The 55,998-nt window shown below is 60.8% G+C and carries 57 protein-coding genes and 1 tRNA gene (2 of these 58 cut by a window edge); 25 read left to right on the top strand and 33 right to left on the bottom strand.

Annotated features, from left to right (window positions below; genetic code table 11):
* Positions 1-142: the final stretch of an ABC transporter permease gene (locus PH547_RS19240; protein WP_285169093.1), read on the top strand. The gene continues 1,460 nt to the left of window position 1, outside the view; the window shows 142 of its 1,602 coding nt (coding positions 1,461-1,602); the start codon falls outside the window, past its left edge; it ends in the stop codon at positions 140-142.
* Positions 139-1,200 (top strand): ABC transporter ATP-binding protein, encoded by a 1,062-nt coding sequence (locus PH547_RS19235; RefSeq protein ID WP_285169092.1) that lies wholly within the window; start codon positions 139-141, stop codon positions 1,198-1,200. Before PH547_RS19240 ends, PH547_RS19235 begins: the two co-directional genes overlap by 4 nt.
* 101 nt (positions 1,201-1,301) lie before the next feature.
* On the opposite strand, the gene PH547_RS19230 is transcribed toward PH547_RS19235, so the two are convergent.
* Both PH547_RS19230 and PH547_RS19225 read right to left on the bottom strand, forming a co-directional pair.
* A complete protein-coding gene (locus PH547_RS19230) occupies positions 1,302-2,690 on the bottom strand; it encodes a M20/M25/M40 family metallo-hydrolase (protein ID WP_285169091.1) in 1,389 nt (462 codons plus the stop codon).
* 113 nt (positions 2,691-2,803) lie between these two features.
* Positions 2,804-3,220: a MarR family winged helix-turn-helix transcriptional regulator gene (locus PH547_RS19225; RefSeq protein WP_104821581.1), complete on the bottom strand. Its 417-nt coding sequence runs from the start codon at positions 3,218-3,220 to the stop codon at positions 2,804-2,806.
* A gap of 447 nt (positions 3,221-3,667) precedes the next feature.
* Between PH547_RS19225 and polA the strand changes: the two genes are divergently transcribed.
* Positions 3,668-6,670 (top strand): DNA polymerase I, encoded by a 3,003-nt coding sequence (gene polA / locus PH547_RS19220; protein ID WP_104821582.1) that lies wholly within the window; start codon positions 3,668-3,670, stop codon positions 6,668-6,670.
* A 78-nt stretch (positions 6,671-6,748) separates the two neighbouring features.
* On the opposite strand, the gene phnN is transcribed toward polA, so the two are convergent.
* From phnN to phnG, 14 genes are all read right to left on the bottom strand, one after another.
* On the bottom strand, positions 6,749-7,351 hold the full coding sequence (gene phnN, locus PH547_RS19215) for a phosphonate metabolism protein/1,5-bisphosphokinase (PRPP-forming) PhnN (RefSeq protein ID WP_104821583.1): 603 nt from the start codon (positions 7,349-7,351) through the stop codon (positions 6,749-6,751).
* The gene (locus PH547_RS19210) at positions 7,348-8,487 is read right to left on the bottom strand and encodes an alpha-D-ribose 1-methylphosphonate 5-triphosphate diphosphatase (protein ID WP_104821584.1); all 1,140 of its coding nucleotides are present in this window, start codon (positions 8,485-8,487) and stop codon (positions 7,348-7,350) included. The genes phnN and PH547_RS19210 overlap by 4 nt, the downstream gene beginning before the upstream one ends.
* Positions 8,488-8,503: 16 nt before the next feature.
* Entirely contained in the window at positions 8,504-9,190 is a 687-nt protein-coding gene (locus PH547_RS19205; protein ID WP_285169090.1) for a DUF1045 domain-containing protein, read from the bottom strand.
* A 188-nt stretch (positions 9,191-9,378) separates the two neighbouring features.
* Positions 9,379-10,725 carry a phosphonate ABC transporter, permease protein PhnE gene (gene phnE, locus PH547_RS19200; protein WP_104821586.1) on the bottom strand — a complete coding sequence of 449 codons (1,347 nt, stop codon included), beginning with the start codon at positions 10,723-10,725 and terminating at the stop codon, positions 9,379-9,381.
* 8 nt (positions 10,726-10,733) lie between these two features.
* The gene (gene phnE, locus PH547_RS19195; protein WP_104821587.1) at positions 10,734-11,714 is read right to left on the bottom strand and encodes a phosphonate ABC transporter, permease protein PhnE; all 981 of its coding nucleotides are present in this window, start codon (positions 11,712-11,714) and stop codon (positions 10,734-10,736) included.
* Positions 11,715-11,794: 80 nt separating this feature from the next.
* Positions 11,795-12,700, bottom strand: a complete 906-nt coding sequence (gene phnD / locus PH547_RS19190) for a phosphonate ABC transporter substrate-binding protein (protein ID WP_104821588.1) — start codon at positions 12,698-12,700, stop codon at positions 11,795-11,797.
* A 92-nt stretch (positions 12,701-12,792) separates the two neighbouring features.
* On the bottom strand, positions 12,793-13,647 hold the full coding sequence (gene phnC / locus PH547_RS19185; RefSeq protein WP_285169089.1) for a phosphonate ABC transporter ATP-binding protein: 855 nt from the start codon (positions 13,645-13,647) through the stop codon (positions 12,793-12,795).
* A 306-nt stretch (positions 13,648-13,953) separates the two neighbouring features.
* Positions 13,954-14,571: a DapH/DapD/GlmU-related protein gene (locus PH547_RS19180; protein ID WP_285169087.1), complete on the bottom strand. Its 618-nt coding sequence runs from the start codon at positions 14,569-14,571 to the stop codon at positions 13,954-13,956.
* A complete protein-coding gene (gene phnL / locus PH547_RS19175; protein WP_285169086.1) occupies positions 14,568-15,275 on the bottom strand; it encodes a phosphonate C-P lyase system protein PhnL in 708 nt (235 codons plus the stop codon). The genes PH547_RS19180 and phnL overlap by 4 nt, the downstream gene beginning before the upstream one ends.
* Before the next feature lie 9 nt (positions 15,276-15,284).
* On the bottom strand, positions 15,285-16,061 hold the full coding sequence (gene phnK / locus PH547_RS19170) for a phosphonate C-P lyase system protein PhnK (protein ID WP_285169085.1): 777 nt from the start codon (positions 16,059-16,061) through the stop codon (positions 15,285-15,287).
* Positions 16,058-16,954 carry an alpha-D-ribose 1-methylphosphonate 5-phosphate C-P-lyase PhnJ gene (locus PH547_RS19165; protein ID WP_285169084.1) on the bottom strand — a complete coding sequence of 299 codons (897 nt, stop codon included), beginning with the start codon at positions 16,952-16,954 and terminating at the stop codon, positions 16,058-16,060. Before PH547_RS19165 ends, phnK begins: the two co-directional genes overlap by 4 nt.
* Positions 16,951-18,060, bottom strand: coding sequence for a carbon-phosphorus lyase complex subunit (locus PH547_RS19160; RefSeq protein ID WP_285169083.1), 1,110 nt, complete (start codon positions 18,058-18,060; stop codon positions 16,951-16,953). The genes PH547_RS19165 and PH547_RS19160 overlap by 4 nt, the downstream gene beginning before the upstream one ends.
* A 3-nt stretch (positions 18,061-18,063) precedes the next feature.
* The gene (gene phnH, locus PH547_RS19155) at positions 18,064-18,693 is read right to left on the bottom strand and encodes a phosphonate C-P lyase system protein PhnH (protein WP_104821595.1); all 630 of its coding nucleotides are present in this window, start codon (positions 18,691-18,693) and stop codon (positions 18,064-18,066) included.
* Positions 18,690-19,169 carry a phosphonate C-P lyase system protein PhnG gene (gene phnG, locus PH547_RS19150; RefSeq protein ID WP_104824942.1) on the bottom strand — a complete coding sequence of 160 codons (480 nt, stop codon included), beginning with the start codon at positions 19,167-19,169 and terminating at the stop codon, positions 18,690-18,692. Before phnG ends, phnH begins: the two co-directional genes overlap by 4 nt.
* 101 nt (positions 19,170-19,270) lie before the next feature.
* On the opposite strand from phnG, the gene phnF reads away from it, so the two are divergent.
* Complete coding sequence (phnF, locus tag PH547_RS19145) at positions 19,271-20,005, top strand: phosphonate metabolism transcriptional regulator PhnF (RefSeq protein WP_104821596.1); 735 nt, start codon at positions 19,271-19,273, stop codon at positions 20,003-20,005.
* Between the two features lie 98 nt (positions 20,006-20,103).
* On the opposite strand, the gene PH547_RS19140 is transcribed toward phnF, so the two are convergent.
* The 9 genes from PH547_RS19140 to PH547_RS19100 form a co-directional block, all read right to left on the bottom strand.
* Positions 20,104-20,307: a type II toxin-antitoxin system RelE/ParE family toxin gene (locus PH547_RS19140; protein WP_445944971.1), complete on the bottom strand. Its 204-nt coding sequence runs from the start codon at positions 20,305-20,307 to the stop codon at positions 20,104-20,106.
* Positions 20,304-20,594: a CopG family ribbon-helix-helix protein gene (locus tag PH547_RS19135; RefSeq protein ID WP_104821597.1), complete on the bottom strand. Its 291-nt coding sequence runs from the start codon at positions 20,592-20,594 to the stop codon at positions 20,304-20,306. Before PH547_RS19135 ends, PH547_RS19140 begins: the two co-directional genes overlap by 4 nt.
* Positions 20,595-20,699: 105 nt before the next feature.
* Entirely contained in the window at positions 20,700-21,335 is a 636-nt protein-coding gene (locus PH547_RS19130; RefSeq protein ID WP_285169082.1) for a 2,3-bisphosphoglycerate-dependent phosphoglycerate mutase, read from the bottom strand.
* A gap of 124 nt (positions 21,336-21,459) precedes the next feature.
* On the bottom strand, positions 21,460-22,284 hold the full coding sequence (gene dapB / locus PH547_RS19125) for a 4-hydroxy-tetrahydrodipicolinate reductase (RefSeq protein WP_285169081.1): 825 nt from the start codon (positions 22,282-22,284) through the stop codon (positions 21,460-21,462).
* Between the two features lie 15 nt (positions 22,285-22,299).
* Positions 22,300-24,093: an ABC transporter ATP-binding protein gene (locus PH547_RS19120; RefSeq protein ID WP_285169080.1), complete on the bottom strand. Its 1,794-nt coding sequence runs from the start codon at positions 24,091-24,093 to the stop codon at positions 22,300-22,302.
* Between the two features lie 228 nt (positions 24,094-24,321).
* The gene (locus tag PH547_RS19115; protein ID WP_104821601.1) at positions 24,322-25,347 is read right to left on the bottom strand and encodes a glucokinase; all 1,026 of its coding nucleotides are present in this window, start codon (positions 25,345-25,347) and stop codon (positions 24,322-24,324) included.
* A 31-nt stretch (positions 25,348-25,378) separates the two neighbouring features.
* Entirely contained in the window at positions 25,379-25,756 is a 378-nt protein-coding gene (locus PH547_RS19110) for a methylglyoxal synthase (RefSeq protein ID WP_104821602.1), read from the bottom strand.
* Positions 25,757-25,877: 121 nt separating this feature from the next.
* Complete coding sequence (mepA, locus tag PH547_RS19105; protein ID WP_285169079.1) at positions 25,878-26,924, bottom strand: penicillin-insensitive murein endopeptidase; 1,047 nt, start codon at positions 26,922-26,924, stop codon at positions 25,878-25,880.
* Between the two features lie 144 nt (positions 26,925-27,068).
* Positions 27,069-27,638 (bottom strand): hydrolase, encoded by a 570-nt coding sequence (locus tag PH547_RS19100; protein ID WP_285169078.1) that lies wholly within the window; start codon positions 27,636-27,638, stop codon positions 27,069-27,071.
* A 36-nt stretch (positions 27,639-27,674) separates the two neighbouring features.
* Between PH547_RS19100 and PH547_RS19095 the strand changes: the two genes are divergently transcribed.
* The 10 genes from PH547_RS19095 (at position 27,675) to PH547_RS19050 (ending at position 37,785) form a co-directional block, all read left to right on the top strand.
* Positions 27,675-28,310 (top strand): TetR/AcrR family transcriptional regulator, encoded by a 636-nt coding sequence (locus PH547_RS19095; protein WP_285169077.1) that lies wholly within the window; start codon positions 27,675-27,677, stop codon positions 28,308-28,310.
* Positions 28,311-28,418: 108 nt separating this feature from the next.
* Positions 28,419-30,257: an extracellular solute-binding protein gene (locus PH547_RS19090; RefSeq protein ID WP_104821606.1), complete on the top strand. Its 1,839-nt coding sequence runs from the start codon at positions 28,419-28,421 to the stop codon at positions 30,255-30,257.
* 172 nt (positions 30,258-30,429) lie between these two features.
* Entirely contained in the window at positions 30,430-31,521 is a 1,092-nt protein-coding gene (locus tag PH547_RS19085) for a microcin C ABC transporter permease YejB (RefSeq protein ID WP_283048511.1), read from the top strand.
* Positions 31,521-32,675: an ABC transporter permease gene (locus tag PH547_RS19080; protein WP_285169076.1), complete on the top strand. Its 1,155-nt coding sequence runs from the start codon at positions 31,521-31,523 to the stop codon at positions 32,673-32,675. The genes PH547_RS19085 and PH547_RS19080 overlap by 1 nt, the downstream gene beginning before the upstream one ends.
* A complete protein-coding gene (locus PH547_RS19075; RefSeq protein WP_285169075.1) occupies positions 32,672-34,309 on the top strand; it encodes an ABC transporter ATP-binding protein in 1,638 nt (545 codons plus the stop codon). The genes PH547_RS19080 and PH547_RS19075 overlap by 4 nt, the downstream gene beginning before the upstream one ends.
* A 12-nt stretch (positions 34,310-34,321) precedes the next feature.
* Positions 34,322-35,281 carry a 2-hydroxyacid dehydrogenase gene (locus tag PH547_RS19070; protein ID WP_285169074.1) on the top strand — a complete coding sequence of 320 codons (960 nt, stop codon included), beginning with the start codon at positions 34,322-34,324 and terminating at the stop codon, positions 35,279-35,281.
* Between the two features lie 80 nt (positions 35,282-35,361).
* Positions 35,362-35,631, top strand: coding sequence for a hypothetical protein (locus tag PH547_RS19065; RefSeq protein WP_285169073.1), 270 nt, complete (start codon positions 35,362-35,364; stop codon positions 35,629-35,631).
* Positions 35,632-35,827: 196 nt separating this feature from the next.
* Positions 35,828-37,132, top strand: a complete 1,305-nt coding sequence (pncB, locus tag PH547_RS19060; protein ID WP_104821612.1) for a nicotinate phosphoribosyltransferase — start codon at positions 35,828-35,830, stop codon at positions 37,130-37,132.
* Positions 37,133-37,219: 87 nt separating this feature from the next.
* Positions 37,220-37,504, top strand: coding sequence for a CopG family ribbon-helix-helix protein (locus PH547_RS19055; RefSeq protein ID WP_104821613.1), 285 nt, complete (start codon positions 37,220-37,222; stop codon positions 37,502-37,504).
* A complete protein-coding gene (locus PH547_RS19050; RefSeq protein ID WP_104821614.1) occupies positions 37,492-37,785 on the top strand; it encodes a type II toxin-antitoxin system RelE/ParE family toxin in 294 nt (97 codons plus the stop codon). The genes PH547_RS19055 and PH547_RS19050 overlap by 13 nt, the downstream gene beginning before the upstream one ends.
* A gap of 11 nt (positions 37,786-37,796) precedes the next feature.
* On the opposite strand, the gene PH547_RS19045 is transcribed toward PH547_RS19050, so the two are convergent.
* Entirely contained in the window at positions 37,797-38,762 is a 966-nt protein-coding gene (locus tag PH547_RS19045) for a DUF1444 domain-containing protein (RefSeq protein WP_285169107.1), read from the bottom strand.
* A 164-nt stretch (positions 38,763-38,926) separates the two neighbouring features.
* On the opposite strand from PH547_RS19045, the gene PH547_RS19040 reads away from it, so the two are divergent.
* Both PH547_RS19040 and PH547_RS19035 read left to right on the top strand, forming a co-directional pair.
* Positions 38,927-41,089 carry a mechanosensitive ion channel family protein gene (locus PH547_RS19040; protein ID WP_104821615.1) on the top strand — a complete coding sequence of 721 codons (2,163 nt, stop codon included), beginning with the start codon at positions 38,927-38,929 and terminating at the stop codon, positions 41,087-41,089.
* 97 nt (positions 41,090-41,186) lie between these two features.
* A complete protein-coding gene (locus tag PH547_RS19035) occupies positions 41,187-42,215 on the top strand; it encodes an aldo/keto reductase (protein WP_104821616.1) in 1,029 nt (342 codons plus the stop codon).
* A gap of 36 nt (positions 42,216-42,251) precedes the next feature.
* Here PH547_RS19035 and PH547_RS19030 read toward each other — a convergent pair whose 3' ends face one another.
* From PH547_RS19030 to PH547_RS19015, 4 genes are all read right to left on the bottom strand, one after another.
* Positions 42,252-42,980 carry an SDR family NAD(P)-dependent oxidoreductase gene (locus PH547_RS19030; protein ID WP_104821617.1) on the bottom strand — a complete coding sequence of 243 codons (729 nt, stop codon included), beginning with the start codon at positions 42,978-42,980 and terminating at the stop codon, positions 42,252-42,254.
* A complete protein-coding gene (locus PH547_RS19025) occupies positions 42,977-44,098 on the bottom strand; it encodes an alkene reductase (protein ID WP_104821618.1) in 1,122 nt (373 codons plus the stop codon). The genes PH547_RS19030 and PH547_RS19025 overlap by 4 nt, the downstream gene beginning before the upstream one ends.
* Positions 44,099-44,285: 187 nt before the next feature.
* On the bottom strand, positions 44,286-45,092 hold the full coding sequence (locus PH547_RS19020; protein ID WP_104821619.1) for an alpha/beta fold hydrolase: 807 nt from the start codon (positions 45,090-45,092) through the stop codon (positions 44,286-44,288).
* Positions 45,093-45,178: 86 nt separating this feature from the next.
* Complete coding sequence (locus PH547_RS19015) at positions 45,179-45,928, bottom strand: sulfite exporter TauE/SafE family protein (RefSeq protein WP_104824944.1); 750 nt, start codon at positions 45,926-45,928, stop codon at positions 45,179-45,181.
* Between the two features lie 83 nt (positions 45,929-46,011).
* On the opposite strand from PH547_RS19015, the gene PH547_RS19010 reads away from it, so the two are divergent.
* Positions 46,012-46,938 (top strand): LysR substrate-binding domain-containing protein, encoded by a 927-nt coding sequence (locus tag PH547_RS19010; RefSeq protein ID WP_483315552.1) that lies wholly within the window; start codon positions 46,012-46,014, stop codon positions 46,936-46,938.
* Positions 46,939-46,985: 47 nt separating this feature from the next.
* Here PH547_RS19010 and PH547_RS19005 read toward each other — a convergent pair whose 3' ends face one another.
* Both PH547_RS19005 and PH547_RS19000 read right to left on the bottom strand, forming a co-directional pair.
* Positions 46,986-47,531 (bottom strand): cytochrome b, encoded by a 546-nt coding sequence (locus PH547_RS19005; protein WP_285169072.1) that lies wholly within the window; start codon positions 47,529-47,531, stop codon positions 46,986-46,988.
* Complete coding sequence (locus tag PH547_RS19000) at positions 47,512-47,988, bottom strand: MarR family winged helix-turn-helix transcriptional regulator (RefSeq protein WP_104821621.1); 477 nt, start codon at positions 47,986-47,988, stop codon at positions 47,512-47,514. The genes PH547_RS19005 and PH547_RS19000 overlap by 20 nt, the downstream gene beginning before the upstream one ends.
* A gap of 95 nt (positions 47,989-48,083) precedes the next feature.
* Between PH547_RS19000 and PH547_RS18995 the strand changes: the two genes are divergently transcribed.
* Positions 48,084-48,452 (top strand): antibiotic biosynthesis monooxygenase family protein, encoded by a 369-nt coding sequence (locus PH547_RS18995; protein ID WP_104821622.1) that lies wholly within the window; start codon positions 48,084-48,086, stop codon positions 48,450-48,452.
* Between the two features lie 171 nt (positions 48,453-48,623).
* Here the strand turns inward: PH547_RS18995 and PH547_RS18990 are convergent.
* A tRNA-Ser gene (locus PH547_RS18990) sits at positions 48,624-48,713 on the bottom strand.
* Positions 48,714-48,947: 234 nt separating this feature from the next.
* Between PH547_RS18990 and PH547_RS18985 the strand changes: the two genes are divergently transcribed.
* The 7 genes from PH547_RS18985 to PH547_RS18955 all read left to right on the top strand — a co-directional run.
* Entirely contained in the window at positions 48,948-49,265 is a 318-nt protein-coding gene (locus tag PH547_RS18985; protein ID WP_104821623.1) for a hypothetical protein, read from the top strand.
* Between the two features lie 57 nt (positions 49,266-49,322).
* Positions 49,323-50,141 (top strand): AraC family transcriptional regulator, encoded by an 819-nt coding sequence (locus PH547_RS18980; protein ID WP_245463917.1) that lies wholly within the window; start codon positions 49,323-49,325, stop codon positions 50,139-50,141.
* A gap of 127 nt (positions 50,142-50,268) precedes the next feature.
* Entirely contained in the window at positions 50,269-51,144 is an 876-nt protein-coding gene (locus tag PH547_RS18975; protein ID WP_104821625.1) for an NAD(P)H-binding protein, read from the top strand.
* Between the two features lie 395 nt (positions 51,145-51,539).
* Positions 51,540-52,535, top strand: a complete 996-nt coding sequence (locus PH547_RS18970) for a BMP family lipoprotein (RefSeq protein ID WP_104821626.1) — start codon at positions 51,540-51,542, stop codon at positions 52,533-52,535.
* Between the two features lie 79 nt (positions 52,536-52,614).
* The gene (locus PH547_RS18965; protein ID WP_104821627.1) at positions 52,615-54,126 is read left to right on the top strand and encodes an ABC transporter ATP-binding protein; all 1,512 of its coding nucleotides are present in this window, start codon (positions 52,615-52,617) and stop codon (positions 54,124-54,126) included.
* Between the two features lie 7 nt (positions 54,127-54,133).
* Positions 54,134-55,237 carry an ABC transporter permease gene (locus PH547_RS18960; RefSeq protein ID WP_104821628.1) on the top strand — a complete coding sequence of 368 codons (1,104 nt, stop codon included), beginning with the start codon at positions 54,134-54,136 and terminating at the stop codon, positions 55,235-55,237.
* Positions 55,238-55,247: 10 nt separating this feature from the next.
* Positions 55,248-55,998: the 5' portion of an ABC transporter permease gene (locus tag PH547_RS18955; protein ID WP_104821629.1), read on the top strand. Its footprint extends 221 nt past the window's final position; 751 of the gene's 972 nt are visible here — the first part of the coding sequence; the start codon lies at positions 55,248-55,250; its stop codon lies off the right edge, out of view.

Raw genomic sequence — 55,998 nt, 5'->3', positions numbered from 1 at the left:
GACGCTGGCGACGAAGTTCTGGTCGCTCACCAGCGAGATCGATTATGTCTCCGCCGCGCCCTATGCCTTCATGATGGTAGTGCTGTCGCTGCCGCTCACCCTTCTTCTCTATGCGCAATCCAAGCGGACGGCCGGACAATGACCTTTCTGGCGATCAAGAATATCAGCAAGCACTATGGCCCGGTGCACGCGCTTGACAATATCGACCTCACGGTCGCCGCCGGCAGCCGCACCGCCGTCGTCGGCCCTTCCGGTTCCGGCAAGACGACGCTGCTGCGCATCATCGCCGGCTTCGAGACTCCGGATGCCGGCCAGGTAGTGCTGGAAGATCATCTGCTGGCGAATGGGCCAGCCGTCGTGCCTGCCCACCGCCGCGGCATCGGCATCGTTTCGCAAGACGGCGCATTGTTTCCGCATTTAAGCGTGGCGGACAATATCGGCTTCGGGATGGAGCGCGGGCTGGCCGATCGCGCCGAACAGATCAACGCGCTGATCGATATGGTGGAACTCGATCGCGGCATGCTCGATCGCCGCCCGCACCAGCTCTCCGGCGGCCAGCAGCAGCGCGTGGCGCTTGCCCGCGCGCTCGGCCGCAAGCCCAGGCTGATGTTGCTGGACGAGCCCTTTTCCGCGCTCGACACGGGCCTGCGAGAAAACATGCGCAAGGCCGTTGCCCGCGTGTTGCAGAACGCCGGTATCACCACGATCCTGGTAACGCACGACCAGGCTGAAGCGCTCTCCTTCGCCGATCAGGTGGCCGTGCTGCGCGAGGGTAAATTAGTGCAGGCCGGAACGCCGCAAACGCTCTATCTCAATCCCTGCGACCGCGAGACGGCCACTTTCCTTGGAGACGCCATCCTGCTGCCGGCCGAACTGGGCGATGGCTTTGCTGATTGCGCGCTCGGCCGCATCCCGACCGACGCAAACGGCCGCCGGGGCCGGGCGGAAATCATGCTGCGCCCCGAGCAATTGCGGTTCAATGCGATCGATGGCGAAACTTCCGGTGCCCTATGCGCGGGCGAGGTCATCGACGTCGAATTCGGCGGCGCGGTCTGCACGGTGACGCTTGCCCTTGCCAATGCCGCAGGCGCCGCGCCGCTCACCATCAAAAGCTCCAGCGTCGGCCTGCCGGAGATCGGCAGCACTGTCCATGTCAGCGTGCTCGGCAAGGCGCATGCCTTCGACGTGGTCGGCAGATAGCCTCTTTCCGGTTGAACCGACGATGCTGCTGGAGCAGCCGTTGGGGTTGGAACCTTCTCCCCGAGAGGAGAAGGTGAGAGGCACCATCACCGCTTATTAGCTCAAGCCGCAAGCGCATCCAGGATGCGGATCCAGGAGCGGATGCCCTTGTGGTAGGATCTCAGCTCGTATTTCTCGTTCGGCGAATGGATGCGATCGTCGGCGAGGCCGAAGCCGACCAGCAGGGATTCCATGCCGAGCATCTTCTGGAAATCCCCGACGATCGGGATCGATCCGCCCATTCCGATAACGATAGCCGGCTTCGGCCACTCGTTGGAAAGAGCATTCTTCGCCTTGGTCAGCACCGGCGAATCGTAGGAGAGTTGGATTGCCGGCGAGGCGCCATGCTCGTGGAATTCCACCGAGCAATCGGCCGGAACCTTCGAGCGCACGTAAGCGCGGAAACTCTCGCGGATTGCTTCCGGGTTCTGCTGCCCTACGAGGCGGAACGAAACTTTCGCCGACGCCTTGGCGGCGATGACGGTCTTGAAGCCGGCGCCGGTATAGCCGCCGGTGATGCCGTTGACCTCAGCCGTCGGCCGTGCCCAGGTGAGTTCCATCACCGAACGGCCCTTTTCGCCCGAGGGAATAGAGAGGCCGACTTCGCCGAGGAATTTTTCTGTCGTCATGCCGAGCGTTTCCCAAGAAGCCTTGATATTGCCCGGCGTCTCCTCGACGCCGTCATAGAAGCCGTCGAGCGTGATACGGCCGGTCTCGTCATGCAGGCCGGCGAGAATATCGGCGAGGATATGGATCGGATTGGCGGCCGCGCCGCCGAACATGCCGGAATGCAGGTCGCGATCGGCAGCATTGATGATGATTTCTTCACCGACGAGGCCGCGCAAGCCGGCCGAGATTGCCGGCGTATCGCCGTCCCACATGCCGGTGTCGCAGACCAGCGCATAGTCCGCCTTTAACTCGGCGGCATTGGCTTCGAGGAAAGGCTTCAGCGACGGTGAGCCGGATTCCTCTTCACCTTCGAACAGGATGCTGATGCGGACCGGAAGCGCACCCTTGATTTCCTTGTAGGCCCGGACCGCTTCGACAAAGGTCATCAACTGACCCTTGTCGTCGGAGGTGCCGCGGCCGGTCAGGATCTTGCGGCCAGTGCCCACATCCTTGATGGCTGGCGCGAAAGGATCGCTCTCCCAAAGCTCAATCGGATCGACCGGCTGCACGTCGTAATGGCCGTAGAACAGCACATGCGGCGCATCGGCATTTGCTGCGTCGTGATGGGCGACGACCATCGGATGGCCGGGTGTGTCGCGCACGGAGGCGGTAAAGCCGAGCGAGGTCAGGTAGGCGACCAGCCATTCCGCCGCCTTGCGGCATTCCGCCTTGAAGGCCGGATCGGTCGAGATGGATTTGATGCGCAGCAGTTCGAACAGATTGTCGAGGCTGGACGGAAGGTTCTGGTCCGCACGGTCGAGAACGGGCGATACATCGGTCATATCCGACTCCTTACGTGGAAATTGGCCGGACGATAGACCAAAGCCGGCCCGGTTTCGAGGCAGGAAAATCGAAAACTTCCGAATGCCCGATCAATTGAACGAGAGAGACAGAGCTAGAGTTGCTTGGCGTTCTCCAGGATGCGCCGGACATATTCGAGCAGCAGTTCGCGCTCGAAGCTGCGGAAGCCGCGGAACAGTTCCTTGTCCGCCGCCATCGCCGCCTCGACGGCTTCCGTCTGCATGGCAGTGGCCTTGCCGGTCAGGAAGACCAGTTGCGCGCGTTTGTCGGATGGATGCGGCCGGCGTTCCACCAGCCCGTCGCGTTCCATGCGCGACAGGGTGTTGGCCATCGTCGCCTGTTCGATGTCGACGCGCTCCAGCAATTGTTTCTGCGTCAGCCCGTCTTCGGACCATAATTCGAGCAGGATCGGAAATTGGCCGGGCGAAAAGCCAAGCCCCGCCGCCCGTTGTTGCAACGAGCGGGCAAATCCCTTCGCCATCTGATTGGCAAGGTAGGCCGCAGATTCCATCCGATTAAATCCCATGATTGCAAGTATGCCCGTATTTTGGAGCAAAACAATCATCAAATCTTGGGTGAAATACGTCTAAGGCAAGCCAAATTCGGGTTATATTTTGCGGTTTGTTTTGCTGGCTATGTTAATGGATTCTAATAGAAAAGCCGCCATGGCCTGGAGGGAGGACCATGGCGGCTTCAGAAGGGGGACAAAGGCCCGGAGAGGGGGATAGGCCTTTGTCCAAGTCTGACATGGCGGGGGACAGGCCGGTTGCCAGACCCTCGGCGTAATCAATCGCCGGTGAGTATGAAATGAGGCTGCAAATATGGTTTTTCAAGGGAATCCGCAGATTAGATTGATTAAAAATTGGTAACGTTTCGGTGAGAGATTTCGCCCTTTCTGCACATCGCCAGATGGAACTTTATATGGACGTTGGAGGTGCGCCACGCTATCCATGCTTCCATGAAAAAAGGTGATCATCTCTTCCTCGTCGACGGCTCCGGTTTCATTTTCCGGGCCTTTCATGCCCTGCCGCCGCTGACGCGCAAATCCGATGGATTGCCGGTCGGCGCCGTCTCCGGTTTCTGCAACATGCTATGGAAGCTGTTGACCTCGGCGCGCGACACCTCGGTCGGCGTCACGCCGACGCATTTTGCGGTCATCTTCGACTACTCCTCGAAGACATTCCGCAAGGATATCTATGATGCCTATAAGGCAAACCGCTCAGCGCCGCCGGAAGAGCTGATCCCGCAATTCGGGCTCATCCGCGAGGCGACGCGCGCCTTCAACCTGCCTTGCATCGAGACCGACGGCTTCGAGGCCGACGACATCATCGCCACCTATGCCCGCCAGGCCGAGGCGATCGGCGCCGATGTCACCATCATCTCCTCCGACAAGGATCTGATGCAGCTCGTCACTCCCATGGTCCATATGTATGACAGCATGAAGGACAAGCAGATCGGCATCCCCGATGTCGTCGAGAAGTGGGGCGTGCCGCCGGAAAAGATGATCGACCTGCAGGCCCTGACCGGCGACTCCGTCGACAATGTGCCCGGCATTCCCGGCATCGGCCCGAAGACGGCGGCGCAGCTTCTGGAGGAGTTCGGCGATCTCGATACGCTGCTCGCCCGCGCCGGAGAGATCAAGCAGCAGAAGCGCCGCGAAAACATCATCGCCAATGCCGAGCTCGCCCGGATTTCCCGGCAGTTGGTGACGTTGAGGACCGATGTGCCGCTGGAGCTGCCGCTCGATGCGTTGGTGCTCGAGCCGCAGAACGGCCCGAAATTGGTCGGCTTCCTGAAGACGATGGAATTCACCTCGCTGACGCGTCGCGTTGCCGATGCCTGCAATTGCGATGCTGCTGCGATCGAACCATCCGAGGTCAAGGTCGAATGGGGCGATACCGCCCATGGCCCCGACCTGGATGTCAGCGAAAATGTCGATCTCGTTGCCGGCAGCGAGGTCGCGGCCGAGGGTGCCTCCGTGCCTGCGCCGGTCGTCAAGTCGCGCATGGCGTCGGAGAGCGCCGCGGAGCCGGCCGAACTCGCCAAGGCGCGGGCGGCAAGCTTTGCCACCGCGCCGATCGATCACTCGACATATGTCACCATCCGCGACGTGACCGCGCTTGATCGGTGGATCGCGGACGCGCGCGAAACCGGCATCGTCGCCTTCGATACGGAGACGACCTCGCTCGATGCCATGCAGGCCGAAATCGTCGGTTTTTCGCTGGCGATCGCCGATAACCGGAACGATCCCTCCGGCGCGATCATCCGCGCCGCCTACGTGCCGCTCGGGCACAAGAATGGCGTCGGCGATCTGCTCGGCGGCGGGCTGGTGGACAATCAGATCCCGCTGCGCGATGCCCTTCCGCGATTGAAGGACCTGCTTGAAGACACTTCCGTCCTCAAGATCGCGCAGAACCTGAAATACGACTACCTGCTGATGAAGCGCTATGGCATCGAGCTCAAGGCCTTCGACGACACGATGCTTTTGTCCTATGTGCTTGATGGCGGCGCCAATGCCACGCACGGCATGGACAGCCTGTCGGAGCGTTGGCTCGGCCACAAGCCGATCGCCTACAAGGATGTCGCCGGCAGCGGCAAATCCAACGTCACCTTCGATCTCGTCGATATCGACCGCGCCACGGCTTACGCTGCCGAGGATGCCGATGTGACACTGCGGCTCTGGCTGGTGCTGAAGCCGCGGTTGGCAGCGGAAAAGCTGACGAGCGTCTATGAGCGCTTGGAGCGGCCGCTGTTGCCGGTTCTCGCCCACATGGAAGAACGCGGCATCACCATCGACCGGCAGATCCTGTCGCGCCTCTCCGGCGAGCTGGCGCAGGGCGCCGCAGCCCTTGAGGATGAAATTTACACGCTGGCCGGCGAGCGCTTCAACATTGGCTCGCCGAAGCAGCTCGGCGATATTCTCTTCGGCAAGATGGGCCTTGCCGGCGGCAACAAGACCAAGACCGGGCAATGGTCGACCTCGGCGCAAGTGCTGGAAGACCTGGCGGCCGCCGGCTTCGAGCTGCCGCGCAAGATCGTCGACTGGCGCCAGCTCACCAAGCTGAAATCGACCTATACCGATGCGTTGCCGGGCTATGTCCACCCCGAGACCAAACGGGTCCACACCTCCTATTCGCTGGCCTCGACCACGACCGGACGCTTGTCCTCCTCGGAGCCGAACCTACAGAACATCCCGGTTCGCACGGCTGAGGGCCGCAAGATCCGCACGGCTTTCATTTCGACGCCGGGCCATAAGCTGATCTCCGCCGACTACAGCCAGATCGAACTGCGTGTGCTGGCGCATGTCGCTAATATCCCGCAGCTCGAACAGGCCTTCGCCGACGGCGTCGATATTCACGCCATGACGGCATCGGAAATGTTCAGCGTGCCGATCGAGGGCATGCCGAGCGAAGTGCGCCGCCGCGCCAAGGCGATCAATTTCGGCATCATCTACGGCATTTCCGCTTTCGGTCTCGCCAATCAATTGTCGATCGAGCGCTCGGAAGCCGGCGATTACATCAAGCGGTATTTCGAGCGTTTCCCCGGTATCCGCGACTATATGGAAAGCACCAAGCAGGCCGCGCGCGACAAGGGCTATGTCGAGACCATCTTCGGCCGCCGCGTGCATTTTCCGGAAATCCGCTCCTCCAATCCGTCCGTGCGTGCCTTCAATGAGCGTGCCTCGATCAACGCGCCGATCCAGGGCTCCGCCGCCGACGTCATCCGCCGCGCCATGATCAAGATGGAGCCGGCGCTTGCGGCAGCCGGCCTCGCCGATCGCGTGCGCATGCTGCTGCAGGTGCACGACGAACTGATCTTCGAAGTCGAAGACGCCGATGTCGAGCGCTCGACGCCGATCATTGTCTCGGTGATGGAAAATGCCGCCATGCCGGCGGTGGATATGTCCGTGCCGCTGAAGGTGGACGCCCGCGCCGCCAACAATTGGGATGAAGCCCATTGAGCCGCGGGCGCAGCAGGAGGCGGTGAGAGATCCGCGATTTGGTGTGCAAAAAAATGCGTCAGGCGGAACACCGGCCGCTTACTTCCCAATCAGCGCTTCCAGCACGGCAATGATAGCGCGTTCGGCCTCGTCGAGCGTGCCGCTATTGTCGATATCAGCGACGTCGTAGCTGCCGTTGACGGTGAGCGAGCTACGTTCCAGCCGCTTCAGCACATCCTCGCGGCTTTCGCGACCGCGTGCCATCAGCCGCTCTGCCAATACCTCGCGCCGCGCCGTGACATTGATGACTTTCAATTGCGGAAAGGCGGTCTGGAAGCGGTCGAGCACCGAACGCGAGCCGTTGGCGATGACGAGATGGCCGCGGGCAAGCTCCTCCCTGACCGCGGCCGGAATTCCGTATTTCAGCCCATGCGCTTCCCAGGAGACGGCGAAGGCGCCGGCGCGCTCCATGGCGTCGAAATCGGCGTCCGAGACGCTTTTGTGATCCTCGTTGCCGGCATCGCTTTCCCGGGTGATGACGCGGCGGACGAAATGAACATCCGGCCGGCCGGCAAAATGCCGGGCGGCAAGATTCATCAGCGTATCCTTGCCGGCCCCACTCGGTCCGACCACCACGGCCATGATGCCGACGGTATCGGCCGATAGGCCGTTAGCCGGCTTTATGTGGGCCTCGACCGTCATGCGACACGCCGTCCTTCTCGCCAGACCGAGCGCGTCACCGGCACACCATGATCGCGACGGACGCGCACGAGATCGGCGCGCAGGCCCTCGGCGATGCGGCCACGGTCGTTCAGGCTGACGGTCTTTGCGGGGGTTGCGGTCACCATGGCGATCGCCCGCGGCAGCGAAATGCTCTCCACCTCGTCGGCGAGGATGAAGGGAGCATGCAGCAGGCTGAGCGGCACATAATCGGAGGACAGAACGTCGAGGACTCCGAGTTCGGCGAGATCGCGGGCGGCGATATTGCCGGAATGCGACTTGCCACGAACGATGTTAGGCGCGCCCATCAGCACGCTCATGCCCGCGCCGTGCGACGCCTTGGCGGCGTCGATGCTGGTCGGGAATTCCGCAAGGCGAACGCCATAATTGATGGCTTCGTCAACATGGGCGAGCGTCGCATCGTCATGGCTGGCGATGGTGATGCCGCGCTCGGCGCAGACCTTGGAGATGGCGTCGCGATGTGGGGTCGCGTATTTGGCCGATTCTTCCTGGCGCTTGGCGACGAAACGGGCAAAGGCCTCGTCGCTCAAGCCGCGCTTCTTCTGATAGTAGAAGATGTATTGATCCATGGTCTGGAACTGGCGCTGGCCGGGCGCGTGATCCATCAGCGAGACCAGGCGAACATAAGGATCTTTCTCGAAGTCCTGGAAGTGATCGAGGACGTTGTCGGCGGAGACTTCGCAACGCAGGTGGATCAGGTGTTCGGCGCGCAGCCGATCTTCGCGCTCTGCCGCCTGGATCGCGTCGGCCATGTCGCGCATCTCGCCGCGCTCGAAACCGCCGTCTTCATCCGAGCCCATGCGCAAGCAGTCGAATACTGTGGTGATGCCGGAGGTGACGATCTGGGCGTCATGCGCCTGGATGGCGGCCGTCTTGTTCCAGCGCACGCCGGGGCGCGGCGAATAATGGGCTTCCAGATGGTCCGTGTGCAGTTCGACCAGGCCGGGGATCAGGTAATCGCCCTCGAAATCCTCGCCGATAGCGGACTTACCTTCGGAAATGCCGGCAATGCGACCGTCACGGATCAGCACGGAGCCTTCGACGATCTTGTCTTCGAGGACGATGCGGGCGTTGGAAAGGACGGTTTCTTTGGTCATGTCAGGTCTTTCGCTATTAGGCGCCGGAAAGCGGCAGCCAGGAACGGACGGTAAAGGGAGCGCCGCGCTCTTCTTCGATAAAGACGGCGAGGCCGGAAACGTGAAGCGCTTTGCCGATATGGTCGGCGAAGCGCGCGCGCAGGACGTCGTGCATGTCGGCTTGACGTTCGGTGGGGACGCGCCCCGTCAACGTCATATGGAAGCGGAACTCGTCATTGACGTAGGGATAGCCCCAGCGCAACAGATTGGCGCGCTGCGGTTCCGTCAGGCCTTCCGGCTTGCGCCGGGCTATGTCGTGATCCGAAAGCGGCGCACGGAACGGTTCGAAAGCCTTGACCACGCGCGAGGCAAAATCCTGCAGCGGCTGGTAAAGCGAGCCGGGCACGAGCGCGAAGAAATGACCGAGCTGGCCCAAGACCAACTCTGGAATGGTGAAAGCCTTGGTCTGTGAGGCAAATTCTGTGGCGACATCGAGAAGATCGCGCTCGGTCACCGAGCCGGCAAGCTCGAAAGGTGCCTTCAGCGTGGCGTGAAAGCCGTAGCGGCGCGGATCGGCGGTCAGCTCGGCATGGTCTTCCGACACGGGACCCATGGCCTTGTCCGAGAAAATCTCATCGGAAAATGCATCGCGGCCCAGCCAGAGAGCGGCAAGCGCGGTCAACGGATCGTCTTTGGGCGGCGTGAAATAGAGAGCATAGCGCAAGGCTGCATTCCTTGGAAAAATCGGCTGCGCGAGACACTGTTGGGTGATTTGCGACAAACCGCAAGAGCAGCAAGGCAGCAGCGGTTCGAATCCGGCTAAAGCGGGTTCGAGCAATGTTGTCTTGCCGACCTGCGCTACCGGATTCCCGTGACAAAATGATGATGCGCCACGATTTTTCTGAAGGCTTCTTACCGGTTCTGCGTCCCCATCAGGCGTGAGCGCAGCGCGTTGGAACCGGCATCGAACAGGAAGACGACGATCAGGATCAGCAGCACCATATAGGCGACGTTTTCCCAATTGGCGTTGGTGCGCATGGCTTCCCAAAGTTTGAGGCCGATGCCGCCGGCGCCGACTGCGCCGATGATGGTGGCGCCGCGCACATTCGATTCCCATTGATAGAGCGTCTGGCTGACGATGACGGGAACGATCTGCGGCATGATACCGTAGCGATGCACGAGAACCGTCGAGGAGCCCGTCGATTTGACGCCTTCGCGCGGCTTGTTGTCGATGTTCTCCAGCCCTTCGGAGTAGAGCTTGCCCAGCGTGCCGGTCTCCGTCAGGAAGATCGCACCGCTGCCGGCAAGCGGGCCGGGGCCGAAGGCGCGGGTCAGGAACAACGCCCAGATCAGCATGTCGACCGAACGCAGGAAGTCGAAGAAGCGCTTCAATATCTGATTGACCAGGCGGCTCGGCGTGATGTTGCGGGCCGCAAGGAAGGAGAGCGGGAAGGCGGCGAGCGATCCCAGCAGCGTGCCGAGGAAGGCCATGACGATGGTCTGGAACAGCTTGGTCCAGACGTCCCCATGCTGCCAGGCGCCATTGTTCCAAATGTTGTCGAAGGCCAGCGAGAGATTGGATTGCGCCGGGTCGAGGCGCGGCCCGGAGACGATCAGGCCGATCACTTCGCTTGCCGGCTTGTCGAAGAAAGGCGAGTGCGTGTCGAAGACAAAATTCGCCCAGCCGAGGAAACGCTTGCGGATCTTCACGCGGTCGGTGGAAATGCTGACGTCGCCGGCAAAGCCCATATTGGCGAGGATGTTATCGTCATAGACCGTGATCCACGACGGCGGCGGTTCCGAGCCGAGGAGCTTCGGCGCGTCGCCGGTGAAGTCGATCGGAACGGTGACGCCATGCGCGGTCAGGATCGCTTGCGTCTTCGTCACCGTTACGCTGCGGCCGGTGCCGCTGACCGAGATCGTCAGGCTGCCGTCGGGATTGTTCGTCACCCAATCTGGGTGCGGATTATCGCCGAGCGGCGAAAAACGCGGATATTTGACGCTGATCTTGTCGCCTGAAACGTGGAATTCCGGCTGCACGTCGTAGCTGATCCATTCGCTGAGATAGATGCCGACGCGTTCCCAATGCGCCTCAGCGATGATCTTCGGCAGGTCGAAGAACCAGACGGCGTAGATGCCGTAAAGGATCACGCCGAGAAAGATCATCAGCGCGCCGAAGCGCTGGCGGAATGATCGGTGCAGGATCTCCGGATAGCGTGCTTCGATTTCCTGCATGCGACCGGCGTCGATGACGGACATGGGCAACCTCAGTGTTGCAGAAGGAAGGCATGTTCGCCGACGAGACGGCGACGGAGCCATGCGGAAAATTGGTCGACGGCAACGATCGTCACGAAAAGCAGCAGCACGAGCGCTACCGTCTTGGCGCCGAAGCCGCGCGAGATCGAAAGCTTCAGCTCCTCGCCGATGCCGCCGCCGCCGACGGCGCCGATGATGGTGGAGGCTCGGACATTGATCTCCAGGCGCAGCAGCACATAGGACATGAAATTCGGCAGAACCTGCGGCAGCGCGGCGAAGCGAACGCGCTCCGTCCAGCTCGCGCCGACCGCCCTCATGCCCTCGTCGGGCTTCATGTCGATATTCTCGATCACTTCGTAGAACAGCTTGCCGAGTGCCCCGATCGTATGCAGGCCGACGGCGATGATGGCAGCGATCGGGCCGATCGACAGGATCGCCGAAAACAGGCCGGCGATGACGATTTCGGGAAAGGCGCGCAGCAATTCCATGAAGCGTTTGGTCACCAGACGAACCGGATGCGACGGCGACATGTTGCGCGCGGCAAAGAAGCTGAGGGGCAGGGCGACGACGAAGCCGATGATGGTGGAAACCAGCGCCACGTTGATCGTGATGATCATCAGCTCGAAATATTCAGGAATATAGAAGTTGCCCCAGACATAGACGCGGCCGTTCGGAAAATTGAACTCCTCGCCGCCGACGCCGTTTGCGCCATTGGGGCTCGGCAAGTCGAAGAGCGCGCGATAAACGTCGGCCCAATCCTTGGGGATGAGCCAGCTCAGGAAATCGAAAAGATGCGGCAGGCGATCGAAGAAGTGGCCGGCATTGCTCTCGTCGGCAAAGCGCACGGAGCTGACGAAGGCGATGATCAGGATCAGCAGGCCGATGCCGGTATAAAGGCGGCGGCGCGCCACCATCCTGCTCCAGGCGTCGCCGATATCCTTGGCGCCCTGGGGAGCGCCTTGCGTCTGTAGCTGAGTATCGGCAATCGTCATGAATGTCCTGCCCTTGATGTCCTGCCCTTGTGATAGGAAAAGGGCGGCCGTCGCCGGCCGCCCTGCAGTCTGGATAGGGATTAGCCGCCGATGGCAGCCTTGCGAACTTCGACAACGGCCTTGTAGAAGTCCGGGTTCACCTTGACGTAGCCCTTGAAGTCACCGCCTTCGATCGCCGAGAAGCACTTGGCATCGGTGGTCGGGAGCTTCAGGAAGAAGTCGGTCAGCTTGGCCTGCCATTCGGTGCCGAGGGCGTTGCGAACGACGAGCGGGCCGTTCGGGATCAGCGGCGAACGCCAGACTTCGACGAGCTTGTTCGGATCGACGGCGCCCTTGTCGACTTCCTTGTGGAAGGTGCCCGAGGTGTAGCCGTCCTTGAAATCGCCAAGGCCCGAAGAGTCGTCAACGGCAACATCGACCTTGCCGTCATAGGCGGCGAGCAGGTTGTTCTCGTGACCGCCGTTGAACTGGGTCGAAGCGAAGAACTTGTCGTTCGGCATGCCGGTGGTCTTCGGAATCTGCGTCAGCGGAACGAGATAGCCCGAAGTGGAGTCCGGATCGGCGTAGCCGAGCTTCTTGCCCTTGGCGTCGGCGATCGTCTTGATGCCGGAGGACTTCAGAGCGAGACCGATCGAGTAATAGCCGGTCGAGCCGTCCGTCTGCTGCGTGGTCAGGATCGGGGTAACGGCCTTCGGGTCCTTGATGTAGGTGGCTGCATAGCCGGAAGAGCCGAGTTCGGCGAAGTCGAGCGTGCCGCCGAGCAGGCCCTGGATAACGCCGTCATAGTCGGCAGCCGGGAACAGCGATACCTTCTCGAAACCGAACTCCTTCTTCAGGTGGTCGGAGAGGCAGGCGTAGTTGCGCAGGCGGTCGGCTTCGTTTTCGCCACCGAGAATACCAACGCGGAATTCCTTGATGTCCTGAGCGGCAGCGCCGCCAGCGAGCGCGAGAAGCGCCGTGGCTGCGAGAAGGGTCTTCTTCAACATGGGTTCGTCTCCTGATTAACCGGTGTCCCCGGATGTCTTCGGTCTAGAAGAAATGCGCCCTTGACGCGGGCCTTCGATCGCGGCCGTCTCGCTCAGAGACCGGCCAGTGCCAGCGGTTGCGGGCCGGCGGATGCGTTTGCCGCGGCTTGCGCGGGCTGATCGGAAAGATTGATGGCGGTCGACGTCATCGTCTCGTCGATACCGGCGCCATCCTTGTCGGTGCCGTAGATTTCCTTGACCGCCGCGGCCGTCAGCTCTGATGGCTTGCCGTCGAAGACGACGCGGCCGGCCGCCATGCCGACGATGCGTTCGCAATAATTGCGCGCCGTATCCAGCGTGTGCAGGTTGGTGATGACGGTGATGCCCTCACGCTCGTTGATGTCGCGCAGCGCATCCATGACGATCTTGGCGTTCAGCGGATCGAGCGAGGCGATCGGCTCGTCGGCAAGCATCATTTTCGGCTGCTGCATTAGGGCGCGGGCGATGGCGACGCGCTGCTGCTGGCCACCCGACAGCGTGCCGGCCATCTGCAATGCCGTCTGCTCGATGCCGAGGCGCTCGAGAGCCGCAATAGCTTGGATGCGCTCTTCGCGGCTGAAGATGGAAAGCAGGCTCAGCGTGGTCGAGCGCTGGTTCAGCCGCCCGAGCATGACGTTGGTGAGAACGTCGAGGCGGGGAACCAGGTTGAACTGCTGGAAGATCATGGCGCAATCGCGCTGCCAGTTGCGCAACGCCCGGCCGCGCAGCTTGGAGACTTCAGTGCCGGCGAAATGGATGGAGCCGGAGCTCGGATCGGCAAGACGGTTGATCATGCGCAGCAGCGTGGATTTGCCGGCGCCCGAGCGGCCGATGATGCCGACCATCTGTCCTTGCGGAATGTCCAACGTCACGGAATCGACAGCGAGCTTGTTTCCGAACCGGCGCGAGACATTCTTCAGCTCGAACATGAGGCTTTCCTTTCGCGGCTGCCCGGCTCCGCCGCAACAAACGTTGACGTCTGGGCCGCGGAAATCTGTTGGACGAGCGCATAATCCTTCGCTTCGAAGAAGCCTTCGACGCTGCCATGCGCTGAGCATGAGCAACGCATTAGTCCCGGTTCATGAACCTCCAATGTCAGATTTGTGTAACTGCTGTTACAATTCCCCCCTGTTTGCGCCCTTCCGTAACGGCAACGCAAAAGCCCGAAAACCGGGGAGATTTTCGGGCTTCGAAGAGGATTTGCGGGTGGATTGCGCGAGGACCGCGCAGTGGCGTCATGCGCCGTAGCGGATCAGGAAAACTTCGGCCGAAAGGGCGCGGAAATCGGCAAGCGCGGTTCGCAATGTGGCATGATCCCAATCCCACCAGGCAAGCTTGTCCATGCGTTCGCCGACAGCTTCGGTGAAGCGTTGGCGGATGAGCTTGGCCGGCACGCCGCCGACGATCGTATAGGGGGCGACATCCTTGGAGACAACAGCGCCGGCGCCGATGACCGCACCGTTGCCGACAGTGACGCCCGGCAGGATGGTGGCGCCATGGCCGATCCAGACGTCATGGCCGATGACGACGCGATTGTCGCGCCGCCAGGTGAAGAATTCCGTCTCCATATCGGCATCCGGCCAATAGTCGGCGGCGCGATAGGTGAAGTGATGCAGCGTCGCCCGCCAGGTCGGATGGTTGGTGGCATTGATGCGCACCGCCGCGGCAATGTTGACGAATTTGCCGATGGTGGCGCACCAGACCGCGCCATCCTGCATGATGTAGGAGTAATCGCCGATCTCCGTTTCGTCGATGCGGCAGCGGTCCGAGACTTCGGTGTAGCGGCCGAGCGTCGAGTTGCTGACGCTCGCCGAGGGGCTGATGAAAGGCGTTTCGCCCAATTTGCGGCTCATGCGGCGGACTTTCTGGGCGAAAATTGCGACACGTCGAGAATGCGGCTGCCGACGGCCTCGCGCACTTCCTCGTCATGGAAGATGCCGAGGAGTGCGACGCCGGCCTTTTTCTTCTGTTCGATCATGTCGACCACGACGGCACGGTTTCTCGCGTCGAGAGAGGCGGTCGGCTCGTCGAGCAGCAAAATGGCGTGATCGGTGATGAAGCCGCGGGCGATATTGACGCGCTGTTGTTCGCCGCCGGAGAAGGTGGCGGGCGGCAATTGCCAAAGCTCTTCCGGAAGGTTGAGCTGCGAAAGCAGGTTGCCCGCCCTTTCGCGAGCGGTCTCGGCACTTTCGCCTCGCGCCAACAGCGGCTCGGCAACGACGTCGATGGCAGCAACGCGCGGCACGGTGCGCAGGAACTGGCTGACATAGCCCATGGTATGGCGGCGAACTTCCAGCACGGTGCGGGGATCAGCGGCGGCGAGATCGATGATCCTTTCCCGATGCGTCACCAGGATCTGGCCGCTATCGACGGCGTAGTTGCCGTAGATCATCTTCAAAAGCGAGCTCTTGCCGATGCCGGAAGGGCCGCCGAGCACCACGCATTCGCCCGATGCGACGGAGAAGGAGACATCGGCGACGACCGGCAGGCGGATGCCATCGCGCAGGTGCATGGTGAAGCTCTTGAAGACTTCGGAAACGACGAGGGGGGTTGCCATGGTTTTTCCTCAAACCTGCAGGATCGAAGAGACGAGCAGTTGCGTATATGGCTCGCGCGGATCGTCGAGCACGCGGTCGGTGAGACCATGTTCGATCACGACGCCGTCCTTCATGACCATCATGCGGTGCGAGAGCAGCCGGGCGACGGCGAGGTCGTGCGTGACGATGATGGCCGATAGGCCGAGATCGTTGACGAGACCGCGGACGAGATCGAGCAGGCGGGCCTGCACGGACACGTCGAGGCCGCCGGTCGGCTCGTCCATGAAGACCAGGCGAGGACCGGTCACCAGATTGCGGGCGATCTGCAGGCGCTGGCGCATGCCGCCTGAGAAGGCGCGCGGCTGATCGTCGATGCGGTCGGCGTCGATCTCCACACGTTCCAGCCAATCGATCGCCGTGTTGCGGATATTGCCGTAATGCCGGTTGCCGATCGCCATCAGCCGCTCGCCGACATTGGCGCCGGCCGAAACCGTCATGCGCAGGCCGTCGGCGGGGTTCTGATGGACGAAACCCCAGTCGGTGCGCATCAGGAGGCGCCGCTCGGCTTCGTTCATGCGGAAGAGATCGCGATAGGTCTCGTCGCGCATATGATATTCGACGCTGCCGGTGGTCGGCAGCAACCGGGTCGAAATGCAATTGAGCAACGTCGTCTTGCCGGAGCCGGATTCGCCGACGATCGCCAGCACTTCACCGGGCCAGAGGTCGAACGACACATTGCGGCAACCGATGCGGCTGCCGTAGAATTTCGAGATGTCCTTGACCTTGAGGAGTGGCGTGTCGCTCATTCGGCGGCCTCCTGGTTGGAAGCCAGCCCATTGGCCGCCAGCATGGGGCCGGCATGGCCATGGGCGCGGCGGTCTTCGCAGAAATCGGTGTCGGAGCAGACGAACATCCGCCCGCCCTTGTCGTCGAGGATCACTTCGTCGAGATAGACCTGCTCGGCGCCGCAGAGCGCACAAGGCTTGTCGAAACGCTGCACTTCGAAGGGATGATCCTCGAAATCGAGGCTGACGACTTCGGTGTAGGGCGGTACGGCATAGATGCGCTTCTCGCGGCCGGCGCCGAAGAGCTGCAGCGCATCCGACATATGCATTTTCGGATTGTCGAATTTCGGCGTCGGCGATGGGTCCATCACGTAGCGGCCGGCGACCTTGACCGGATAGGCGTAGGTCGTGGCGATGCGACCGTTGCGGGCGATGTCCTCATAGAGCTTCACATGCATGAGACCGTACTCTTCGAGCGCATGCATCTTGCGCGTCTCGGTCTCGCGCGGCTCCAGGTAGCGCAGCGGTTCGGGGATCGGCACCTGGTAGACCAGCACCTGATTGGGCTCGAGCTTGCCTTCCGGGATGCGGTGGCGTGTCTGGATGATGGTCGCCTCGTCCGTGCGGGTGGTGACGGCGACATTGGCGACCTTCTGGAAGAAGGCTCGGATAGAGACGGCGTTGGTCGTGTCGTCGGCGCCCTGGTCGATGACCTTGAGGACATCATCCGGCCCGATGATCGCGGCAGTCAACTGGACGCCGCCAGTGCCCCATCCATAGGGCATCGGCATTTCGCGTGAGGCGAAGGGTACCTGATAGCCGGGAATGGCGATTGCCTTCAGGATGGCGCGGCGGATCATCCGCTTGGTCTGTTCGTCGAGATAGGCGAAATTATAGGTGGCAAGTTCGGTCATTCGGCTGCCTCCGTCAGGGGATCCTTGCCGCCGTCGCGGGCGGCTTCGAAGTCGCGGCGCATGCGGCGCACCAGGTCGAGTTCGGCCTGGAAGTCGACATAGTGCGGCAGCTTCAGATGTTCGACGAAGCCGGTCGCCTGCACGTTGTCGGAATGGGAAATGACGAATTCCTCGTCCTGGGCGGGTGCGACGATATCTTCGCCGAGTTCATCGGCACGCAGCGCCCGGTCGACCAGTGACATCGCCATGGCCTTGCGTTCGCTTTGGCCGAAGACGAGGCCGTAGCCGCGGGTAAATTGCGGTGGCGCCTTGGCCGATCCCTTGAACTGGTTGACCATCTGGCATTCGGTAACCTGGATGCTACCCAGCGAGACGGCGAAACCGAGTTCCGGCACGTCCAGTTCGACCTCCACTTCACCGATGCGGATTTCGCCGGTGAAGGGGTGGGTACGGCCATAGCCGCGCTGGGTCGAATAGCCGAGCGCCAGCAGGAAACCTTCGTCGCCGCGCGCAAGCGCCTGCAGGCGCAGATCGCGGGTCATCGGGAATTCCATCGGCTCGCGCGTCAGGTCGCCGGTCTCGTGGTCGATCGGCATTTCACCGTCGCCCTCGATCAGTCCTTCCTGGCTCAAAATTTCCGAGACGCGCATCACACGGCCTTCTTCCGCCGGCCGTTGCATCGGCTCGTCCACGGGCGCATCGGTGAGCAGGCTCGGGTCGAGCAGGCGATGGGTATAGTCGAAGGTGGGGCCGAGAAGCTGGCCGCCCGGCAGGTCCTTGTAGGTGGCGGAGATGCGGCGCTCGATCTTCATCGCTGACGTATCTAGCGGCTGGGAATAGCCGAAGCGCGGCAGCGTGGTGCGGTAGGCGCGTAGCAGGAAGATCGCTTCGATCATATCGCCGCGCGCCTGGCGAACCGCAAGGGCTGCCAGCGTGCGGTCGTAAAGCGAGGCTTCCGCCATGACGCGGTCGACGGCGAGCGCCAATTGCGCCACGATCTGGTCGATGCCGATGGCCGGCAGCGAACGGTCGCCGCGACGACGATCGGCGAGCAGCCGGTGAGCATTGGCGATGGCGGCTTCGCCGCCTTTAACGGCAACATACATGCGTCACATCTCCGTCGCGATGATCTTGGTGGTGCGCGGCAGGCAAAGGAATTGCCGTCCCGCCGTCAGAACGAGATCGACGCCGCGCGGAAAAAGCGCGCGATTGTCGTTCCAGATGCGCAGGAACGTATCGGGCAGGCCGATCGGAGCGATCATGCGGATACCGGCAATGCCGGGGCCTGAGAGCGCGAGTTCCTTGCCGCCCTCAAGGGCTGCGATTTCGAGCAGCAGTGTCGTCGATCTGTCGGGATATTCCTGAGTGCCGACGGCGAATTGGTTGAGGGAAGCGAGCGCCATGCCGGCCTCGATAAAGGCAAAGCGCGCCTCGATCCTGTCGAATGCCACCGCTGCGCCGGTATGGAAGCTCAGCCATTCCGGCGCGGCCGACTTGGCGAGACTGGACGATAGCCACACCGGCGTATCATGATCGCAAAGCGTGAGGCCGATTGCGCCGGCAGCAAAGCCGAGGGGAGCGGGCGTAGCGATATCGGAGGTGATCGTCTGGATGATGCCAGGCCGCGCCATGGCATCCATCATCATCTTGAAGACGCTCTGCGCGTCGAACACCGGATCGGCGAAACCGCCGGTCAACGCATCGTTGCCGCGCGTCGTAGAGGTGGTGGAAAGGCTCATTTGTCTTCTCCGCGGACCATGGTGAAGAAATCAACGCGGGTGGCTGCCGTTTCCTCGGCGCGTTTGCGGTCATATTCGGCAATCCGATCGGTGACCGGCAGCAGGATGGCTTTCTCGACGAATTCCTTGGTGGCCGTTTGATGCCAGAGCGCGTCAAAGATCGCCGCGAGCCGCACCTTCTCGCGGTCGGTGCCGAGCGCATGCGCGTGGCCGATCGTACCCGAGGCGAGCTTGACGGTGGCGCGCGTCACAGTGACCTCGCCGAGATTGAAGGGCGAACCGCCGCCGCCGATGCGGCCGCGCACCATGACGAGCCCGGTTTCCGGTCCTCGTACGGGCTGAACCACGGGTTTGTTGGATAATGCTTCCCAGGCCGCGTCTAGCTCTTCGCGTTCGGCCCGCGCCAAAAGATCGGCGGCGCGCTTGCGTTCCCGGCGCTCCTGCGCTGCCGCCTCTTGCCTCTGTGCTGAATTCATCGCGTCATCCTCAAAATGTCTATTGATATAGACAACCATACAAGGTAGTTTTATATTTATTGGCGAGACGTGACAAGCGTGTGACATTAGCAGCAGGCGATATGGCGGGGCAGAAGGTACAAAGACAGACGGGCGTGGCGCTCTGGCGGCAGATCGCCGACCGGATTCGCACGTCGATCAACCACGGCGATTTTGACGACACTGGCATGGTGCCGCCGGAAACGGCGCTCGCGCTGCAGTTCGGGGTTAACCGGCACACGATACGAAGCGCACTTGCGGCGCTGGCGCAGGAAGGGATCGTCAGGGCCGTGCAGGGGCGCGGAACTTTGATCGAGCGCAAGGAGCGCCTGAGCTTCCCGATTTCGAAGCGAACGCGGTTTTCGCAAGGCATTGGCGATCAGGTGCGCGAGACCCGTAGTATCCTGCTGGCCGCCAGCGAGGAGGCTGCGAGTACGGAATTGGCTCGGCAGCTCAAGATCAAGACCGGCACACGGCTTGTGCGCCTGGAAACGCTCGGTCAGGCGGATCACCGTCCGGTTTCGCGGGCCACAAGCTGGTTCCCGGCGGATCGGTTCGGCGCTATTGCCGAGATCTATCGAACGACCGGATCGATCACCAAGGCATTTCGTGAGCTTGGCGTGCCGGATTATGTGCGCGTCGTCACCGAAATCACCGCGACGCATGCCGACGAAGGCGATCTGGCCGACCTGCAATTATCCCCGGGGGCCATCGTGCTGGTTGCACAGGCGCTCAATTCGGATCTTGACCATGTTCCGGTGCAATATTCGATTTCCCGCTTCGCCGCCGACAGGGTCCGTTTCACCGTCGAGAATTGAAAGGCTTTAGGAAATCGGTCCAATCCCGCTCGGAGGCCATTGCTGAGCAGCATGGAGAATGCGGAGTATTCGCACCGTTTCGTCCGCGAGATCGTAAATCAGCAATAGTGTCTATGGACGACCAGCTCTCGCGTTCCCGACACGCGACCAGGACGGCCTGTCATTGGGTGCGCAATAAGCTGCGCTGATCTCTTGGCGAAAAGTTCGTCAAGCGCGAGCGCGGCGGCGGCGTTATCCGCCTCGATATAAGTGTAAATTGCGCGTCGATCAGCTCTTGCCTCGAGAGTCCAAACAAGATTCACGAGGGTTTTCCACTTAGCTTGCGGCGTGTTTCTTCCCGCAAAGCAGCGAACTCGGCTTCTACTTCATCGGCTGGAATGAGATTGCCGGCATTGGCGGAATCAAGCCCCGCCTGAACTTGCTGACGAAACCAGATGTCGTATTCAGCTTCATTCTGCTGGCGCTTCACGTAGTCGCGCATGAATGCGCGAAGCAGTTGCGCCGCGGTTTGATCATGCGCCCGCGCCGCCTCGTTGAAGGCAGATTTCAAGTCTTCCTCAACTCGAAACGTGAACGTGGCGTCTGTCATATCTGATCTCATGTGTTACACCGTTAGTACAACGTAACACGTCATGCCAAATTTCCCACCCCTCTGCCGTCAACCGCATGAGGGGTGGTTTAGTATTTCTAGATGTTAATGCGCGCCCGACATGTCGCCGAGCACTTCCTTGGAAGCAACGGTGGAGTCGGCGTTGAGCTTGTAGACCATCGGTACCCCGGTCGCGAGGTTGAGCGCCAGGATCTGCTCCTTGGTCAGCCGGTCGAGGACCATGACGAGCGAGCGCAGCGAATTGCCGTGAGCGGCGACCAGCACCTTCTGGCCGGCGAGAACACGTGGCAGGATTTCCGTGAGGTAGTAGGGCCAGACACGGGCGCCGGTGTCGCGCAAGCTTTCGCCGCCGGGCGGCGGAACATCGTAGGAGCGGCGCCAGATATGCACCTGCTCTTCGCCCCACTTGGCGCGTGCGTCGTCTTTGTTCAGGCCCGAGAGATCGCCGTAATCGCGCTCGTTCAGCGCCTGATCCTTGATGGTCTCGAGGTCCGGTTGACCGACTTCATTGAGGATGATCTTCAGCGTGTGCTGGGCGCGGACCAGCGCGGAGGTGAAGGCGACGTCGTACTTGATGCCGTAATCGGCAAGCGCCTTGCCACCGGTCTTGGCTTCTTCGATGCCGAGTTCGGTGAGGTCGGGGTCCTTCCAGCCGGTAAAGAGATTCTTCAAATTCCAGTCGCTCTGCCCGTGGCGAACGAGGACGAGAGTACCGCTCATGAAATATTCCTCCTTGATAGAGCAATTCCAGGAAAGGTGCGTAGAGGTTTTCCGTCCGGAATTGCATGAGAACAAAAGGCTGAAGCGGTTCAGCAGTTCCGTGCTGAACCGATCCAGGATGGGATCAACGTGTGGAAAGCCCGAGAACGTCGAGCATAGAATAAAAGCCGGGTTTTTTGTCGCGCGCCCAGAGCGCTGCCTGAAGCGCGCCGCGGGCAAACAATGAGCGGTCGCCGGCATTGTGGGAAAGTGTCAGCCGCTCGCTCTCGCTGGCGAAGATGACCGAGTGATCGCCGATGACGCCGCCGCCGCGCAGCGTGGCAAAGCCGATGGTGCCCGTCGGCCGCGGACCGGTATGGCCGTCACGCACGCGCACAGAATTTTCGCCGAGATCGATGCCGCGGCCCTTTGCCGCCGCCTGGCCGAGCAGGAGCGCGGTGCCGGATGGGGCATCGACCTTGTGTCTGTGATGCATTTCCAGGACCTCGATGTCCCAATCGGCCGGCGGAAGCGCGCGCGCCGCCTGCTCGATAAGGACGCTCAAGAGGTTGATGCCGAGGCCCATATTTCCTGATTTGACGATGCGGGCGTGGCGAGAGGCCGCCTTGAACTTGGCTTCGTCTTCCGCCGAGCAGCCGGTCGTACCGATGATGTGGACGATGCGCGCCTGGGCGGCGAGGCCTGCGAAGGTGACGCTGGTGGCGGGCGTCGTGAAGTCGATCACGCCTTCGGCATGCAGGAAGGCGGAAAGCGGGTCATCGGTGACCGGGACGCCGATCGGCCCCAGCCCGGCAATCTCACCGGCATCCTTGCCGATGAAAGCGGAGCCTGGACGTGCGACGGCGGCGTGCAGTGTGACGCCTTCGGTGGTGTGGATGAGGCGGATCAGCGCCTGTCCCATGCGGCCTGCCGCGCCCACCACCACCAGCTTCATCGCATCGTCGCTCATGTCTTCTCTATCGTCTTATTTTCGGGAAGTGCCGGAAACGACCGGCCGCTGAAGGTTGTTGAGGCGAGCGTAGAGGCCATTGTCGGCCGTCGCAAGCGTCTCATGGTTGCCCTCTTCGACGACGCGCCCGTTCTGCATGACAATGATCTTCTCCGCCTGCACGACCGTCGACAGACGATGGGCGATGACGACGACGGTGCGGCCGCTCATGGCTTCGTCCAGCGCCTTCTGCACGGCTGCTTCCGACTCGGTGTCGAGCGCCGATGTCGCCTCGTCCAGCAACAGGATCGGCGCGTTTCGCACCAGCGCACGGGCGATCGACAGGCGCTGGCGCTGGCCGCCGGAAAGCGTCACGCCGTTTTCGCCGACCGGCGTGTCGTAGCCCTGGGGCTGCGCCTGGATGAAATCATGGGCATAGGCGAGCCGGGCGGCCTCCTCGACTTCGGCATTCGTCGCTTCCGGACGACCGTAACGAATGTTGTCGCGGATCGTGCCTTCGAAGAGGTAGGGCTGCTGCGAGACATAGGCGGTCTGTTCGCGCAGCGACTGCTTCGTCACATGCGCTATGTCCTGCCCGTCGATGAAGATGCTGCCGGCCTTGGGATCGTAAAAGCGCGGAATAAGGTTGATGACGGTGGACTTGCCGGCGCCGGAAGGGCCGACCAAGGCCGTCGTCTCTCCGCCCTCAGCAACGAAACTCACGCCGGATAGAACGGCTTCGTCGCCGTAGGCGAAGTGAACGTCGCGAAACTCGATGCGGGCCTCGGTGACGGCGAGCGGCTTCGCGTCAGGCAGATCGCGCTGACGCGGCTCCATATCGAGCAATTCGTAGATCATGCGCGCATTGACGACGGCGCGCTCTAACTGCACCTGCAATTTGGCAAGACGCCGGGCCGGATCATAGGCGAGCAGCAGCGACACGATGAACGAAAACACTGCGCCCGGCGGAACGTTTTCATAGATCGAACGATAGGCAGCGTATGCAAACACACCGGCCACGGCAAAGCCGGCGACCGTTTCGATCAGCGGGCCATTACGCTCGGAAATACGAGCAATTCGGTTTTGTCGGTTTTCAGCCGCCGTAATCAGCTTATCGACTTTGCGTTCGAGCTCGCGCTCCATCGTGAAGGCTTTGACGATGGAAACCCCTTGAATAGTCTCCTGCATCGCGCCGAGCACGCGGCTGTTGAGAATGACAGCCTCGCGCGTAACGGCGCGTAGGCGCCTTGAGATGTGGCGCAAGGCCAGAAACACAGGCGGCGCAATGACGAAGAATAGGAGGCTGAGCAGCGGATCCTGATAGACCATATTGGCCAGCAGAAAGACAAATGACAAAAAGTCACGCGCAGTCGATGTGATGATAAGGTTCATCACATCGCGGATACCGGAAACGTTCTGGCTCACTCGCGCCGCAATCTGAGCCGAACGGGCTTCGCTGAAGAAGCCAACCGACAATGTCATCAGATGTGCATAGAGGCGCCTTTGATAACGGGCAATGATGTCATTGCCAATTTTGGACAGAATGACCGATTGAAAATAACCAGCAAAACCACGGGCCACAAAAGCGGCTAATATCGCAAAGCAAATCAGCCACATAACCTCGGCGCGGCGCTCGTAGAAAGCTCCGTTCACGATCGGTCTCATAACCGCAGCCATCGTCGCCGTCGACGCTGCGACCACAACGAGGCAAAATATTGCGATCGAGTAGCCCCAGATATGGTCACGACCGTTTTCAGCAATGATACGCTTCAGCACAGCGGCGATCGTCTCACTGTCGATATCGGTTTTTTTGGTGTCCGGCGACTTCAAATATCGGCTTCCTGTCTCAAACCAAGCGAGCCGCATATGGCACGTGCTTTCGCGGGTCTATAAAGAGTTAGGACGGTTTTGGCTAGATATGGCCTGTTGCACTGGTTAAGGCAGGTCATGGAGCCAAGCTTATTATAAGGTAAGGCCACTCCTCCAAAAAGGCGTCGCGTGGTCGCCGGTTCGATCCTCTCAACGACCGCGCTTGATCATCTGTTGCTGCCCCTTTGGTCAACGCCGCCAGCGGCGGCCGTCCGTCGCCAGGCCGAAATTGGCCGGCATGCGGGCGTAGGCAGAGAGGCCGGCGAGCGCGGCGAGCGGATGGGTCACCACATGCGTCGGGATCGACTTCATCAGCGCGCTATGCGGCGCCTTGTCTTCGAAAGCGGCGCGGAATTCCGGCTTCTGCAGCGCCGGCAGGATCTTTTGCGAAATGCCGCCGGCAAGGTAGACGCCGCCGCGCGCCATGAAGATCAAGGCGATGTCGCCGGCGACACGACCGAGATAGGTGGCGAACAGCGTCAACGTCTCTTCGGCCTGAGCGTTGGTGCCGGCGAGTGCGTGGGTGGTGATATCGGCCGGTTGCGTCAGCACGGGCTCGATGCCGTCAGCCTTGCAGATCGCGTGATAGAGATACTGCAGGCCGCGGCCGCAGAGGACCTGCTCGGCGGAGATGCGGCCCTCGATGGGCTCCAGGTGCGGCCAGATCTGAAAATCGCGCGCGCTGCGCGGCCCGAGATCGATATGTCCGCCTTCGCCCGGCACCGGGATCCAGGTATGCTGGGCATGGATGAGGCCGGCAACGCCAAGGCCGGTGCCCGGCCCCAATACGGCGCGCGATGCGATCATGCCTTCCGACGTTTCGCCGATGGTCTCGCGATGCTCTTCGGAAACACCGGCGATCGCCAGCGCCTGCGCTTCGAAATCATTGATGATCAGCACATCATCGAGGCCGAGATTTTCGATCATCGTCTTCGGGCGGATCACCCAGTCGCAATTGGTCAGAGGAATTTCGTCGCCCCGAACCGGCGCCGCAACGGCAAGGATCGCCGAGCGCGGCTGCACCGCCGTCTTGTCGAGAACGCCTTGCTGGATCGCCTCGTCGATCGTTTTAAAATCAGCGGTGTGCACGTTCGGGAAATGCTTCGGCTCGGCATAGACATCGACGAGGATGGAAAAGCGTGCGTTGGTTCCCCCGATATCGCCGATAAGGATAGGAAAGGGCAGGGGGGCTTCGCTGTGGCTGAGTTTGGGCATGGCCAGGTCCGTGGTCTGCCGCCGAGGCGGATTAATGGTTCAGTGTTTTGATCAGTCGTTCCGCGGTGGCTTCGTTGAGAGCCATGGGAATGTCGTAGAGAACGGCAAGCCGCGTCAATGCTTTCACGTCGACATCATGCGGCAAGGGGGTCATTGGGTCGATGAAGAAGATGAGCACATCGATCTCGCTGGTGGCGATCATGGCGCCGATCTGCTGATCACCGCCGAGCGGACCGCTCTTCATGCGGGTGACCTTAAGCCCGGGGCAGACATCGAGCACACGGCCGCCGGTCGTGCCCGTGGCAACGATATGCCAATCGGCCAGCGCATCCTGGTTGCGGCGTGCAAACTCCGCCATTGCATCCTTTTTCTGATCATGCGCGATCAGCGCGATGCATTTGCCGGCCATGAAACTCTCACTCCGCCCAAAACTTTTAATCGATTTATCCGCCTTCTATACCAAGAGACAGCCCTTTGAAAGACGGGCTTTTGAATGACGGGTCAAGCCGGCCGAACCGGCCCTGCCGCCCTTACTGTTGCGGAATGCTGTCCGGGGGAGTGCTGCCCGTATCGGCGCTGGAAACCGGCAGCGCGCCGGTCGCAGCGGTAGCATCGGCGGCCTTGGCGCCGAAGGTGGCGGCGCGGGCCGAGGCGACGGAAGGTTCATTCAGCACGGTCTGGCAGGCCTTCGGCAGATCGGAAACCATGACTTCGCGCGGCTTTGCCGGCGGCTTCGTGCTGGGCTTCGGCTTGGCCCAGGGCGCGGGTGTGAACCACCAGGCGAGCGACTTGTCGCAGCCGTCGCCGGCGGCAACGGGTGCCTGCGGCTTGCAGTTGGCCGAGCCTGCGGGGCAGCGGAGGCGGATATGGAAATGCGAGTCATGGCCATATTCCGGGCGCAGCTTGCCGAGATTGGTGCGGTCGCCGGTCCACGTGTCGCACATCTTCTTCTTGATCGCCGGATTGACGAAGATGCGCTCGACTTCGGGGTAGCTGGCGGCGCGCATCAGGAGGCGGGCATGCTCCGGCGTCCAGACCTTGTCGTTGATCGTCAGGAATTTGTCCTTCGCCAGCATCGAAGTGAACGGTAGGGTTTCGCGCTCGGCCGTTGTCAAAGCCCGCGATGGCATCGGCGTCAGCCAGACGTCGGCATCGAGGCCGATCTGATGCGAGGCGTGACCGTTGAACATCGGCCCGCCGCGTGGCTGCGAGATGTCGCCCACCAGGATACCCGGCCATCCGTCATATTTGGCCGCGTCGCGCGACAGGCGCTCGAGGAGTCCGATCATTTCCGGGCGGCCCCAGCGGCGGTTGCGCGACAGGCGCATGGCCTGCCAGGTCGGCCCATCGGCCGGCAGCGCTTCGGCGCCGGAAAGGCAGCCCTTGGCATAAAAACCCAGCGATTGCGGCGGTCCCTGCGTCGGCAGTGTCACAGCCCCGAAAATCGCCTTGGCGCTGCCGGGTGACGGGGTTGCCTGCTGCGCCAGCGCATCGCCGCTGACGAGACCAGCCCCGATCGTGGTGGCGAGGGAAAATTTGCTGAACACATTGAGGGTCCGAACCAGGAAAGAAATCATGTGGTTCCTTGAGAAGCTGCCGGCGATGGCCGAAGTGATTTGCGGGTGAATCTACCTTGAAAAGCGATTTTGGTGAATCCGTGTTTTATCGCGCAAGGCTAATGCACCGTCGCATATCGGCGCTCCGGAGCGCTAAGTGTATGATCAAACAGCCAGAATTTCCGACGTCTTGCGGATACGCGACAGCCGTGGCAACACCTTTGTGCAGGCGAAATCCTGCATTTCCTGCGACAAGGTCGTTACCGCATCCTCGGCGACGATGACGGCATAATTGGCCGCATAGGCGTCGCGAATGGTCGATTCGACGCCGAAATTGGTGGCGACACCGGTAAGGATGAGTGTTTTGATGCCGCGGCGGCGCAGTTGCAGATCGAGTTCGGTGCCGTAAAAGGCGCTCCATTGGCGCTTGACGATGGCGATGTCGGGTATCAGCGCAGCGATTTCGGAGGGTGCCGCCAGAGCTGCCGGCGGCAAACCTCCCTCTGGAAAGCTGAAGCTTTCGTCCACGGGCTGGTTGACAGCGTCGGCATAGTCTGCGGAAAATCCAACCGTCACAAAGACTGTGGTTCCGCCGTCGGCTTTCAATTTCCTGGCGATGGCGGCTGTATTCTCGACGATCTGCTGCGCAGAGTGGGGTGCGAGCGGGCGGCTGAGAACCAGACCCTGCAGATCGATGGAGACAAGTGCGGTGGTTTGGGGATCGTAAAGAGGCATCAGGGGGCTCCGGGGAAATATGAGGGTATCCTCACAATGACAAACATGAGTGAATCCTCGCAAAAATCAAGCGCGGAGCCGCAGACGCGTGTTCCGAAGCGCCGCCGCGGCTATGATCGCGTCGCCGTACTCTTGGAGGCGGCCGCAAAAATCTTCGTTCAGAAGGGCTATGACGCGGCCACGATGACGGAGATCGCCGCCGAAGCGCGCTCGTCGATCGGCTCGCTCTATCAATTTTTTCCGACAAAGCCGCTGCTTGCCGAAGCGCTGCATATCGAGCGGCTGGAGCGGCTGAAAGCGGTGCTTCAGGACATCGCGGAAAAGAGCGGCGGCCTTTCGGCGGCCGACAGCGGCGAGGCAATCTTCGACAGGCTCGGCGCTTTCATCGAGGAGTTTCCGGAATTTCCGGTGCTTGCCACCCGCCGGGATGTGCCGAAGGACCGCAAGATGCGTTCGCGGGCCGAGCTGAAGGAGCTGATTTCCGCCATTCTGCGGCGAGCTGAGCCGCCAGTCACGGACGATGTCGCCCTGATGTCGGCGATCGTTCTCGAACTGCTGCGCATCGCCGTCGTTGCCGCCAACGAGCCGGAAGCGGCCGGCGACCGGCGCCTTGTCCGCGAATTGCGCCTAATGCTGCGCAAACGCCTTGAAGAGGCTGCCGCAAAAGCCTGATTTCATGAAGTGGCAATGGGCCGGTTTGCGAAGAGATGAGCAATCCGTCCTGTTTTTTGCCCGTATTTGGCCTATGCTTGATTCCAGTCAAATCACAGGGGATCATGAATGGCGTTGTCGCGGTTGAAAGCAGGCTTGGTTGCTTCTCTTTTCTGCCTGCTGGCCTTGCCGGCGCCATCCAACGCCGACGAGCCGCAATTCCGCATCGGCACGGCCATCCTCGGCGATCTGAAATACCAGCCCGGCTTCCAGCATTTCGACTACGTCAATCCGGACGCGCCGAAGGGCGGCGAGTTGAAGCTTTCCTCCAACGGCACCTTCGACACACTCAATCCGGTGCTGCTAAAAGGCAATCCGGCGTCGGGGCTCAGCCTTGTATTTGATACCCTGCTGAAGTCGGCCGACGACGAAATTTTCTCTTCCTACGGCCAGCTTGCCGAGGGCGTGTCCTATCCGGACGATGTCTCAAGCGCCACGTTCCGTTTGCGGACAGAGGCGAAATGGGCCGATGGAACGCCGGTCACCCCCGAGGACGTCATATTCAGCTTCGAAAAGTCGAAAGAACTCAATCCTTTCCTGACAAGCTATTATTCGCATGTAACGCGAGCCGAAAAATCCGGTGATCGCGACATCACCTTCTATTTCGACGAAAAGAACAACCGCGAACTACCGTCCATTCTCGGTCAGCTTTTGGTCGTTCCGAAACATTGGTGGGAAGGCACGGGTCCTGACGACAAGCCGCGCGACATCACGCGTACGACTCTGGAGCCGGTTATGGGCTCCGGGCCCTACAAGATCGTTTCGGTATCGCCCGGGTCTACCATCCGCTACGAGCTTCGCGACGACTATTGGGGCAAGAACATGCCCGTGAACGTCGGCGAGAACAATTTCGGAGCGATCTCATACGCTTATTACGGCGATGACGATGTAGAATTCGAAGGCTTTCGCGGCGGCAATGTCGATTTCTGGCAGGACAACAGCGCCAGCCGCTGGGTCACAGGCTATGATTTCCCTGCCGCCAAGGATGGACGCATCAAGCGCGAAGACTTGCCCAATCCGTTGCGCGCAACGGGCGTGATGCAGGCGCTGGTGCCGAACATGCGCCGTGATCAGTTCAAGGACCAGCGCGTACGCGAAGCGCTCAACTACGCCTTTGATTTCGAAGAGATCAATCGCACCGTCGCCTATGGTGTGTATCGCCGTGACGACAGCTATTTCTTCGGCACTAAGCTTGCGTCCTCCGGTTTGCCCCAAGGCGAAGAGCTGAATATTCTGAACGAGATCAAGGACAAGGTGCCGCCTGAGGTCTTTACGACCCCCTACAGCAATCCCGTGGGGGGCGATCCGCAGAAATCGCGCGACAATCTTCGCAAAGCGATCGCGCTTCTCAAGGATGCCGGCTATGTCATCAAGGGCAACCAGATGGTCAATGCCAAGACCGGGCAGCCCTTTTCCATCGAGATTCTTCTCGGCAGCCCTTTTGTTGAAAAATGGGTGCTGCCCTATGCGCAGAACCTCAAGAAGATTGGCATTGACGCGCGCGTGCGCACGGTCGATTCCTCACAATATATCAATCGGGTGCGTAGCTTCGATTATGACATGATCTGGAATGTCTGGGCCCAGACCCTCAATCCCGGAAATGAGCAGATCGATTTCTGGGGTTCGGCCTCCGCTAATCGCCAGGGTTCTCGAAATTATGCCGGCATAGCCGATCCCGGCATCGATGCGCTAATCACCAAGGTCATCTATGCCAAGAATGTCGCCGAGAAGGAGGCATCGGCGAGGGCGCTCGACCGCGCGCTGCTCGCCCACCACTATGTCGTTCCGTTGTTCTATGCCACGAGCTTTCACATCGCCTATTGGGACAAGTTCGAACATCCCGCCAACCTGCCGGAATATTCGATGGGCTTTCCCGAGACATGGTGGTCGAAAAACGCCGGCAAATGAGCGGCTCTTGCAATGACGGGCATGCTGGGCTCCAAATGCCTCATGCCGATTCGGCAGTTTCAGCCTGAAATGACTGCGCCGGCTCAATTCGGCGGAAGGGAATAAGCGACTTGAACGACGGATGGATTGAGGCGAGAGCAGGCATATTCCTCGGTGGGGGAGTGACGGGCTGATGGGCGCCTATATCCTCAGACGTCTGCTGCTGATGATCCCGACCATCATCGGCATCATGGCGATCTCTTTTACCATCGTGCAGTTCGCGCCCGGCGGTCCCGTCGAGCAGGTCATCGCGCAGTTGACCGGCCAGGCGGACAATGCCAATGGCCGTCTTTCCGGCGGCACCGATGTGCTCGGCCAGCAGAACGTCGATGACAGCAGTTCGAAATATCGCGGCGCCCAGGGGCTCGATCCGGAGCTGATCGCCAAGCTCGACAAGCAATTCGGCTTCGACAAGCCGCCGCTTACGCGCTTCGGGCAGATGATGTGGAATTATATTCGCTTCGATTTCGGCGAAAGCTTCTTCCGCAATACGACGGTGATCGACCTCATCGGGCAGAAACTGCCGGTGTCGATCTCGCTCGGCATCTGGATCCTGATCTTTTCCTATGCCATCTCCATCCCGCTCGGCATCCGCAAGGCGATACAGGATGGCTCGACCTTCGATGTCTGGACATCCGGCGTCATTATCATCGGCTATGCCGTTCCGAGCTTCCTCTTCGGCATCATGCTGATCGTGCTTTTCGCCGGCGGTTCCTTCCTCGATTGGTTTCCGCTGCGCGGCCTCGTCTCCGACAATTTTGCCGATCTTACATGGTGGCAGAAGATCATCGATTATCTCTGGCATCTCGTCCTGCCATTGATCTCGCTGTCGCTCGCCGCCTTCGCCACCACGACGCTGCTCACCAAGAATTCCTTCATCGAAGAGATCAAGAAGCAATATGTCATCACGGCCCGCGCCAAGGGGCTGAGCGAGCGGCGGGTGCTCTACGGCCATGTCTTCCGCAATGCCATGCTTATCGTCATCGCCGGTTTTCCCGGGGCCTTCATCTCGGCCTTCTTCACCGGTTCGCTGCTGATCGAGAATATCTTCTCGCTCGACGGCCTCGGCCGCCTCAGCTATCTCTCCGTCGTCCAGCGTGACTATCCGATCGTGTTCGCAACGCTCTATATCTTCTCGCTGCTTGGCTTGTTCGTCGGCCTGATCTCGGACCTGATCTATACCTGGATCGACCCGCGCATCGATTTCGAGCGGAGGGACGTCTGATGGACGTGGCGACCAATTCGACGACCCCGACAGCGGTAAAGCCGCCGCGCAAAGGCCTCTTTTCCCCGACGAACGTTCGCCGGTGGCAGAATTTCAAGGCGAATCGCCGCGGCTACTGGTCTCTCTGGCTGTTCCTGATCCTGTTCGTTCTCAGTCTCGGGGCGGAATTCATCGCCAACGACCGGCCGATCCTCATTTCCTACAAGGGCGAGATCCTGACGCCAGTCTTCGTCGATTACCCCGAGGAAAAGTTCGGCGGCTTCCTCGCGCAGACCGATTATCGCGCACAGGATATTCGGGACGAAATCAACGCCAACGGCTGGATGATCTGGCCGCCGATCCACTATTCCTACCAGACCGCCAATTCGAACCTTCCGAAAGGAACCTCGGCCCCGACCGCCCCCTTCTGGCTGATGAGCAAGGAACAGCGCTGCTCCGGCTATGAAAAAGGTGTCGCCGATCCGAATTGCACCTTGAGCAATCTCAATTGGCTCGGCACGGACGATCAGGCGCGCGATGTGTTGGCGCGCATGATCTACGGCTTCCGCATCTCGGTGCTGTTCGGCCTGGCGCTGACCATCTGCTCGGCAGTCGTCGGCGTTGCCGCCGGCGCTATCCAAGGTTATTTCGGCGGCTGGACGGACCTTCTCCTGCAGCGTTTCATCGAGATATGGTCGTCGATGCCGGTGCTCTACATTCTGCTGATCATCGCCTCGGTCCTGCCGCCCGGCTTCTTCATCCTGCTCGGCATTCTGCTTCTGTTTTCCTGGGTGGGTTTGGTCGGCGTCGTGCGTGCCGAATTCCTGCGAGCGCGCAATTTCGAATATGTGCGCGCCGCCCGCGCGCTTGGTGTCAATAACATCACGATCATGTACCGACACCTGCTGCCGAACGCCATGGTCGCAACCCTGACCTTCGTGCCCTTCATTCTCTCCGGCTCGATCACGACGCTGACCTCGCTGGATTTCTTAGGCTTCGGCATGCCCCCCGGCTCGCCTTCGCTCGGCGAAATGATCGCGCAGGGCAAATCCAACCTGCAGGCCCCCTGGCTGGGCCTCTCCGCCTTCTTCACCATGTCGATCATGCTGTCGCTTCTGATCTTCGTCGGTGAGGCCGTCCGCGACGCATTCGATCCGAGGAAGACGTTCCGATGAGCGGAGACCACACCCCATTGCTTTCCGTCCGCAATCTATCCGTCGCCTTTCATCAGGGCGGCCAAACTTCGACCGCGGTCAACGGCGTCTCCTTCGATATCGCCAAGGGCGAAGTACTGGCGTTGGTCGGCGAATCCGGGTCCGGCAAATCGGTGTCGGCCAATTCGATCCTGAAACTGCTCCCCTATCCGTCCGCGAGCCATCCCTCGGGCGAAATCCTGTTTAAGGGCAAGGATCTGCTGAAGGCGTCCGATAATGAGTTGCGTGCCGTGCGCGGCAACGACATCACCATGATCTTCCAGGAGCCGATGACCTCGCTCAATCCGCTCCATACGATCGAAAAGCAGATCGGCGAAATCCTGGCGCTGCATCAGGGCGTGGTCGGCCCGGCGGCCCGTAGCCGCATCCTGGATCTCCTGAACCAGGTCGGCATCCGCGAGCCGGAAAAGCGCCTCAAGGCCTATCCGCACGAGCTCTCCGGTGGCCAGCGTCAGCGCGTGATGATCGCCATGGCGCTCGCCAATCGGCCGGAGCTTCTGATTGCCGACGAACCGACGACGGCCCTCGATGTGACGGTGCAGGCGCAGATCCTCCAACTGCTGCGCGACCTCAAGGGTGCGCATGGCATGTCGATGCTGTTCATCACCCACGATCTCGGCATCGTCCGCAAATTCGCCGATCGCGTCTGCGTCATGACCAAGGGCCATATCGTCGAGACTGGCACGGTCGAGCAGGTTTTCACCAATCCGCAGCATGAGTATACCCGGCATCTGCTTGCCGCCGAGCCGCGCGGCGAGCCGCCGGTGGGAGACATCAGCAAGCCCCTGGTCATGGAAGGCACCGACATCAAGGTCTGGTTCCCGATCAAGGCTGGGCTGATGCGCAAGGTGGTCGACCATGTGAAGGCGGTCGACGGCATCGATCTCAGGCTCAGGGCCGGGCAGACGCTCGGCGTCGTCGGTGAATCCGGGTCCGGCAAGACGACGCTCGGCCTGGCGCTGGCCCGGCTCATCTCCTCCAGAGGCCGCATCAGTTTTGTCGGCAAGGACATTGCGGATTATTCCTTCAAGGAGATGCGGCCGCTGCGCAACCAGCTTCAGGTCGTCTTCCAGGATCCCTATGGATCGTTGAGCCCGCGCATGTCGGTCGGCGAAATCATTGCCGAAGGGCTTAAGGTGCACGAGCAATCCTTGTCGGCGGAAGAGCGCGATCAGCGCGTCTGCTGGGCGCTGGAAGAGGTCGGCCTCGATCCCTCGACCCGCTGGCGCTTCCCGCATGAATTCTCCGGCGGCCAGCGTCAGCGCATCGCCATTGCCCGCGCCATGGTGCTGAAGCCGCGTTTCGTCATGCTCGACGAGCCGACCTCGGCGCTCGACATGAGCGTGCAGGCCCAGGTGGTCGATCTGCTGCGCGACCTGCAGCGGCGCCATGACCTTGCCTACCTCTTCATCAGCCATGATCTGAAAGTGGTGAAGGCGCTTGCCAACGAGCTGATCGTCATGCGCTTCGGCAAGGTCGTCGAGCAGGGTTCGTCAGCGGAGATTTTCCGTGCGCCCAAAGAGGATTACACTAAGGCGCTTCTCGCCGCAGCCTTCAACATCGAGGCGGTCCCCACCGCCGCCGTCCAGCAATAAAAGACAATCGCCATGCCGGTCAAAAGCCCTGTTCTCGTCGATCTGAAATTCACGCCTGAGGCCATCGTAGCAGCCCTTAAAACCGCGTTTGCGGATCGCGGCAGCATCAATCTCGCCGATCCCGCCAACAAGGGCGCGGATCTGAGCCAGGTCGACTATGCCCTTCTATGGAAGCCGGATGCCGATCTTTTTCAGCGCGCACCCAACCTCAAGGTGATCTTTTCCGGCGGTGCCGGCGTCGATTCCATGATGAATATCGCCGACCTTCCCGACATTCCCATCGTCCGTTTCGTCGACCGCAGCTTGACGGTGCGCATGACGGAATGGGTCGTGCTGCAATGCCTCATGCATTTGCGCGACGTCTTCGGTCACTTCAGGCACCAGCGCAAGCGCGTCTGGGGCCATCTTTCGGCGCCTGAGGCGCGCGAAGTCACGGTTGGGGTCATGGGTCTCGGCATTCTCGGCCTCGATGCCGCCGCCAAACTCAAGGTCATGGGCTTCGACGTCATCGGCTGGTCGCGGCAGAAAAAGCAGATTGACGGCATGGAAACCTTCGATGCCGGCGAACTCGATGCTTTTCTCGCGAGGACCGATATTCTCGTCGGCCTGCTGCCGCTGACGCCGGAGACGACGGGGCTCTACAATAGCGCGCTCTTTTCCAAGCTTCGTCGTAACGGCGCTCTGGGCAAACCGGTGTTCATCAATGCCGGACGCGGCAAGAGCCAGGTTCAGGCCGATATCGCCTCGGCGATCGAAACCGGCGTGCTCGGCGGCGCGTCGCTCGATGTCTTCGATGTCGAGCCGCTGCCGATGGACGACCCGCTCTGGGGCATGGAGAATGTCGTCATCACCCCGCATGATGCCGCGGTTTCCGAGGAATACTCACTGATGCGTCATGTCGAGGAGCAGATCGCCCGCTTCGAACGCGGCGAACCGCTGCAATATCTGGTGGATCGCAGCCGGGGCTATTGAGCGCCTTCGGAACCTTCCAGAGCCGCCTCCGTTTTCCAAAGAACGTTGCTGCCTCAAGATGAATTTGGAAGGAGGCTGTCATGCCACGGAAGCTGGAAATCCATACGCATTGGGAGGATTCTGATCGCCGTCTGCATGAGGAAAAGGAGTTGCCGGCGACCGAGGCCAAACAAGGCCATATGGGCGGCCGGGTGTTGGCGGTGCTCCTTGTCGCGCTTGCCCTGACGGCGGTCGTGTGGGCGCTGGTGGAATTATGGGACAGCAGACCCACGCAGACCGCGCCAGAGACTACGACCCTGGATCAGACCACGGCTCCAAAACCGCCGGTTCAAGGCAATTCCCAGCCGTAACGAATTTGGTCATCAGTCTCGATCCAAGACCGCCGCCACTATCCGGAGCAGCGTGTTTTAATTTAGTATCAATTTTCTTTCAGTGACTGGACTTTCGCTCAACATTTTTTGATAAGAAGAGCATTATACCCGCCGCCAGTGAGCTGGAAGGCGGAAAGCATGACGTCCGGGGCGCAGGGAGACGGGCAGGAACGAGATGACGAAGACGGATATCGCCACCCGTGTCTATAACCATACCTGGAAGCTCGATCCGATCATCCGCAGCCTGATCGATACGGATTTCTATAAGCTTCTGATGCTGCAGATGATCTGGAAGCTTTATCCAGATGTCGACGCCACCTTCTCCCTGATCAACCGCACCAAGAGCGTCCGGCTCGCCGAAGTGATCGACGAGAAGGAATTGCGCGAGCAGCTCGATCACGCGCGTACGCTCAGGCTTGCCAAAAAGGAGATGATCTGGCTGGCGGGTAACAGCTTCTACGGCCGCGCCCAGATCTTCGAGCCGGAATTCCTGGCCTGGCTGTCGAACTTTCAGCTTCCGGAGTACGAGCTATCCAAGCGTGACGGCCAGTATATTCTCGACTTCCACGGGTCGTGGAAGGAAACAACGATGTGGGAGATTCCGGCCCTCGCCATCATCAACGAACTCCGATCGCGCGCGGCGCTGAAGGCGCTTGGCCCCTTCACGCTCGATGTCCTCTATGCGCGGGCCAAGGCGAAGATGTGGGAAAAGGTCGAGCGGCTGAGAGAGCTGCCGAACCTGCGTATTTCCGATTTCGGCACCCGCCGGCGCCATAGTTTCCTCTGGCAGCGTTGGTGCGTGGAAGCGCTGAAGGAAGGTGTCAGCCATGCTTTCACCGGCACCAGCAACGTCCTTCTCGCCATGGATTCCGATCTCGAGGCCGTCGGTACCAACGCGCACGAGCTGCCGATGGTCGCGGCGGCGCTCGCCAAGACTGACGATGAGCTTGGCAAGGCGCCTTACAAGGTGCTGCGCGACTGGAACCGCCTCTACGGCGGCAACCTGCTGGTGGTTCTGCCCGATGCCTTTGGCACGGCTTCGTTCCTGCGCAACGCACCGGAATGGGTGGCCGACTGGACCGGTTTTCGTCCGGATAGCGCCCCTCCGATCGAGGGCGGCGAAAAGATCATCGACTGGTGGAAGAAGATGGGCCGCGACCCGCGCCAGAAACTTCTGATCTTCTCCGACGGCCTGGATGTCGATGCGATCATCGCCACCTACAAGCATTTCGAGGGCCGCGTGCGCATGGGCTTTGGCTGGGGCACCAACCTCACCAATGATTTCGCCGGCTGCGCCCCCACCGAAATCGAGGGTCTCAACCCCATCTCGATCGTCTGCAAGGTGATCCAAGCCAATGGCCGCCCGGCCGTAAAGCTCTCGGACAATCCGCAGAAGGCAACGGGCGAGCCTGCAGAGGTCGAACGTTATCTGAAGTTCTTTGGAGCCGAGGATCGCGTCGATCAAGAGGTGCTGGTGTAGGCATTCCTTTGGCAGGAACCAGCCGATGGTTCTTTACGCAAGGGGCTGATACTATATCGTCGGTATCGGTTACCTCCGGAGAATTCGATGTCACCCGCTTTGAAGGCCAGTGTAGAAATTGATCCTGACGTGAACGAGCGCCTGGAGAAGCTGGCTGCCAGTCGCCACCGTCACCCGAATCGGCTGCTGAACGAAGCCGTCAGGCAGTATGTGGAACGTGAGGAAAAGCGCGACTCTCTGTTGCAGGATGTGCGTCGTTCATTGGACGACTATCAGGCGACGGGCCTGCATGTGACGGGCGATGAAGTCATTGCTTGGTTAGAGACTTGGGGCGACGACGATGAGAAGGCCCCACCTGAATGCCATCGGTAAGGCTGACGCAGCGCGCTCTTCGTGACCTCGAGCGGATGAGGGCATTTCTGCGGTCCAAAAATGCTGCCGCGGCGAGGAAGGCATCAGCAAGGATTATTCAAACAATTCAGATATTGTCGAGCCAGCCCGATATGGGGCGGCCCGTGGAAGGCTCAGAACAAGGATTACGCGAGCTCATCGTTACGTTTGGGCGGGATGGCTATATTGTTCTCTACCAATATATTGGTGAGGACGTTCTTATAGCAGCCATCCGCCATGGCCGCGAAGATGGCTACAAGTAACAACGCGTCACTTACTGCACGCTCCGCGCCACCCGTTTGAACAGCGACCATTTGCCGTTTTCCCAGCGATATTGATCGGGTGAGATCACATAGGGCACGTCGCTGAGGTCGGTGCTGATCAATTCGAGCAGGTGCAGTCCCTGGGCGTCGTTTTCGTGGGTGAAGAATACCTTGTCGCGTGACAGGAAGGCAGCGATCGGCGCAGCGCCACCGGACTGGTCCTGCACCTGCGCCCAGAATTTCGGCAGGAAGGCGACGCTGGATTCGAACTGGCCGTCGATCTCGACATATTGGAACTGGCTGCGTTTGGCGATCTGCACGCCGGTCTTCGCCAGGAACTTATAGAGGTTATCCTGCGCCGTATCCGCCAGTTCGCCGACGTCAATGCCCCAGCCGTCCAATGCGGTGGTCATGACATAGCTGACCGCGGTCTCGCCATTGACGACGAAAAGCCTGACCAGATTCTCGGCCTCATCGAGATAGACGAATTGCGGCGGCTCGGGTTCGTCCTTGACTGCCTGTATCATCTGCTGCCGCGCCACGTCGACGAAGCTGCGCGATTTCAGCACCGGCAGCACCTTGCCGAGCTCGTCGCCGCCTTCCAACGCTTCGGTCATGTTGAGATAGTTGAGCAGAGCCCGAGCACGCGCCTGTCCTTTCTTTTCGCGCAGCGCCAGCAGCGCGTTGCTTAGGAATTTCGTCATCGTGTCGCCGTTGCGGCTGTGCAGCGTCAGGCTGCCGGCGCCCGGATCATAGTCGACTTTGATAACCTCCCCGAAAAAGGGCAGGCGCTCTTGCAGGTAGGCGGCAAAGCGCGCCTCGTTTTCCAGCGCTTCGTCAGGAATGTTGAGATCGAGGCTCTTGATCGCCGGCGTGCCGGCAGGCTGTGGCGCGGGCGGGGCTGGCGGCTCGATTTGCGTGTTCGGCCGTTTGCCTCTGCCGAAGAGCTTTTTCAGGAAGTTGAACACGCGATACATCCCCAAGCGGTATTCCTGCAAAACCTAACGTGCCACCAGCTCGTGTGCAATGCCGATACCTAATTGATTGCGTGACTTGCGTAAGTGCCTGCTTGTCCGCACTAAAAAGGCGTATAGTCTGCAAAAACAGGCTGATCGGGCCGATTGCGAGAAGGGCGGCGCATATGAGTATTGTCGGGGGTGGCAGGCGGTCGATTGGAGCTCTGCTTCTATGTCTTATTGCATTTGCCGTACCGGCTGCGGTCCATGCGCAAACTGCGGCCGCACCATCGGCCGCCGCTCCGCCACCGGAGAAGGTCCGCGAACTCATTCAGTTGATGAACGAGCCCGACGTCAAACAGTGGCTTGCGTCACAGGTGAATGCCAAGCCTGCGTCGACGGACAATCCTAGCTCGGGCGGCGGCCAGATGTCGGAATTGTCCGATACGCTCGGCCATACCCGACGGCACCTGGAGATAGTGTCTCAAGCCGCGATGACATTGCCTTCCGAGGTGATGACGGCCACCAAGCGGCTTGAAAACGAAGGTGAGGCGGCGGGCCGGGTGCGCATCGGCATTCAGGCGGTGGTGCTGTTTTTCTTTGGTCTCGTGGCCGAACTGGTGGTTGCCCGCCTGATCAATGCCAAGCATATGCAGCGTACCGAGCGGGCGGCCGGGGTTGAGACCGAATTGCAGGCCGCGCGCTTCCAGTTCATGGGCGGCGTGGTGCCGGCCATCGTTCATGGCGTGGCGATGCTGGTTCCGCTTCTCATCTTCGATTGGCCGCCGATCATCGAAAGTTTTGCAATCGCCTGCGTCATCGCGATCGTCTCCATAAGGCTGGCGGTCTCGCTCGGCAGACTGCTGATGGAGCTGATAGCGATGCGAAGGGCGAGCGATGTTCTCGATGAGGATGGTGGCGCTGCGCGGATCGCCGAGCGGCGGCGCGTCGCGAAATACTGGTACAGGCGAGGCACCCTTTTCGTCATCTATTTCGCCTGCGGCTGGGCGGTGGTCCAGGCCATGGAGCCGCTCGGCTTCTCCGATGGCGCCCGCGCTCTGGTCGGCTATACGCTTGGCATCGGCCTGTTCCTGATTGCCGTCGAAGCTGTCTGGGCGCGTCCCGCGCATGCTGGAACGAATGGCAGGAAGGTCATCTCGTGGCTGTTGACCATCTATTTCGCCGCGCTTTGGTGCCTGTGGGTGAGCGGCTTCAATGGTCTGCTCTGGCTTGGCATCTATGTCATTCTGCTGCCGCGCGCGCTTTCGGTGTCGTCGCGGGCGGTGGAAGCGCTGCATGATGCGGCTGGCGGTGTTCTCGGTGCTGGCACGCTTGCGACAGTGCTGCTCGACCGCGGCGTACGCGCCGTCATCATCGCGCTTGCTGCCCTCTGGCTCGGCCATATGCTCGGTGTTGAAGCAACCATGATGATGAGGCCGCCTGAATCCATGATCGACCGCATCGCACGCGGCATCATCGGTGGCATCGTCATTCTGCTCGCCGCCGATTTGCTCTGGCATCTGTCGAGGACCTACATCAATGCCAAGCTGTCCGCGTCTGCGCCGCTCGTCAGCGACAGCGAGGAGATGAGGGCCCGGCGCGCTCGGCTGCACACGCTGCTGCCGATCTTCCGCAATATCCTTGCCGTGGCCATCGGCATCATCGCCATCATGATGGTGCTGTCGGGTCTCGGTATCGAGATCGGGCCGCTGATCGCCGGCGCCGGCGTGGTCGGTGTTGCCGTCGGTTTTGGCGCGCAGACCATCGTCAAGGATGTCATCAGCGGCATCTTCTATCTCTGGGATGATGCCTTCCGCATCGGCGAATATATCGAAAGCGGCAACCACAAGGGCGTGGTGGAATCCTTCAGCCTTCGCTCGGTGAAACTTCGTCATCAGCGCGGCCCGCTGGCGACGGTTCCCTTCGGCTCGCTCGGAGCGGTCAACAACATGAACCGCGATTGGGCGATCGACAAGATCATCATCAAGGTCACCTACGACACCGATTTGACGAAGACCAAGCGGATCATCAAGGAGATCGGCCAGCGACTGCTCGATGATCCGGAACTGGCACCCAACATCATCCAGACGCTGAAGATGAAGGGTGTCGAGCAGTTCGGTGATTTCGCGATCGAGATTAGGCTGGCGATCACCACCAAGCCCGGCGAAGTCTCCGTCATCCGTCGTAACGCCCTGGCGATGATCAAGCAGGCCTTCGATGAAAACGACATCCATTTTGCCTTCCCGACGGTCCAAGTCGCAAGCGAGAAGGATGCCGCCGCAGCGGCCGCCCGCCAAGTGATCGAGATGCGGACGGCGGGCATCGAAGGTGTTGAACAAACCGGGTAACCGCCACACATCACTCAAGCACGAGTGCGGTCCGACCTCCGTACGGTTCGCTCTCGCGCGCCATCTTTGATGCATCCATCCTTTTGGAGGTTATGTTATGGACTATCGCTATCTCGGCGGATCGGGTTTTCGCGTGCCGGTCCTGAGCTTCGGTACCGGCACCTTCGGCGGCAAAGGCGAGTTTTTCGGTGCCTGGGGCGCCACCGACGTCAATGAGGCAAGCCGTCTGATCGATATATGCCTCGATGCCGGTCTCAATTTCTTCGACAGCGCCGATGTTTATTCCGGCGGCGTTGCCGAGCAGGTGCTGGGCGAGGCGATCAAGGGTCGCCGCGACAAGGTGCTGATTTCCACCAAGGCAACCTTTCGCTCGGGCGATGGGCCGAATGATGTCGGCTCTTCGCGCTTCCACCTGATCAAGGCCGTGGAAGCTTCACTGAAGCGCCTGCAGACCGATCATATCGACCTCTTCCAGTTGCATGGCTTCGATGCCATGACACCGGTCGAGGAAACGCTGTCGGCGCTCGACGATCTCGTGCGTGCCGGCAAGATTCGCTATGTCGGCTGCTCGAATTTCTCCGGATGGCACCTGATGAAGTCATTGGCGGCGGCCGATCGCCACAACCTGCCGCGCTATGTCGCGCACCAGGCCTATTATTCGCTTGTCGGCCGCGATTACGAGTGGGAACTCATGCCGCTTGCTGTCGATCAGAAGGTCGGCACCGTCGTCTGGAGCCCGCTCGGCTGGGGCCGCCTGACCGGCAAGATTCGTCGAGGCCAACCATTGCCGGAGGTCAGCCGCTTGCACAAGACGGCGGACAATGGCCCACAGGTGGACAACGAGTATCTCTACACTGTGGTCGATGCGCTTGACGAGATTTCGAAGGAAACCGGCAAGACTATCCCGCAGGTGGCCCTGAACTGGCTGCTGCAGCGGCCGACAGTGTCGAGCATTATCGTTGGCGCCCGCGACGAAGGCCAGTTGCGCGACAATCTCGGTGCCGTCGGTTGGAACCTGACCACGGAGCAGGTCGCCCGCCTTGACGCCGCCAGCGCCCAGACGCCCACCTATCCCTATTGGCATCAGCGCGGCTTTAGTGAACGCAATCCCTTTCCTGCCGGCTGAGGATTTTTATGGGGTCGGCGCTGGTAAGCGCCGGCCTCAGAACGTTTCCTTATAGGGGCGCAGGTCGATCTCCTGCGTCCAGGCGGAGGGATGCTGGCGGTGGATATGCCAGTAGGTCTCGGCGATGGCATCGATGTTGAGCAGCGCGTCGGCCTCCACGTCCGGCCGCCTTGACCGCAATCTTTCGCCGTCGATGCCGCCATCGATGATGGTGTGGGCGACATGCAGGCCAAGCGGCCCGAACTCCCGCGCCATGCTCTGGCTGATCATCCTTAAGCCCGCCTTGGCGGCGGCGAACTGCGCATATCCTGCCTTGCCGCGCAGGCTTGCCGAAGCGCCGGTAAAGATCACTGTGCCGCGTCCGAGGGGGACGAGATGCCGGGCCGCCTCCCGCCCGACGAGGAAGCCGCCGAAACAGCAGATGCGCCAGAACTCCTCGAACTCGGCGGCGGTGACGCCGCGAAAGCCGACATGACGATTGATGCCGGCGTTAAAGACGATGAAGTCCGGCGGATCGATCTCATCCTGCGGCGCAAAGGCATGCTCGAACAGCCGCTTCACCGCGGCTTCGTTGGTCGCATCGGTTTCTATCGCTTCGGCACTGCCGCCAGAGGCATTGATGGCGTCAGCGACCTTGGTGATCTTTTCCAACGTCCGGCTGGCGATGATGACATGGTAGCCTTTGTCGGCCAGCAGCCGGCAGAGGGCTGCGCCGAGACCTTGTTCCGCTCCCACTCCAACGATGATGGCGCTTGGCATACTCATTCCGCAGCCTCCCTGGCGTCCAATGTCGGATAATCCGTATAGCCCTCTGCGCCGCCGCCGTAAAAGGTCGGGCGATGATAGGGGTTGAGGCTCGCGCCGCGGCGAATGCGCTCCGGCAGATCGGGATTGGCGATGAACAGTCGGCCGAAAGCGATGGCGTCAGCATGGCCGGCGGCGAGGGTAGTCTCGGCGGTTTCAGGCTTGAAATTGCCGGCGGCGATCAAGGTTCCGGACCAAGCAGGACGGAAGAGCTCCGCTGCCGACGGTACGTTCTTGTGGTCGACTTCGGCTTGGCCGGCGCCGCTGGCGCGCGGTTCGATCAGGTGCAGATAGGCAAGGTGCAGCCGGTCGAGCTCGCGGATGACATGGCCGTAGAGCCGCAACGGATCGTCCTCGCCGCTGTCATTGGCAATGCCGAAGGGGGAGAGGCGGACGCCGACGCGATCCGAACCCCAGACCTTGGACACCTCCTCGATCACTTCGAGCAGCAGGCGTGTCCGGTTCTCGATCGAACCGCCATATTGGTCAGTGCGTTGGTTCGAACGGGCCTGCAGGAATTGTTCGATCAGATAGCCGTTGGCGCCGTGGATTTCGACACCATCGAAACCGGCCGCCTTCGCATTGGCAGCCGCCCGGCCGTAGACGTCGATCAGCAGGGGCATCAGATCAGTATCGATTGCCTGCGGCGTCTCGAAGGGCACGCGCTCGAATGACGCCGTGAAAGCATTTCCGGCAGCCGCGATCGCCGACGGCGCGAATGGCAGGTCGCCATCAGGCTGATGCGAGGAATGGGAAATGCGGCCAACATGCCAGAGCTGCAGAAAGATCCGGCCGCGCTTGGCGTGAACCGCTTGGGTGATCGCTTTCCAGCCGGCGATCTGCTCCGACGTATGGATGCCCGGTGTTGCCGGCATTCCCTGTCCGGCGGGCGAAATCTGCGAACCCTCGGAAATGATCAACCCGCCCCTCGACGCGCGCTGCGCATAATATTCGACGTTCATCGCTGAAGGCACGTTGCCCGGCTGGCCTGCCCGCATGCGCGTCAACGGCGCCATGACGACACGATGCGCCAGTTCGTATGGACCGACGGCGAGCGGCGAAAACAAAGTAGTTGTCATGAAATTCTCCTGCCTGGAGCGGATTTTGCTCCCTGGGCGGAAGGGCCGGTCAGCGGCGGTTCGGTCTGGGGAGATTCGAAATATGATGATCATCATTTATCCGAACAATCGGACGTGCGCAACCAAATCCCGCGCGAGCAAGATCCGGAGAATGATGATTCCGCCGGGTTCCTGCCGGAGCCTTGGGCTACCCAGTAATCTTGCGAAGGAAAGTCAGCATCGCATCGTTGAACTGCCCCGGCCGCTGCAGCGGCGCGAAATGGCTGACGCCGGGAAGCAGGATAAGCCCCGCGCCCGAGATGCTGCGGGCGAGATGGTCGGCGTGGTCGCGCTTGATGAATTCGTCGTGCTCGCTATGCACGATGGCAACAGGCACGTCGATCTCGGCGAGATCGGAGGCAGAATAGTTCGGCTCCGTCCGCTGCATCAGGCTGACTGCCTGAACGAAGGCGTCGAACTGATCCGGCGTGGCCGAAAGCGCGGCATAGTCCTTCACATGTCGGGAAAAGCAACGGTCGATGATCGGCGTGGGCACGAATTCCTTTGTGCCGCTGGGGTCCATGTTGCACGCGAAATAGAAAACGCCTGCAATGCGCGCCGGATTGGTCCTAGCGAGGATCAAGCCGGTGCATGCCCCGTCGCTCCATCCGACGACGGCTGCTTTTTCAATGTGCAGCCTGTCCATCACGGCCAGCACGTCCGATGCCATCAGCTCATAGCTATAGGGTCGCAAATCGCGGGTGCTGCGCCCGTGGCCACGGCTATCGATGACGACGGCGCGATAGCCGGCATCGATCAAGGCCGGAACCTGATATCCCCAATTGCCGCTGTTTCCGAGGCCGCCATGCAGCAGGATCACCGGCATGCCGGACCCATAGGCCGCATACCAGATGCGGGCGCCGTCGTTTTCGACATGACCATGGACATCCGTGGCCGGCAGTGTCGCCGCGCCCTCTGCGGCAAATTTTTCGAGATCGTCGTCCTGGAATCCCATGCTGATCCGCCTCCCTGATGCCGTCCTTATATCGCATGACGCCGTGAACCCGAAACCTGGAAGAGGCTTCGCCGGCCGTTGGTGCGCTAGAAGAACGGACGCAGGGCGAGTTCGGTACCAAGCACGATGAGAGCGATCAGGAACCATCGGCGAAACGTTGCGGGACTGACCTTGCGTCGGATTGCCTGTCCCAGCCACATTCCGAGCAGCGCCGGCGCTACGGCGAGCGAGGACATCGCCAGATTATCGAGCTGAAAGGCTCCGCGCGCCGCCAATCCGATTGCAAGGGCGATGGTCGAAACCGTGAAGGAAAGCCCGAGCGCCTGGATCAGATCGTCCTTGCCCAATGCGAGGGCCTGAAGATAGGGAACGGCGGGAATGACAAGGACTCCGGTACCGCCAGTGACCGCGCCGGTCATCAGACCGATCAGCGCCGACAGCCAGGGTTCGGCCCTTTTCGGCACGGACAGTTGCCGGGCAAACAGGGTGTAGCCGGCATAGATGATCAGGGCGGCACCCAGCGCCATCGTGATCCACTGCGTATTGTCGCTCGCCAGCATCGAGGTGGCGGCGACCGTGCTGACAAGAATGCCGAGCAGCATGGGCCATAGCCTTCCGGCGAGGGCTGCGAAACTCGGTCCGGCGAACAACTGCCAGACATTGGAGACGAAGGACGGCACGATCAGCAAGGCGGCCGCCGCCACCGGCGGCATGATAGCGCCCAGCAGCCCCATGGCGACCGTCGGCAAGCCCATGCCGGTGACACCCTTGACGATGCCGGCGAGGAGGAAAGTTGAAGCGGTGGCAAGGATCAGCCAGGAAGAATGGTCGAACATGCCGCCATTTGTGGCAATTCCGCTGGCCGTCCGCAATGCGGATGATCCTAACTCAGCCTTTGGCTGTTCCGAAGGCTGGGGGCATGATAGCCTTCCGGCCCATGCGTTTCGATCTCACCGACCTTCGCCTGTTCCTGCTCGTCGTCGAGGCGGGCAGCATCACCCATGGAGCGGCGCGCGCCAATCTTGCGCTTCCTTCGGCCAGCGAACGGCTACGCGGAATGGAAGAGGTGAGCGGCGTGCGGCTGCTCGAACGCCGCCGCAGGGGGATCGCGCCGACGGCCGCCGGCGAGGCTCTGGCACACCACGCTCGTATCATCCTTCGGCAGATCGACCATATGCGGGGCGAGTTGGGCGTCTATGCCAAGGGGCTGAAGGGCAATATCCGGCTGCTGGCGAACACGGCCGCCATTACGGAATTTCTTCCCGAGGCGCTTGCGCCCTATCTCGCAACGCGTCCGCATATCGACATCGATCTGAATGAGCGGCTGAGCACCGAGATCGTGAAGGCGGTGGCGGGCGGCCTAGCGGAGATCGGCATTATCTCGGACGCCGTCGATGCCGGCAATTTGCAGCTCCTGCCCTTCGCCATCGATCGCCTCCTTCTCGTCCTGCCTGCCGATCATCCCTCGGCTTCAGCAAAGGCGCTTGCGTTTGTGGAAGTCGTCGGACAGGAATTCGTCGGATTGACGATCGGCAGCCCCTTGCAGGAGCATATCGACGAGCATGCGGCCCGTGCGGGCCATCCGCTGAAGTTTCGGGTCCGGATGCGAACATTCGAGGGCATCTGCCGAATGGTGGCCCAAGGCGTCGGCATCGGGATCGTGCCGGAAACCGCCGCGAAAAGATGCCGTCGATCGATGCCCATTCGCTCTGTCCGGCTGACCGACGACTGGGCAACACGCCGTCTCCTGCTCTGCATGCGTGCTATTGAGGACCTGTCTCCCTTCGCGCGCGATTTGGTCGAGCATCTGAGGACGATGGCGAAAGGCAAGGCGGGATCGCAATGAAATAATAAGAGGCCGAAGGTGAGGTCCCGCGGCTTTCCAGCACAACTCTAATCGCCGGACGACCCGGCATACCACATGCGCTGGAGCAGATCATCGCGGCGAACGAATTGGTGATAAAGGGCCGCACCGGCATGAAACACCAGCAGCCCGACAAGCAAGAAGGCACCCAAACCATGCGGTATTCGCGGCGGATAATCGGTGAAGTCGGGCAACATCGCCCCAGGCGCCCCAAATATAGCGGGTGCCGCGCCGCTTAGGATCATCATGCCGATGCCGCTGGCAGCCATACCAAGAATGACGAGGTAGAAGGCGATGTGAACCCCGCCCGCGATGCGCTCCTGCCAGAGAGGCAATCCCTCCGCCGGCAGTGGCTTCCGATCAAAACGCCACCACCAGACAATGCGAAGCAGCGTCAAGAACAGAATTGCGATCGCTACTGGAATATGGAAACGCAGGAAAGCAGCCTTGCTGGCCGCGTCCATAGCATTTGCGGCCCGGAAACCGGAGCCGAGCAGGGCCAGGATCAGGATGGCGCTCAGCCAGTGAATTGAGACTGCGACAGCGCCATAGCGATCAGACCTGCTCTTCAGCATCTTCATTTCTTTCCAGTTTGCCGCGCAGCACCGACATGACCCCGCGCATCGTTTCGATGTCCTCGACCAAGAGCCCGTCCGAGAGATCGTTGACCCAGGGGGCTTGCAGACGCATGGCGGCGTCGAATGTCTGCCTGCCCTTGTCCGTCATCAGGATGAGCTGCGCCCGCCGGTGGTGCGGATTGGGCTCGAAGGCAACGAGTCCGTCCTTCTCCAGATCGTTGACGATGCGCTGCACATTTTGGCGGTTGGCTCCCATGTCGCGCGCCAGCCACGCAACCGGCTGCGGCCGGTCCGCCGAATTGATAGCGCCGAGGATTTGCCAGCGGGCACTCGTCAGGCCGAGCGGAGCAACCAGCCTGTCGCCGGAGGCGAGCACGCGGCTGTGAAGCCTGAATAGATCGAGAATCAGACCGGTCAGGGCGATTCCGACCGGCGTTCGTTTGGTCTCTTGCATTTGTCATCCTGTATTCTATTTGACATCATAATGTCAATTATCTACGTGTATGGCGTCAGATTGACATCATGCAACCATATCGAACGGAGCACACCATGTCACCAATGCGCCCAATGGACCCCTCATTTCCGATTGACCGCCAAATCACCGTCGAAGCCGCCCCCGTTGTCCTCGTGAATCTCTTCACGCTCGATAAGGCGGATGAGGAGACGTTCCTCAATGCATGGCAAGACGATGCCGCGTTCATGAAGCGGCAGCCGGGTTTCATTTCGACCCAGCTTCATCGCGCGGTCGGCGAGAGCCCCGCCTATCTGAACTATGCCGTCTGGGAGACTATGGCTGATTTCCGAGCCGCCTTCACGCATCCGGAGTTCAGGAAAAAAATCTCGGCCTATCCATCCTCGTCCGTTGCCTCGCCCCATCTGTTCCAGAAGGTCGGGGTCCCTGGCATCTGCGTGGCATAGACGCGGCTGCGGCAAGAAACTGAAAAGAAGAAAAAAGCGAGAGTCGACGCGGCTCACACTCAAAGTTCTCGCCACGCAATGCTTGCTGGCGTCATGCTGTCGATCGGCATGACGCTTCGCGGCTACCGGAAGAGAATAAAAAGCTGAAATGATTATCGAAAATTTCGAGAATGGCGGACAGGGAGGGATTCGAACCCTCGGTACGCTTTCACGTACACACGCGTTCCAGGCGTGCGCCTTAAACCACTCGGCCACCTGTCCTTTGGCGTTTCGCAACCGGTCAGGAGGCAAATCGTCGGAACGGCCGCGATATATACCGATGAATTTCTTAGGATCAACCCGAATCTGACAGATTTTTGACTTCCCGACAGAAAACTCCAGACCTTTGGTCCATTGCGCTTATCCGGCTCCGATCATATCTAAGAAGAAGGACGGAGCGGAATGCAGTAACCCAGTCGACTATGGCCGACGGGAAGTGAGTATGCGGAGGGTTCGATGCGTTTCTTGTTGCGTTTTGCCAGTCTCGTCGCGCTGGTCGTTGCGGTGGTCGCCGGCACCATCGATTCCATCCAATCGGTTGCGGCCTCCGCCGTGGTGCTGACCCCGATGGAGGATGCCTGGAACGATGTCAGCCCGTCGTCCCTTGCGACCGTCCAGTCGCTGATTTCCTATTATATCCATCCGCGCCTTTATGATCTGGCCGTGCAGTGGTTGCTGTTCCAGCCGGCTTTCGCGGTGTTCTTGGCGATCTCGCTGCTTTTGTGGATGGCCGCCTACAAGAAGCCGCCGGTTGCCGGTCGCTTCAGCGTTTAGACCGCCCGGGCGCAGTAAGAATCCGGTCCACTGGGCGCTGGAGACGGGAGATGGAACTTGCTTGACCACGACCTCGGCCCCTTCGGCATCAGAGCGACCCGGTGGCATATCGCTGCTGGCCTGACATACATTCCCGCAACACCCTTTCACCGTCTTGGAATTCATATGGGAGCGCCGGTTAACGCCTCCTGCCGGTGCGACGGCTGGCAGCATCGCCGCGTTCAGTCGCATGGCGATATCGATATCGTTCCGGCCGGATTGGATGGCGAATGGGAAGACGACGCCGACTGCACAATTCTGCGCTTGTGGATAAGCCCCGCGATCATGCGCGGTGCGGCGGAGGATATGGAGATCGATCCAGACAGCATTGCCATCCGTCCCAAGTTTCAGCATCGCGATCCAGGTATCGAGCACATCGCCCTGGCGCTGGAAACGCAAACGAAGGTGGATGAACCCGCCGATCGCCTGTTCGTTGAAAGCCTTGGCAGGGCGCTGGCGGTGCGGCTCATCGCTGGTACATTCGATGCGACAACCGTTTCGGCTAGGCAAAAGCTTTCATCGAACCAGAGACGCAGGCTGGTCGAGTTCATTGAATCCCATCTTGATGGGGATTTATCGCTGGCACAGTTGGCGGAGGTGGCGGCGATCAGCGTTTCGCATCTGAAGGTGCTGTTTCGCCGCTCGTTCGGCATGCCGGTGCATCAATATGTGATCCGCCGCCGGGTGGAGCGCGCCAGACACCTGCTTGCCATGGGAGAGCTGTCGATCAGCCAGATCGCGCTCGCCGCAGGCTTCGCCCATCAGAGCCATATGGCACAGGCGATGAAGCGCATTCTCGGCATAACACCGACCGGCATCGCCCGGATGAGGCGATAGTCCAGGGAAGGTCGCGTCGGCACGGTATTTTGCTGTCCATTTCTGCTCTCCATTGTCCGATCCTGTGCGACAGGACGCATAAAAACAGCATGCTCCACATCCACGATGAACGTTTGAGGATGAAGAGATGTTCGTAATTTTGGGCGCGACCGGAAAGATTGGGCGGGCGACGATTGCCGAGCTTCGCCGCCAGGGCGCACCGGTAAGAGCCGTCGTGCGACGTCAAAATAGCGCCGATGATCTAAGCGCCATGGGTTGCGATGTCGCCATCGCCGATATTCAGGACAGTGCGGCTCTTTCTGAAAGCATGAGAGGCGCGACGGCCGTGCAGATCATCTGCCCCACAAGCGTTCAGGCGGATGATGCAGCCGCGGAGATGAAAAACAGCATAAGAACGATCGTCGATGCACTCGACCGGAACAGGCCGAGCTCCGTTCTAGCGATCTCCGACTACGGCGCGCATCTTGCATCCGACACAGGCATCACGCTGATTTTCCATCATCTGGAATCCGAACTGAAAAAGCTGCCCGCCGCTCTGACCTTCCTGCGCTCGGCCGAACACATGCAGAATTGGAGCCGCCAGATCGGACGCGCGATCGAGACCGGGGTGCTCCCAAGCCGGCATCATCCGGTCACTAAACTATTTCCCACCGTGTCGGCTCCCGATGTCGGCGTTATTGCGGGCGAATTGCTGCTATCCGGCACCCAGGCACCTCTCAGCATCATTCATGCGGAGGGGCCAGATCGCTACAGCGTCGAGGATGTTGCGCGGATTGCTGGAGAGCTTGCCGGCCGGAAAATTATCGCCAGCGAGATGCCTCGCCTGGACTGGATCCCTGCACTCGTTCGGGGAGGAATAAGCGCAAGCTATGCCGAACTGGTTGCGGAATTGTATGACGCCCACAATGCCGGACGGATCGATGCGGAGCCGGGTGTCGGCGATATAAGACGCGGCCGAACCGGACTGCGCGAGGTTCTGACTTCGATGATGAAAAGCTTATGACTGAGGGATCTCGACACGACGAGCTGCCTCGCGAAATCGGGCGATCAAATGCGTTTTGGACAATCGCTTTGATATAGATTACTCGAGTATCGAGGCAACCGATCGTGAATGCCGCAAGCGTTTAAGACCGTTCTTGCCACATCGGCCATCCGACCTTGTTTGGCTAATAAAATCGCAGTTTGAGGGCGAAAATGTTCAAAAATCAGCTCTCTTGGGCGGGTTTTTGGCAATTCCCACAAATCTTTACCAACTGAAAAATTTCTCGTGAATTTTTCCTGCAGCCATGCAAGGATGCGCCAGCTTGGCCTCGGGGGAGGCCGGCGGTTCCGCAGACATGTCCGGTCAACGGACTTGCGGGAGGACCCAACAAGATAGCAACAATAGGGCTGCAACTCATGAAAAAATCCCTTTTGACCCTTTTCGCCTTGGCTGCCATGTCGGCAACGGCGCTTGCGGCCGACATTAAGCCGGCGATCGTTTATGGCACCGGCGGCAAGTTCGACAAGTCCTTCAACGAAGCGGCCTATAACGGCGCCGAAAGGTTCAAGAAGGAAACCGGCGTCGCCTATCGCGACTTCGAGCCGACGGGCGACACCCAGGGCGAACAGGCGCTGCGCAACTTCGCCAGCAAGGGCTTCAATCCGGTTATCGCCGTCTCCTTCGCCTGGACGTCCGCTCTGCAGAAGGTTGCTGCCGAATATCCGAAGACCCAGTTCGTTCTGATCGACGACAGCCTCGACCTGCCGAACGTTCGTTCCGTCAAGTTCAAGGAAAATGAAGGTTCCTACCTCGCCGGCGTCATGGCTGCCATGGCTTCGAAGACCGGCAAGATCGGCTTCGTCGGCGGCATGGACATTCCGCTGATCCGCAAGTTCGAATGTGGTTATGAGCAGGGCGCCCGCGCCGCCAATCCGAAGATCGAAGTCTTCCAGAACATGACCGGCACGACCGGCGCTGCCTGGAACGACCCGGTTCGCGGCGGCGAGCTCACCAAGAACCAGATCGACCAGGGTGCTGACGTTGTTTACGCGGCTGCCGGCGCGACTGGCCTCGGCGTGCTGCAGACGGCTGCCGACAACAAGAAGCTTTCGGTCGGCGTCGACTCCAACCAGAACTACCTGCATCCGGGTTCGGTCCTGACTTCTGTCGTCAAGCGCGTCGACCTCGCCGTCTATAACGCCTTTACCGATGCCAAGAACGGCAAGTTCACGGCCGGCACGCAGGAACTCGGCCTCAAGGAAGAGGGCGTGGGCGCTGCCATGGACGACAACAACAAGCCGCTCGTCACGCCGGAAATGAAGGCCGCCGTCGACAAGGCAACCGCCGACATCATCTCCGGCACGATCAAGGTGCACGACTACACGACCGACAACGCCTGCCCGAAGAGCTGATATGAAATAAGGGCGTATGACGTATTCAAACGTCATACGCCCTTTTCTTATCCGGAAGCCTGATTTCTGGAGCTGCGTAGTGAGCCAAACGCCTGCCATCGAACTCGTGGGCATCGACAAGAAGTTCGGTGCCGTCCATGCCAACAAAGACATCAACCTGACCGTTTCCAAGGGCTCGATCCACGGAATCATCGGTGAGAACGGTGCCGGGAAGTCGACTCTGATGTCGATCATCTACGGCTTCTATCATGCCGACAGCGGCGAGATCCGCATCAACGGCAATCCCATCGCCATCCGCGACAGCCAGACGGCCATTGCCGCCGGCATCGGCATGGTGCACCAGCATTTCATGCTGGTCGATAATTTCACCGTGCTCGAGAACGTCATGCTCGGCGCCGAAGGCGGCGCTTTGTTGGCGAAGGGTGTCACGGCTGCCCGCGCCGAACTGAGGCGCCTGGAAACGGATTACGGCCTGGATGTCGATCCGGACGCCTTGATCGAGGAGCTTCCAGTCGGTCAGCAGCAGCGCGTCGAAATTTTGAAGGCCATGTATCGCGGCGCCGAGATCCTCATCTTGGACGAGCCGACCGGCGTTTTGACACCGGCCGAAGCCGACAATCTGTTCCGGATTCTCCGCGTGTTGCGCGATCAGGGCAAGACCATCATCCTCATCACCCATAAGCTGCGCGAAATCATGGCCATCACCGATACGGTGTCGGTCATGCGCCGCGGCGAAATGGTTGCCACGCGCAAGACGGCGGAAACCACCGTCGAAGAGCTCGCCGAGCTGATGGTCGGCCGTCGCGTGTTGCTGCGCGTCGAAAAAGGCTCTGCCCATCCCGGCGAGGTCGTGCTCTCCGTCCGCAATCTGACCGTCAAGGACGGCCGTGGCGTTACCATGGTCGACAATGTTTCCTTCGACGTCCGCGCCGGCGAGATCGTCGGCATCGCTGGCGTCGCCGGTAATGGTCAGTCGGAGCTATTGGAGGCGATCGCCGGCATCCGCAAGCCCGCCTCGGGCGAAATCCACCTGCACGGCGAGCCGATCGGCACCGCCGATCCCGCGGCCTTGCGTGAACTCGGCCTCGCCCATATTCCGGAAGACCGCCATCACATGGGCCTCGTCCTCAAGTTTGAGGAATATGAAAATTCCATGCTCGGCTACCACCGTGATGTGAAATACGGCAGGGCCGGCATGCTCGATCTCGACGCCATGCGCAAGGATGCAATTGAAAAGATCGAGAAATACGACATTCGCCCGCCAAACGCCCGGCTGAAGACCGCCAATTTCTCTGGCGGCAACCAGCAGAAGATCGTTGTCGCCCGCGAGATCGAGCGCGATCCGAAGGCTCTGCTGATCGGCCAGCCGACGCGCGGCGTCGACATCGGCGCCATCGAGTTCATCCATCGCCGCATCATCGAGATGCGCGATGCCGGCAAGGCGATCCTGCTGGTGTCGGTGGAGCTGGATGAAATCCGCGCCCTTTCGGACCGCATCCTCGTCATGTTCGCCGGCCACGTCGTCGGCGAAAAAACGGCTGACGCCGGTGAACAGACACTCGGCCTGATGATGGCCGGCATTGCCGCATGAGGCCTTGATGAGCACTGCATCCGTTCCGCTTCCCAATTGGATCAATTATGGCCTGATCCCGGTCCTCAACCTCGTTATCGCTTTCCTGATTTCCGGTCTCGTGGTCTGGTTCATCGGCGAAAGCCCGCTGGATGCGCTGAACCTGCTCTTGCAGGGCGCGCTCGGCAGCGGCGAGGGCATCGGCTTCACGCTGTTCTATGCCACGAGCTTCATTTTCACCGGCCTATCGGTGGCCGTCGCCATTCATGCGGGCCTGTTCAACATCGGCTCGGAAGGCCAGGCCTATGTCGGCGGCCTCGGCTGCGCGCTTGTGGCGCTGACGCTCGACAATTATGTGCCCTGGTATGTGACGATGCCTTTCGCGGTCATCGGCTCAGCCATTTTCGGCGCGCTTTGGGCTCTCATTCCCGCCTGGCTGCAGGCTAAGCGCGGCAGCCACGTGGTCATCACCACCATCATGTTCAACTTCATTGCCTCGGCGATGATGAATTTCATCCTGGTGCATGTGCTGATCGTACCCGGCAAGATGGCGCCGGAAACCCGTACCTTCCTCGCGGGCGGTCAGCTTCCGAAGTTGGACTGGCTGATGGGCATCTTCGGTTCGACGATCGGTGCGGCACCCCTCAACGTGTCCTTCCTGATCGCGCTGGTCATGTGCTTCCTCGTCTGGATGCTCGTCTGGCGCACCAAGCTCGGCTATGAAATGCGCACGCTCGGCCTCAGCCCAACGGCTGCCGTCTATGCCGGCATTCCGTATGCCCGCACGGTCATCATCGCGATGCTGCTCTCGGGCGGCTTGGCCGGCATGATGGCGCTCAATCCGGTGATGGGCGCTTCGGCCCGCCTGCAGGTCGAGTTCGTGCTTGGCGCCGGTTTCGTCGGCATCGCCGTATCCCTGATGGGCCGCAACCATCCGGTCGGCATCATCCTTGCGGCGATCCTGTTTGGGATTCTCTACCAGGGCGGCGATGCGCTTTCCTTCGACATGCCCAACATCACGCGCGACATGATCGTGGTTATCCAGGGCCTCGTCATCCTGTTCGCCGGCGCGCTCGAATATATGTTCCGGCCCGCGATGGTGCGCACCTATCAAAAATTAGCCAGGGCCTGAGGATCGGACGATGGAATATTATGATCTCCTCATCAGCATATTTGGCTCGACCATCCGCCTGTCGATTCCGCTGATCTTTACGGCCCTTGCCGGCCTGTTTTCCGAGCGCGCCGGCATTTTCGACATCGGTCTCGAAGGCAAGATGCTGGCGTCCGCGTTCGCCGCCGCCTGTGTCGCCTCCGTCTCCGGCTCGGCCTGGGCTGGTCTCGGCGCCGGCATCGTCATATCGGTCGCCCTCGGCCTCCTGCATGGCTTTGCCTCGATCACCAACCGCGGCAACCAGATCGTCTCGGGCGTTGCGATCAACTTCCTGACCGCCGGCCTGACCATCGTGCTCGGCCAAGCCTGGTTCGGCCAGGGTGGGCGCACGCCGACGCTGCCGGCCGAGGCGCGTTTCGCTTCGATCACCTTGCCGGGTGCCAACGCCATCCATGACGTGCCCTTCATCGGGCCGCTCTATGCCAACGTCATCTCAGGCAATAATATTCTCACCTATCTCGCCTTCCTTGCTGTGCCGATTTCCTGGTGGATCCTCTATCGCACCCGCTTTGGCCTGCGTCTGCGCGCCGTCGGCGAAAATCCGGGCGCCGTCGATACGGCCGGCATCTCCGTCGAGTGGCTACGGTATCGCTCGCTGATCGTCGCCGGCATTCTCTGCGGCTTCTCCGGCACCTATCTTGCCATCGCCCAATCGGCCGCCTTCATCAACAACATGTCTGCGGGCAAGGGCTATATCGCGCTCGCGGCGCTGATCTTCGCCA

It is taken from the genome of Rhizobium cerradonense, assembly GCF_030182455.1.
In the GTDB taxonomy this organism is placed as follows: domain Bacteria; phylum Pseudomonadota; class Alphaproteobacteria; order Rhizobiales; family Rhizobiaceae; genus Rhizobium.
This window is presented reverse-complemented; position numbering and strand designations above follow the sequence as displayed.

Bases quoted from the DNA above. Each gene is read 5' to 3' on its own strand.
- PH547_RS19095 (WP_285169077.1), top strand. From the start codon at position 27,675: ATGACAAACATGAGTGAATCCTCGCAAAAATCAAGCGCGGAGCCGCAG.
- polA (WP_104821582.1), top strand. From the start codon at position 3,668: ATGAAAAAAGGTGATCATCTCTTCCTCGTCGACGGCTCCGGTTTCATT.
- PH547_RS19070 (WP_285169074.1), top strand. From the start codon at position 34,322: ATGCCGGTCAAAAGCCCTGTTCTCGTCGATCTGAAATTCACGCCTGAG.
- phnN (WP_104821583.1), bottom strand. From the start codon at position 7,351: ATGACGGTCGAGGCCCACATAAAGCCGGCTAACGGCCTATCGGCCGAT.
- PH547_RS19005 (WP_285169072.1), bottom strand. From the start codon at position 47,531: ATGCTGAAGAGCAGGTCTGATCGCTATGGCGCTGTCGCAGTCTCAATT.
- PH547_RS18995 (WP_104821622.1), top strand. From the start codon at position 48,084: ATGTCACCAATGCGCCCAATGGACCCCTCATTTCCGATTGACCGCCAA.
- PH547_RS19110 (WP_104821602.1), bottom strand. From the start codon at position 25,756: ATGGCCGGCAAATGCATCGCGCTGATCGCGCATGATCAGAAAAAGGAT.
- phnF (WP_104821596.1), top strand. From the start codon at position 19,271: ATGGCGGGGCAGAAGGTACAAAGACAGACGGGCGTGGCGCTCTGGCGG.
- PH547_RS19080 (WP_285169076.1), top strand. From the start codon at position 31,521: ATGGACGTGGCGACCAATTCGACGACCCCGACAGCGGTAAAGCCGCCG.
- PH547_RS19180 (WP_285169087.1), bottom strand. From the start codon at position 14,571: ATGAGCCGCAAATTGGGCGAAACGCCTTTCATCAGCCCCTCGGCGAGC.
- PH547_RS19100 (WP_285169078.1), bottom strand. From the start codon at position 27,638: ATGCCTCTTTACGATCCCCAAACCACCGCACTTGTCTCCATCGATCTG.
- PH547_RS19015 (WP_104824944.1), bottom strand. From the start codon at position 45,928: ATGTTCGACCATTCTTCCTGGCTGATCCTTGCCACCGCTTCAACTTTC.
- phnL (WP_285169086.1), bottom strand. From the start codon at position 15,275: ATGGCAACCCCCCTCGTCGTTTCCGAAGTCTTCAAGAGCTTCACCATG.
- PH547_RS19135 (WP_104821597.1), bottom strand. From the start codon at position 20,594: ATGACAGACGCCACGTTCACGTTTCGAGTTGAGGAAGACTTGAAATCT.
- phnG (WP_104824942.1), bottom strand. From the start codon at position 19,169: ATGAATTCAGCACAGAGGCAAGAGGCGGCAGCGCAGGAGCGCCGGGAA.
- PH547_RS19030 (WP_104821617.1), bottom strand. From the start codon at position 42,980: ATGAGTATGCCAAGCGCCATCATCGTTGGAGTGGGAGCGGAACAAGGT.
- PH547_RS19090 (WP_104821606.1), top strand. From the start codon at position 28,419: ATGGCGTTGTCGCGGTTGAAAGCAGGCTTGGTTGCTTCTCTTTTCTGC.
- PH547_RS19020 (WP_104821619.1), bottom strand. From the start codon at position 45,092: ATGGGATTCCAGGACGACGATCTCGAAAAATTTGCCGCAGAGGGCGCG.
- PH547_RS18960 (WP_104821628.1), top strand. From the start codon at position 54,134: ATGAGCACTGCATCCGTTCCGCTTCCCAATTGGATCAATTATGGCCTG.
- pncB (WP_104821612.1), top strand. From the start codon at position 35,828: ATGACGAAGACGGATATCGCCACCCGTGTCTATAACCATACCTGGAAG.
- PH547_RS19235 (WP_285169092.1), top strand. From the start codon at position 139: ATGACCTTTCTGGCGATCAAGAATATCAGCAAGCACTATGGCCCGGTG.
- PH547_RS19225 (WP_104821581.1), bottom strand. From the start codon at position 3,220: ATGGAATCTGCGGCCTACCTTGCCAATCAGATGGCGAAGGGATTTGCC.
- PH547_RS19025 (WP_104821618.1), bottom strand. From the start codon at position 44,098: ATGACAACTACTTTGTTTTCGCCGCTCGCCGTCGGTCCATACGAACTG.
- PH547_RS19010 (WP_483315552.1), top strand. From the start codon at position 46,012: ATGATAGCCTTCCGGCCCATGCGTTTCGATCTCACCGACCTTCGCCTG.
- dapB (WP_285169081.1), bottom strand. From the start codon at position 22,284: ATGAGCGACGATGCGATGAAGCTGGTGGTGGTGGGCGCGGCAGGCCGC.
- phnD (WP_104821588.1), bottom strand. From the start codon at position 12,700: ATGTTGAAGAAGACCCTTCTCGCAGCCACGGCGCTTCTCGCGCTCGCT.
- PH547_RS19210 (WP_104821584.1), bottom strand. From the start codon at position 8,487: ATGACCAAAGAAACCGTCCTTTCCAACGCCCGCATCGTCCTCGAAGAC.
- PH547_RS19065 (WP_285169073.1), top strand. From the start codon at position 35,362: ATGCCACGGAAGCTGGAAATCCATACGCATTGGGAGGATTCTGATCGC.
- phnK (WP_285169085.1), bottom strand. From the start codon at position 16,061: ATGAGCGACACGCCACTCCTCAAGGTCAAGGACATCTCGAAATTCTAC.
- phnE (WP_104821587.1), bottom strand. From the start codon at position 11,714: ATGACGATTGCCGATACTCAGCTACAGACGCAAGGCGCTCCCCAGGGC.
- phnC (WP_285169089.1), bottom strand. From the start codon at position 13,647: ATGTTCGAGCTGAAGAATGTCTCGCGCCGGTTCGGAAACAAGCTCGCT.
- PH547_RS18985 (WP_104821623.1), top strand. From the start codon at position 48,948: ATGCGTTTCTTGTTGCGTTTTGCCAGTCTCGTCGCGCTGGTCGTTGCG.
- PH547_RS18970 (WP_104821626.1), top strand. From the start codon at position 51,540: ATGAAAAAATCCCTTTTGACCCTTTTCGCCTTGGCTGCCATGTCGGCA.
- phnE (WP_104821586.1), bottom strand. From the start codon at position 10,725: ATGTCCGTCATCGACGCCGGTCGCATGCAGGAAATCGAAGCACGCTAT.
- PH547_RS19055 (WP_104821613.1), top strand. From the start codon at position 37,220: ATGTCACCCGCTTTGAAGGCCAGTGTAGAAATTGATCCTGACGTGAAC.
- PH547_RS19165 (WP_285169084.1), bottom strand. From the start codon at position 16,954: ATGACCGAACTTGCCACCTATAATTTCGCCTATCTCGACGAACAGACC.
- PH547_RS19050 (WP_104821614.1), top strand. From the start codon at position 37,492: ATGCCATCGGTAAGGCTGACGCAGCGCGCTCTTCGTGACCTCGAGCGG.
- phnH (WP_104821595.1), bottom strand. From the start codon at position 18,693: ATGAGCCTTTCCACCACCTCTACGACGCGCGGCAACGATGCGTTGACC.
- PH547_RS19000 (WP_104821621.1), bottom strand. From the start codon at position 47,988: ATGCAAGAGACCAAACGAACGCCGGTCGGAATCGCCCTGACCGGTCTG.
- PH547_RS19035 (WP_104821616.1), top strand. From the start codon at position 41,187: ATGGACTATCGCTATCTCGGCGGATCGGGTTTTCGCGTGCCGGTCCTG.
- PH547_RS19130 (WP_285169082.1), bottom strand. From the start codon at position 21,335: ATGAGCGGTACTCTCGTCCTCGTTCGCCACGGGCAGAGCGACTGGAAT.
- PH547_RS19160 (WP_285169083.1), bottom strand. From the start codon at position 18,060: ATGTATGTTGCCGTTAAAGGCGGCGAAGCCGCCATCGCCAATGCTCAC.
- PH547_RS19045 (WP_285169107.1), bottom strand. From the start codon at position 38,762: ATGTATCGCGTGTTCAACTTCCTGAAAAAGCTCTTCGGCAGAGGCAAA.
- mepA (WP_285169079.1), bottom strand. From the start codon at position 26,924: ATGATTTCTTTCCTGGTTCGGACCCTCAATGTGTTCAGCAAATTTTCC.
- PH547_RS19115 (WP_104821601.1), bottom strand. From the start codon at position 25,347: ATGCCCAAACTCAGCCACAGCGAAGCCCCCCTGCCCTTTCCTATCCTT.
- PH547_RS19075 (WP_285169075.1), top strand. From the start codon at position 32,672: ATGAGCGGAGACCACACCCCATTGCTTTCCGTCCGCAATCTATCCGTC.
- PH547_RS19040 (WP_104821615.1), top strand. From the start codon at position 38,927: ATGAGTATTGTCGGGGGTGGCAGGCGGTCGATTGGAGCTCTGCTTCTA.
- PH547_RS19085 (WP_283048511.1), top strand. From the start codon at position 30,430: ATGGGCGCCTATATCCTCAGACGTCTGCTGCTGATGATCCCGACCATC.
- PH547_RS18975 (WP_104821625.1), top strand. From the start codon at position 50,269: ATGTTCGTAATTTTGGGCGCGACCGGAAAGATTGGGCGGGCGACGATT.
- PH547_RS19230 (WP_285169091.1), bottom strand. From the start codon at position 2,690: ATGACCGATGTATCGCCCGTTCTCGACCGTGCGGACCAGAACCTTCCG.